Annotated in this window: 44 protein-coding genes and 1 pseudogene (2 of these 45 running past the window's edge); 11 read left to right on the forward strand and 34 right to left on the reverse strand. The window is 73.9% G+C overall.

All coding sequences use genetic code 11. The annotated features are described in order from the left end of the window. From ACIF6L_RS31085 to nrdR, 13 genes are all read right to left on the reverse strand, one after another. Nucleotides 1-803: the 5' portion of a carbohydrate ABC transporter permease gene (locus tag ACIF6L_RS31085; protein ID WP_396490826.1), read on the reverse strand. It extends 232 nt beyond the left edge of the window; the window shows 803 of its 1035 coding nt (coding positions 1-803); the start codon lies at nt 801-803; its stop codon lies beyond the left edge, outside the window. Then, the gene (locus ACIF6L_RS31090) at nt 800-1807 is read right to left on the reverse strand and encodes a sugar ABC transporter permease (RefSeq protein ID WP_359806465.1); all 1008 of its coding nucleotides are present in this window, start codon (nt 1805-1807) and stop codon (nt 800-802) included. The genes ACIF6L_RS31085 and ACIF6L_RS31090 overlap by 4 nt, the downstream gene beginning before the upstream one ends. A gap of 139 nt (nt 1808-1946) precedes the next feature. Next, nucleotides 1947-3329, reverse strand: a complete 1383-nt coding sequence (locus ACIF6L_RS31095) for an ABC transporter substrate-binding protein (protein WP_359806468.1) — start codon at nt 3327-3329, stop codon at nt 1947-1949. A gap of 245 nt (nt 3330-3574) precedes the next feature. After that, on the reverse strand, nt 3575-4780 hold the full coding sequence (locus ACIF6L_RS31100; protein ID WP_329489847.1) for a cytochrome P450: 1206 nt from the start codon (nt 4778-4780) through the stop codon (nt 3575-3577). A gap of 183 nt (nt 4781-4963) precedes the next feature. Beyond that, nucleotides 4964-6208 (reverse strand): cytochrome P450, encoded by a 1245-nt coding sequence (locus tag ACIF6L_RS31105; protein ID WP_329489846.1) that lies wholly within the window; start codon nt 6206-6208, stop codon nt 4964-4966. Continuing rightward, on the reverse strand, nt 6205-6924 hold the full coding sequence (locus ACIF6L_RS31110) for a GTP-binding protein (RefSeq protein ID WP_396490825.1): 720 nt from the start codon (nt 6922-6924) through the stop codon (nt 6205-6207). Before ACIF6L_RS31110 ends, ACIF6L_RS31105 begins: the two co-directional genes overlap by 4 nt. Next, nucleotides 6905-7273, reverse strand: a complete 369-nt coding sequence (locus ACIF6L_RS31115; RefSeq protein ID WP_396490824.1) for a DUF742 domain-containing protein — start codon at nt 7271-7273, stop codon at nt 6905-6907. Before ACIF6L_RS31115 ends, ACIF6L_RS31110 begins: the two co-directional genes overlap by 20 nt. Then, nucleotides 7270-7722 carry a roadblock/LC7 domain-containing protein gene (locus ACIF6L_RS31120; RefSeq protein WP_396490823.1) on the reverse strand — a complete coding sequence of 151 codons (453 nt, stop codon included), beginning with the start codon at nt 7720-7722 and terminating at the stop codon, nt 7270-7272. The genes ACIF6L_RS31115 and ACIF6L_RS31120 overlap by 4 nt, the downstream gene beginning before the upstream one ends. Then, entirely contained in the window at nt 7722-9536 is a 1815-nt protein-coding gene (locus tag ACIF6L_RS31125; RefSeq protein ID WP_396490822.1) for a sensor histidine kinase, read from the reverse strand. The genes ACIF6L_RS31120 and ACIF6L_RS31125 overlap by 1 nt, the downstream gene beginning before the upstream one ends. Nucleotides 9537-9765: 229 nt before the next feature. Beyond that, complete coding sequence (locus ACIF6L_RS31130) at nt 9766-10332, reverse strand: Clp protease N-terminal domain-containing protein (RefSeq protein ID WP_396490821.1); 567 nt, start codon at nt 10330-10332, stop codon at nt 9766-9768. Between the two features lie 3 nt (nt 10333-10335). Further along, on the reverse strand, nt 10336-10581 hold the full coding sequence (locus ACIF6L_RS31135; RefSeq protein ID WP_396490820.1) for an RNA polymerase subunit sigma-70: 246 nt from the start codon (nt 10579-10581) through the stop codon (nt 10336-10338). A gap of 221 nt (nt 10582-10802) precedes the next feature. Continuing rightward, entirely contained in the window at nt 10803-13694 is a 2892-nt protein-coding gene (locus ACIF6L_RS31140; protein WP_329489839.1) for a vitamin B12-dependent ribonucleotide reductase, read from the reverse strand. Between the two features lie 309 nt (nt 13695-14003). After that, a complete protein-coding gene (gene nrdR, locus ACIF6L_RS31145) occupies nt 14004-14501 on the reverse strand; it encodes a transcriptional regulator NrdR (protein ID WP_329489838.1) in 498 nt (165 codons plus the stop codon). A gap of 551 nt (nt 14502-15052) precedes the next feature. Between nrdR and lexA the strand changes: the two are divergent. Next, nucleotides 15053-15724: pseudogene (gene lexA, locus ACIF6L_RS31150) on the forward strand (transcriptional repressor LexA); the annotation flags it as partial. Nucleotides 15725-15826: 102 nt separating this feature from the next. Here the strand turns inward: lexA and ACIF6L_RS31155 are convergent. Genes ACIF6L_RS31155 through ACIF6L_RS31175 form a run of 5 tightly spaced genes read right to left on the reverse strand, consistent with a single transcriptional unit; the run spans nt 15827 to nt 23818 of the window. Further along, a complete protein-coding gene (locus ACIF6L_RS31155) occupies nt 15827-17947 on the reverse strand; it encodes an ATP-dependent DNA helicase (protein ID WP_380391678.1) in 2121 nt (706 codons plus the stop codon). Nucleotides 17948-17959: 12 nt separating this feature from the next. Next, nucleotides 17960-19783 carry an IucA/IucC family protein gene (locus ACIF6L_RS31160; protein WP_396490819.1) on the reverse strand — a complete coding sequence of 608 codons (1824 nt, stop codon included), beginning with the start codon at nt 19781-19783 and terminating at the stop codon, nt 17960-17962. After that, complete coding sequence (locus ACIF6L_RS31165) at nt 19761-21233, reverse strand: SidA/IucD/PvdA family monooxygenase (protein WP_396490818.1); 1473 nt, start codon at nt 21231-21233, stop codon at nt 19761-19763. The genes ACIF6L_RS31160 and ACIF6L_RS31165 overlap by 23 nt, the downstream gene beginning before the upstream one ends. Nucleotides 21234-21293: 60 nt before the next feature. Next, complete coding sequence (locus tag ACIF6L_RS31170; protein WP_396490817.1) at nt 21294-21986, reverse strand: GNAT family N-acetyltransferase; 693 nt, start codon at nt 21984-21986, stop codon at nt 21294-21296. Beyond that, the gene (locus ACIF6L_RS31175; RefSeq protein WP_396490816.1) at nt 21983-23818 is read right to left on the reverse strand and encodes an IucA/IucC family protein; all 1836 of its coding nucleotides are present in this window, start codon (nt 23816-23818) and stop codon (nt 21983-21985) included. Before ACIF6L_RS31175 ends, ACIF6L_RS31170 begins: the two co-directional genes overlap by 4 nt. Nucleotides 23819-24149: 331 nt before the next feature. On the opposite strand from ACIF6L_RS31175, the gene ACIF6L_RS31180 reads away from it, so the two are divergent. Further along, complete coding sequence (locus ACIF6L_RS31180; protein ID WP_396490815.1) at nt 24150-25346, forward strand: trypsin-like serine peptidase; 1197 nt, start codon at nt 24150-24152, stop codon at nt 25344-25346. A 32-nt stretch (nt 25347-25378) separates the two neighbouring features. After that, nucleotides 25379-26524, forward strand: a complete 1146-nt coding sequence (locus ACIF6L_RS31185) for a trypsin-like serine peptidase (protein ID WP_396490814.1) — start codon at nt 25379-25381, stop codon at nt 26522-26524. Nucleotides 26525-26603: 79 nt separating this feature from the next. On the opposite strand, the gene hflX is transcribed toward ACIF6L_RS31185, so the two are convergent. The 5 genes from hflX to miaA form a co-directional block, all read right to left on the reverse strand. Next, complete coding sequence (hflX, locus tag ACIF6L_RS31190; protein ID WP_329489832.1) at nt 26604-28112, reverse strand: GTPase HflX; 1509 nt, start codon at nt 28110-28112, stop codon at nt 26604-26606. A 151-nt stretch (nt 28113-28263) separates the two neighbouring features. After that, nucleotides 28264-30639: a RelA/SpoT family protein gene (locus ACIF6L_RS31195; protein WP_396490813.1), complete on the reverse strand. Its 2376-nt coding sequence runs from the start codon at nt 30637-30639 to the stop codon at nt 28264-28266. Nucleotides 30640-30819: 180 nt separating this feature from the next. Continuing rightward, a complete protein-coding gene (gene dapF, locus ACIF6L_RS31200; RefSeq protein ID WP_359838184.1) occupies nt 30820-31740 on the reverse strand; it encodes a diaminopimelate epimerase in 921 nt (306 codons plus the stop codon). 74 nt (nt 31741-31814) lie between these two features. Then, nucleotides 31815-32324 carry a hypothetical protein gene (locus ACIF6L_RS31205; RefSeq protein WP_359806499.1) on the reverse strand — a complete coding sequence of 170 codons (510 nt, stop codon included), beginning with the start codon at nt 32322-32324 and terminating at the stop codon, nt 31815-31817. Nucleotides 32325-32570: 246 nt separating this feature from the next. Further along, complete coding sequence (gene miaA, locus ACIF6L_RS31210) at nt 32571-33521, reverse strand: tRNA (adenosine(37)-N6)-dimethylallyltransferase MiaA (RefSeq protein ID WP_359806502.1); 951 nt, start codon at nt 33519-33521, stop codon at nt 32571-32573. A gap of 169 nt (nt 33522-33690) precedes the next feature. On the opposite strand from miaA, the gene ACIF6L_RS31215 reads away from it, so the two are divergent. Continuing rightward, nucleotides 33691-33960, forward strand: coding sequence for an antitoxin (locus tag ACIF6L_RS31215; protein WP_380393505.1), 270 nt, complete (start codon nt 33691-33693; stop codon nt 33958-33960). A gap of 49 nt (nt 33961-34009) precedes the next feature. On the opposite strand, the gene ACIF6L_RS31220 is transcribed toward ACIF6L_RS31215, so the two are convergent. Then, nucleotides 34010-34708 carry a class III extradiol dioxygenase subunit B-like domain-containing protein gene (locus tag ACIF6L_RS31220; RefSeq protein ID WP_329489826.1) on the reverse strand — a complete coding sequence of 233 codons (699 nt, stop codon included), beginning with the start codon at nt 34706-34708 and terminating at the stop codon, nt 34010-34012. A gap of 96 nt (nt 34709-34804) precedes the next feature. Next, nucleotides 34805-36301, reverse strand: coding sequence for a tRNA (N6-isopentenyl adenosine(37)-C2)-methylthiotransferase MiaB (gene miaB / locus ACIF6L_RS31225; protein ID WP_329489825.1), 1497 nt, complete (start codon nt 36299-36301; stop codon nt 34805-34807). A 138-nt stretch (nt 36302-36439) separates the two neighbouring features. Between miaB and ACIF6L_RS31230 the strand changes: the two genes are divergently transcribed. Beyond that, the gene (locus ACIF6L_RS31230) at nt 36440-37459 is read left to right on the forward strand and encodes a TAXI family TRAP transporter solute-binding subunit (RefSeq protein WP_396490812.1); all 1020 of its coding nucleotides are present in this window, start codon (nt 36440-36442) and stop codon (nt 37457-37459) included. Nucleotides 37460-37524: 65 nt separating this feature from the next. On the opposite strand, the gene ACIF6L_RS31235 is transcribed toward ACIF6L_RS31230, so the two are convergent. Both ACIF6L_RS31235 and ACIF6L_RS31240 read right to left on the reverse strand, forming a co-directional pair. Next, a complete protein-coding gene (locus ACIF6L_RS31235) occupies nt 37525-38961 on the reverse strand; it encodes a HAMP domain-containing sensor histidine kinase (RefSeq protein WP_329489823.1) in 1437 nt (478 codons plus the stop codon). A gap of 6 nt (nt 38962-38967) precedes the next feature. Further along, complete coding sequence (locus tag ACIF6L_RS31240) at nt 38968-39759, reverse strand: response regulator transcription factor (protein ID WP_396490811.1); 792 nt, start codon at nt 39757-39759, stop codon at nt 38968-38970. Nucleotides 39760-40144: 385 nt separating this feature from the next. On the opposite strand from ACIF6L_RS31240, the gene ACIF6L_RS31245 reads away from it, so the two are divergent. The 5 genes from ACIF6L_RS31245 to ACIF6L_RS31265 all read left to right on the forward strand — a co-directional run bounded on the left by ACIF6L_RS31245 (nt 40145) and on the right by ACIF6L_RS31265 (nt 45471). Next, nucleotides 40145-40921, forward strand: coding sequence for an amino acid ABC transporter ATP-binding protein (locus tag ACIF6L_RS31245; protein WP_329489821.1), 777 nt, complete (start codon nt 40145-40147; stop codon nt 40919-40921). A gap of 123 nt (nt 40922-41044) precedes the next feature. Then, nucleotides 41045-41947: a glutamate ABC transporter substrate-binding protein gene (locus tag ACIF6L_RS31250; protein ID WP_329489820.1), complete on the forward strand. Its 903-nt coding sequence runs from the start codon at nt 41045-41047 to the stop codon at nt 41945-41947. A gap of 49 nt (nt 41948-41996) precedes the next feature. Further along, the gene (locus tag ACIF6L_RS31255) at nt 41997-42647 is read left to right on the forward strand and encodes an amino acid ABC transporter permease (RefSeq protein WP_329489819.1); all 651 of its coding nucleotides are present in this window, start codon (nt 41997-41999) and stop codon (nt 42645-42647) included. After that, on the forward strand, nt 42644-43495 hold the full coding sequence (locus ACIF6L_RS31260) for an amino acid ABC transporter permease (protein ID WP_329489818.1): 852 nt from the start codon (nt 42644-42646) through the stop codon (nt 43493-43495). The genes ACIF6L_RS31255 and ACIF6L_RS31260 overlap by 4 nt, the downstream gene beginning before the upstream one ends. Before the next feature lie 146 nt (nt 43496-43641). Continuing rightward, complete coding sequence (locus tag ACIF6L_RS31265) at nt 43642-45471, forward strand: FAD-dependent monooxygenase (protein WP_396490810.1); 1830 nt, start codon at nt 43642-43644, stop codon at nt 45469-45471. Here ACIF6L_RS31265 and rny read toward each other — a convergent pair. The 7 genes from rny to ACIF6L_RS31300 form a co-directional block, all read right to left on the reverse strand. Then, complete coding sequence (gene rny / locus ACIF6L_RS31270; protein WP_329489816.1) at nt 45452-46906, reverse strand: ribonuclease Y; 1455 nt, start codon at nt 46904-46906, stop codon at nt 45452-45454. The genes ACIF6L_RS31265 and rny overlap by 20 nt on opposite strands. Nucleotides 46907-47093: 187 nt before the next feature. Beyond that, nucleotides 47094-48161, reverse strand: a complete 1068-nt coding sequence (locus ACIF6L_RS31275) for a regulatory protein RecX (RefSeq protein WP_396490809.1) — start codon at nt 48159-48161, stop codon at nt 47094-47096. 7 nt (nt 48162-48168) lie between these two features. After that, the gene (gene recA, locus ACIF6L_RS31280) at nt 48169-49299 is read right to left on the reverse strand and encodes a recombinase RecA (protein WP_329489815.1); all 1131 of its coding nucleotides are present in this window, start codon (nt 49297-49299) and stop codon (nt 48169-48171) included. 199 nt (nt 49300-49498) lie between these two features. Continuing rightward, nucleotides 49499-50878 carry an AI-2E family transporter gene (locus tag ACIF6L_RS31285; protein WP_396490808.1) on the reverse strand — a complete coding sequence of 460 codons (1380 nt, stop codon included), beginning with the start codon at nt 50876-50878 and terminating at the stop codon, nt 49499-49501. A 50-nt stretch (nt 50879-50928) separates the two neighbouring features. Next, nucleotides 50929-51123 carry a DUF3046 domain-containing protein gene (locus ACIF6L_RS31290; RefSeq protein ID WP_352297341.1) on the reverse strand — a complete coding sequence of 65 codons (195 nt, stop codon included), beginning with the start codon at nt 51121-51123 and terminating at the stop codon, nt 50929-50931. Nucleotides 51124-51155: 32 nt separating this feature from the next. Next, entirely contained in the window at nt 51156-51710 is a 555-nt protein-coding gene (locus ACIF6L_RS31295; RefSeq protein WP_396490807.1) for a GNAT family N-acetyltransferase, read from the reverse strand. 97 nt (nt 51711-51807) lie between these two features. Beyond that, nucleotides 51808-53349 (reverse strand): S8 family peptidase, encoded by a 1542-nt coding sequence (locus ACIF6L_RS31300; RefSeq protein ID WP_396490806.1) that lies wholly within the window; start codon nt 53347-53349, stop codon nt 51808-51810. A 301-nt stretch (nt 53350-53650) separates the two neighbouring features. Here ACIF6L_RS31300 and ACIF6L_RS31305 point away from each other — a divergent pair, with 301 nt between their 5' ends. Further along, a protein-coding gene (locus ACIF6L_RS31305) for an ATP-dependent helicase (protein WP_396490805.1) crosses the window boundary here: on the forward strand, nt 53651-57671 show its 5' portion. The gene runs 767 nt beyond the window's last position; 4021 of the gene's 4788 nt are visible here — the first part of the coding sequence; the start codon lies at nt 53651-53653; the stop codon falls past the right edge of the window.

A 57671-nucleotide genomic window follows, 5' to 3' on the forward strand; every position in this document is an offset into this window, starting at 1 on the left:
AAGATGGCGAACGAGGCCAGCGCCGGCGTGCAGAGCGGCAGCACGATCGACCGGAAGATCTTGAAGTGCGAGGCGCCGTCCACTACCGCCGCCTCCATCAGGTCCCGCGGCAGCTGGGCGATGAAGTTGTGCAGCAGGAAGATCGCCAGCGGCAGCGCGAACATGGTGTGCGCGAGCCAGACCGGCGCGTAGGTGCCCTTGAAGTCCACCGCCGGGACGACGGTCAGCGAACCCAGGTGCGCGCCGCCGGAGAAGAGCCGCAGCAGCGGGATCAGCGCCATCTGGATCGGCACCACCTGGAGCGCGAACACCACGAAGAACACCGTGTCGCTGCCCCGGAACCGCACCCAGGCCAGGCCGTACGCGGCCATCGCGGCCAGCACCAGCGGGAAGAGCGTCGCCGGCACACTGATCGCCAGCGAGTTGACCAGGAAGGGCATCAGGCCGGTGGAGACGCCGGAGCCGCCCTCGAACAGCACGGTGTGGTAGTTGGAGAGGCCGAGGTCCGGGTGGAGGAAGACGTTCCACCAGCCGTCGGCGGTGACGTCCTGCTTGGGCCGCAGCGAGGTGGCGAGCAGCCCGAGGGTCGGGACGGTCCACAGCACCGTCACCGCGATCACGAAGACCGAGGAGAGCGGGCTGGTGAACGCCTGCCGGACCGGGCCCCGGCGCCCGTCCGGCAGCCGGCGCCCGCCCCGCCGGCCCGCGCGCGACGGTCGCCGGTCACCGGTCGGACGCCGGCCGCCCGTGGCCGGACGCTCGCCGGTCGGACGCCGGCCCGTGGTCAGACGGTGCTCGCTCATCGGACTCCGCGCTCCTTCCGCAGCTGGAGGATGTTGTAGGCCACCAGGGGCAGCACCGCGAGGAAGAGGATCACCGCGAGCGCGCTGCCCCGCCCGGTGTTGAACTGCACGAAGGACTGCGAGTACATCTCGTTGGCCAGCACCTGGGTACCGAAGTTGCCGCCGGTCATGGTGCGGACGATGTCGAAGGCCTTGAGCGTGGTGATCATGACCGTGGTGAGCACGACCACCACCGTGGTGCGGATCATCGGCACCGTGACGTACCAGAACAGCCGCGCCCCGCCCGCCCCGTCCAGCCGGGCCGCCTCGGTGACCTCGTCCGGGATCGCCTTGATCGCCGCCGAGAGGACGACCATCGCGAAGCCGGTCTGCACCCAGACCATCACCGCCATCAGCAGGAAGGTGTTGAGCGGCTGGGAGAGCATCCAGTTCGGCGGGTGCTCCCAGCCCAGCGTGATGGCGAGCTGGCTGAGCAGGCCGATCTGCGACTGGGCGGCGTCGCGGGACTCGTAAACGAACTTGAAGATGATCGAGGCGCCGACCAGCGAGATGGCCATCGGCATGAAGATCAGCGACTTGTAGACCGCCTGGCCGCGCATCCGATCCACCAGCAGCGCCAGCACCAGCCCCAGACCGGTGGCCGCGAGCGGCGCCACCACCAGCCACAGCAGGGTGGTGACCAGGATCTTCTGGACCGAGTCGGTGGTGAACGCCCAGCCGAAGTTCTCGCCGCCCACGAAGCGGCTGCTGTCGTCGTTGTAGAGGCTCAGGTAGACGGTGCGGACCAGCGGGGCGACCAGGCCGACGAGCAGCAGCAGGACGGCCGGGCCGAGGAAGACCCCGACGGCCAGCGGGCGGGCGATCCGGCCGGAGGCCCGGCCGGCCACCAGGAAGACCAGCAGCAGGATGCCCAGGAAACCGGCGACGGCGCCGAAGCTGTTGCCGAACTTGACGGCGGCGTCGCCCCAGGCGCCGTCGGCGAGCGCGGTGGCGGTGAGGGACATGGCTGCGCGTCCTTTCCCTGCCACGGGCAGGAAGGAGGGGCGGGCGGTGCGGGTGGGTGGCCCCGCACCGCCCTCGACAGGTGGTCCTTGGCGGTGGGAGACCGCTACCGGGGCCGGGCCGCGGTAGCGGTCGGACCCGTTACTGCGGCCAGGCCGCGTCGATATCGGCGGCGGTCTTCTGGATGGACTGGCCCTCGGCGAACCAGGCGGTCAGCGACTTCCACTCCTGCCCGGCGCCGACCGCGGCCGGCATCAGGTCCGAGCCGTCGAACCGGAAGGTCGCCGCCGGGTCGGTGAGCGCGTCGGCGGAGAGCCGGTCGATCGGATCGGTGTACAGGCTCTTGTCCACGCCCTGGTTGGCGGAGACCCAGCCGGTGGCGGTCTTCACCCGGCTGCTCGCCCAGTCCGGGCTGGACAGGTAGTTCTGCACGGCCTGCACCTCGGGTCGGCTCGCGAACGCCGTCACGAACTCCCCACCGCCCTCGACCGGGCTGGCCACCTGCGGGTTCACGGCCGGCAGGCGGAAGGCGAAGATGTCGCCGTCCGGGCCGACCTTGGTGTCCTTGGGCCACTGCGCCTTGTAGAAGGACGCCTGCTGGAGCATGAGGCACTTGCCGGTGAGGACCGGGGCCCCCGCGTCCTGGAAGGTCGTGGTGGCGATCGACTTCACGTCGCCGTACCCGCCGTTGACCCAGGCGGGGTTCTGCATCCAGTCCGCCACGGTCCGCATCGCGGTGGTGATCTTCTCGTCGGAGAACTTCACCTGGTGGTTCACCCACTGGTCGTACACCTCGCCGCCGTACGAGCCCAGCACCACCTCCTCCAGCCAGTCGGTGGCCGGCCAGCCGGTGGCCGTCCCGGAGGCGATCCCGCCGCACCACGGCTTCGCGGTACCGGCCTTGGCGATCCGGTCGCTGAGCGCCATCAGGTCGGCCCAGGACTGCGGCACCTCGTAGCCGGCCTGCTTGAAGGCCTTGGGCGAGTACCAGACCAGGGACTTCATGTTGGCGCTCATCGGCGCCGCGTAGAAGGTGCCGTTGACCGAGCCGTAGGTCTTCCAGACCGGGCTCCACTTGTCCTGGTTGGTGACGGTCTGCGCGGGGGGCTTGGCCACCTTGCCGCTCTTGACCATCTGGGCCAGCAGGCCGGGCTGCGGGATGATCGCGAAGTCCGGGGCGTTGCCGCCGGTCACCCGGACCGGCAGCTGGGACTCGAAGTCGTTGGAGCCCTCGTAACTGATCTTGATACCCGTGCACTTGGCGAACTCGGCCCAGGACTTCTCCAGGTTGTCCGACTCCGGGCTGAGGATCGACGCGAAGACCGTCACCGTGGTGCCGGAATGCCCGGCGTACGGCTGGTACTTGGCGCAGTCACCGGCCAGGGTCTCGCCCCCGCCGCCCGAACCGCCGCCGGAGCTCGAACTGTTGGAGCAGGCCGCGGTCAGGGCCAGCGCCGCCAGCAGGGCGGGCACGGCGACCAGACGGCGGGACCTCGCGGACGGCGTGGTCGGGGTGGGGGTCAATGCGGTCCTCCTCGCCAGGGCGCACGAGCGCCGGCAGTACGACAGAACGACATTGCGCTGTACCGGAGATCGACATGGACGCGGCGGGCCGCCGGTTTGACGACGTTAACGCAGCAGCCCCCCTCCGCCAAGGTCCGCGTTCGACCTTCATCGGCACGTGCCCCAGTTGTGACCCGGAGATCCGCCCCGCCCGCCGGCCGGTTCCCCGTCCGGGCGGACGGGGAACCGGCCGGCGCCGGGCGTGCTCAGAAGAGCCGGACCGGCAGCTCCCGCAGCGAGTTGACCACCAGCGAGGGGCTCGGCCGCAGGTCCTCGTCGGGCACCGCCAGGGACAGCTCCGGGAACCGCTCGAACAGCGCCGGCAGCGCGACCCCCGCCTCCAGCCGGGCCAGCGGCGAGCCCGGGCAGACGTGCGGACCGTGGCCGAAGGAGAGATGACGGCTCGGGTCCCTGGTGATGTCGAACAGCTCGGCCGTCACCCCATGCTGGGCGGGATCCCGGCCGATCGCGTTGTAGGAGATCAGCACCGGCTCGCCGCGCGGGATCACGACCTCGCCGACCTCGATGGACTCGGCGGCGAACCGGAACAGGAAGTTGCTGGTCGGCGGCGTCCACCGGAGCGACTCCTCGACCACCGCGTCCCAGGACACCGTGCCGGCCCGGACCAGCTCCAGCTGGTCCGGGTGGGCGAGCAGCGCCCGGACGGCGTTGCCGATCAGGTTCACCGTGGTCTCGTGGCCCGCCGCGATGATCACCCGCAGGGTGGCCGCCGCCTCCGCGTCGCTCAGCGCCCCGCCCTCGGCGTCCGCCGCCAGCAGCGCACTGGCCAGATCGTCACCGGGCTCCGAACGGCGCTTCGCCACCAACTCGTTCACGAAGGCGTTCAGCCCGGCGATGGTCGCCTGGATGCCGTCGGGGTTGGGCCGGATGCCGAAGAACTCCTCGTAGAGCCCCCGCAGCAGGGCGTGGTCGGACTCCGGAACGCCCAGCAGCGAACAGATCACCGTCATCGGCAGCGGGAAGGCGAAGACCGACTTGAGGTCCACCACCCGCTCCCCCGCGGCCAGGACGTCCAGCAGGCCGTCGGTGATCTCCCGCACCCGGGGGCGCATCAGCTCCACCCGGCGCGGCGTGAACGCCTGCGCCACCAGCGTCCGCAGCCGCCGGTGCCGGGCGCCGTCGGTGGTCACCATGCTCGGGCCGGGCACGGCCAGGCCGATCAGCGGCCACGTCTTCGGCACGTCGCCGCGCTGGTAGGCCGCCCAGTGCGCGGCGTCCTTCACCAGCCGGGGGTCGGTCAGCAGGTCGCGCGCGGCCGCGTGCCGCGTCACCGCCCAGGCGGCGACGCCGCCGGGCAGCTCCACCGCCACCGCCGGGCCGGCGGCGCGCAGCAGCGCGCCCTCGGCGGCGTTGTCGCGCGCCAGCGGGTCGAGGGCTATCGGGGCGGTCATCGGCACAACTCTCCTTGGCTTCCTGATTCCTGTCCGGTGGTCCTGCCGGCGGGTTCCGGCGCCTCGCTGCCGGGCCGCGACGGGAGTCCGGGGTGCGGATTCCGGGGTGGGGATTCCGGGGTACGGGTCCGGGGTGCGGGTTCCGGCGGGCGCGGCGGGCCCGGGGCCGCGCGGCCCCGGGTGTCAGACCGCGTAGCCCGGGGTGAACGACACCGGCAGTGCCACCAGCCCGCGCACCCACGCCGACGGCCGCCACACCAGCGCGTGCTCGGCCACCGCCAGCCGGAGGTCCGGCAGGCGGTCCAGCAGCACCTCGATCGCCGTGGTGGCGATCACCTCGGCCGCCTCCTGCGCCGGGAACGGGCACCCGTGCTCGCCGTAGGAGTAGCTCATGTGCGCCCGGTTTCCCTCCGCCGGGCTGCCGTCGGCCTGCCGCACCGCCGGGTCCGCGTTCGCCCCCGCGAAGCCGAGCAGCAGCATGTCCCCCGCGGCGATCCGCTGGCCGCCGAGCTGGGTGTCCCGGACCGCCCAGCGCCCGGCGAAGATCTGCGTCGGGGTGTCCTCCCAGAGCGCCTCGTTCAGGGCCTGGTTGATGCTGCGCCGGCCGCCGGAGAGCGAGGCGGCGAAGCGCTCGTCGGTGAGCATCAGCCGCAGCGCGTTGGAGATCCAGTACGAGCACGGCTGGTGGCCGGCGATCAGCAGGACGCGCAGGTCCCGCATCACCTCGTCGTGGTCCAGGCCCGCCTCGTGCAGCAGCATCCGCGAGGCCAGGTCGTCGGACGGCCGCTCGGCCTTCTCCCGGACCAGGTCGAGCATCACGCCGAGCAGCCGCTGCGCGCCGGCCGGGGCGTCCGCCCCGCCGTCCAGCATCGCCAGCAGCCCGTCGATCAGGACGGGCGCCTGCTCCTCGCTCAGTCCGAGCAGCCGGCAGAGCACCAGCAGCGGCATCCGGTGCGCGTACTCGGCGACCAGCTCGGCCTCACCGCGCCCGGCGAACCCGTCGATCAGCCGGTCGGCGATCTCCTCGCAGTGCTTGCGCAGCTCGTACGGGTCGACGGCGGCCAGCGCGTCTGTGACGGCCCGCGAGCGGCGGACGTGCTCCTCCCCCTCGGCGTACAGGATCGACGGCACCGGCGCCATCATCGGCTTCAGCGGCCAGTCCTCGGGGATGCTCTCCCAGGCGTTCCAGCGGGTCGAGTCCCGGCCGAACAACTGCGGCTGGCCGGTCACCAGTTGCAGCTCCCGGTAGCCGATGACCAGCCAGGCGGGGACACCCCCGGCGAGCTCGACCGGAGCCACCGGACCGTGCGCGGCCCGCAGCTCGCGGTACAGCTGGGACGGGTCGGTCTGGAAGCGCGGCCCGTACAGCGGGGTGGCGCCGGCGTGCGCCGGGCAGCCCGGCGGCGGGGTGGCGGCGGGCTCGGTCACGGGGTGCTCTCCTCGTACGGGGACGGGTGGGTGGCGCCGGCGACAGCGCCAGCGGACACGGCAACCGGGGCAACCGGGGCGGCCGGGGCGGCCTCCGGACGGGCGGCCGGACCGCTGCCGGCCTCCACCCGGGCGGCCAGGTGCCGGACCAGCTCGATCAGGACCTGCTTGCTCGACTCCCGGTCGCGCGCGTCGCAGTCCACCAGCGGCACCTCGGCGGGCAGGTCGAGCGCCGCGCGCACCTGCTCCAGGCTGTGGCTCGGGTCGCCGAAGTTGTTGCGGGCCACGATGAACGGCGTGCCGTGGTGTTCGAGCCGGTCGATGGCGTACCAGGACTCCTCCAGCCGCCGGGTGTCCACCAGGACGACCGCGCCGAGCGCCCCGCTGAACAGGCGGTCCCAGAGGAACCAGAAGCGCTCCTGCCCGGGCGCGCCGAACAGGTACAGCACCTGGCTCGCGGAGAGCGTGATCCGGCCGAAGTCGAACGCGACCGTGGTGGAGCGCTTGCCCCAGGAGCCCGTGGGGTCGTCGATGCCCTCGCCCGCCTTGGTCATGGTCTCCTCGGTGTTCAGCGGACGGATTTCGCTGACCGCACCGACCAGGGTGGTCTTGCCGACGCCGAACCCGCCGACCACGACGATCTTCAGCGCGTTGTCGGCGGTACCGCGCAGCGGGGTGCGCCGGGGCCCGGGGGCCTCAGAGCTGTTGGAGTCCATGCAACACCTGCTTCAGCGTGTCGAGATCGGGCAGCCGGGCCTTGTTGGGGGCGAACCGGGGGTGCCTGGCGGTGACCGCCCCGGACTCCAGCAGGTCCCCGAGGAGGATCTTCACCGCCGAGACCGGCAGCGCCAGCTCGGCGGCGACCTCCACGACGGCGGTCGGGGCCGCGCACATCCGCAGGATGCGGGCGTGCTCCGACTGCATGCCCGGGTCCGGCTCCCGCTCGGCGACGATCAGGGTGACCAGGTCGAAGGCGTTCTCCGGGGAACGGCTGCGGCCGCGGGTGATGGTGTAGAGGCGGTCCGGGTCGTCGTCACGGCCCGGCAGGACCGGCCGCCCGCTCATACCCGGGCGCTCTCTTGGACCGCCGCGTCCGTATCCGCCCCGATGCCCGCGTCGTCGCGGGCCGGAGCACTGAGGTGGACGCCGATCTGCTCGATCAGACCGTGCATGTTGTGGCCGACCACGCCCACGTCCGCCTCGTCGTCGGTGACCACGGCGAGGTGGGCGCCCTCGCCGGCCGCCACGATGCAGAGGATGCCGCCGTGGAACTCGGTCATCGACTGCCGCACGCCGCCGCTGCCGTCGCCGAACTCGATCGAGGCGCCGTGCGCCAGGCTCTGCATCCCGGAGGCGATCGCGGCCAGCTGGTCGGCCTGATCGGCGCCGAGTCCGGCGGTGTGGCAGAGCCTGAGGCCGTCGGCCGAGAGCACCAGGGCGTGCCGGGCGCCGGGGGTGGCGGTCAGCAGGTTCTCCAACAGCCAGTCGAGGTCACGGTCGATAACGCTGCTCATCAGGAGTCCTTCTCGGTGACGGGGGAGGCGTCGGGCGTGGTGTCCGTGGTCGGTGCGGTCGGCGTGGTGTCCGTGGTCCTTGCGGGGGGCGTGGCCGGCGTGGGGGTCGCGGCCGGTGCGGGAGTCGCGGCCGGTGCGGGGTTCGGGGTCGGTGCGGGGGTCGGTGCGGGGGTCGTGGCCGGTGCGCTGCCGTTCCCGGCCTGCTGGGCGGCGCGCCGGAAGGCGCCGAACCGGGCGGCGGCGCTCACCGCGTCGGCACGGACGGACTTGGCGGCCGGAGCCGGTGCCGCGGTGGTGGTACCGGTGGCGGCGAGCGTCTGCCCGCGGCGGCGCTGCGGCAGACCGCTGTCGGCGACCTCCACCGGCACCGCGCCGAACGACGGCGCCGGGGCGGACGAGGTCGCCGGAGCGGACGACGGCGCGGCGGCGGGCCTGGCCGGCGGCAGCGCCGGCGGGCCGGCGGGCGTGAGCGCCAGGCGCGACGGCGCGGGCGCCGTCGCCCGGGCCGGGGCGGGCGCCGGAGCGGGCGCCGGCGCGGCGTGCGTCACCAGCTGCTGCGGGATGAGCATCACCACCCCCGTTCCACCGCGCGCCGACGGCCGGAAGGAGATCTGCAACCCGTACTTGCGGGCCAGCGCGCCGACCACCGCGAGGCCGAGCCGCGTCCCCGCGGTGAGCGTGGTGAGGTCCAGGGGCTCGGCGGAGACGGCCCGCTCGGCCCGGCGCAGCCAGCTCTCGCTCAGCCCGAGGCCGCTGTCCTCGACGGTGACCGCCAGCCCGGCCGGCACCTCCTCGACGTAGACGTGCACCTCGGCCGGCGGGGCGGAGAAGTTGGTGGCGTTGTCCAGCAGTTCGGCCAGCGCGTGCATCACGCCCTCGGCGGCGAACCCGGCCACGGCCGCCGTGCTGGCGTTGTGCAGCCGGACCCGCTGGTAGGCGCCGATCCGGCCGAGCGCCCCGCGCAGCACCGACTCCACCGCGATCGGCTTGGCCCAGCGCCGGCCCGAGCGGGCGCCGGTGAGCACGGCGATGCTGTCGGCCATCCGGCCGGCCTGGGCCGTGGAGTGGTCCAGTCGCAGCAGGTCGCCGAGGACCTCCTCGTCGTGCCGGTGCTGCATCTCGCGCAGCTCGGCGTGCATGCTCGTGGCGAGTGCCTGGACCCGCCCGGCGGCGGTCGCGCAGACCGCGAGGGCGGCGGCCCGTAGCCGCTCGCCCCGGCCGATCTCCTCGGCGAGGGCCCGCAGCAGCGCGTACTGGGGGTGCGTGCGGTGCGCCGCGAGCGCGCTGTCCACGGACGCGCCGTCCCGGAGCTTCTTCACCACCTCGGGCAGGACGGACCCGGCCAGCCGGTCCAGTGCGGCTCGCTCCGCCCGCTCGGCCTCCAGTTCGGTCCGCACCCGGGCCAGCTCGGCCTGCGCGGCCAGCACCTCGGCCTCGGCGTCCGCCTGCGCGGTCCGGGCCACCTCCCGCGCCGTGTCGGCGGCGGCGGCCCGCTCGCGGGCGCTCGCCCCGGCGGCGTCGGCCGCGGCGGTCAGCGCGCGCGCCGCCCCGGTCTCCTCCCGCTGCGCAGCGAGCTCCTCCGCCAGTCGGCGGGCGCGCTCGGTGGCGGTCGCCGCCAGTCCGACCGCGATCAGCCAGAGCACCGCGACCGCGCAGACCGCGGCCACGGTCAGCGGCTGGTGCGCCGACAGGGCCCGGCCCGCGGCCACCGGGGCGGCGACGCCCGCCAGCAGTACGGCCGCCGCGGTGAGGGCCGCGGTGCGCGGGGCCGGGCGTCGGCGCGCCGTGCCGTCGGGGCTGGTGCGTTCTCTCATCGATGCGGTCCTCGGCAGCGGCGGGCGTCGACGGGCGGACGCCGACAGCGGGGGCAGGCGAACGCGCGACCGCCCGGCCGACGTAGTGAAACGTCTCCGGGCGGCTGATCGGTTCACGCTTTCGGCCGATCATATCCATTCAGCTCCTGCCCTCAATGGGCAAGTTGACGGCCAGTATCATTCGTTCACGGCTCGTGCACCGATTGGCGACCTCACCGTCGCACCTCGATCAACTCAAGGTGGCATCCACCGCCCGGCGCAGTGCCGCGAAGTCCAGCCCGTGATCGGCGATGATCCTGGCGCCGAGCCCCTCCCCCTCCCGGACCACCCCGAGCAGCAGGTGCCCGACGCCGATGCGGCCGGACTTCAGCCGGAGCGACTCGCGCAGCGACAGCTCCAGCACCTTCTTCGCCCGGGGCGTGAACGGCACCCGGCCGCCTTTGGCTTCGGCCCGGAACCAGCCCCGCCGCCTCGCCTCCGCACCCTCCGCCGGAGCGTCCAGCGCCCCCTCCCCGAACGCCGACTCGACGGCCTCCCGGACGGCGTCCAGATCGACCCCGATCGCCGCCAGCGCCTGCGCGTCGTCGGCCCCGCCGAGCAGCCGGCGCACCGCCCGCCGCACGGCGGCGTGGTCCAGCCCCGCCTCGACCAGCACGGCCGCCGACGGATCGTGCGGCATCGCCACGACGGCCAGCAGCAGGTGCTCGGTGCCGATCTGCCCGTGCCGGAGCTGCGCCGCCTCCCGGCCCGCCTGGCCGACCACCTGCCGCGCATCGTCGGTGAAGCGTTCGAACATCGCTCAGCCTCCGTCCTTCTCGCTCGCGGCACCCCCGGCACCCCGCCGGGCGTACTTCTTGTGCACCGCCTGCCTGGTCACCCCGAGACAGACCGCGATGTCCTGCCAGGACCACCCCTGCTCGCGGGCGTTCCCGACCTGCAGGCCCTCCAGGCGATCGGCCAGGTCGCGCAGCGCCCGCACGGCCCGGAGCCCCACCGCGGGATCCCGACTGCTCGCGGCCGCCGCGAGTTCTCCGTTCTCGCTCATACCGTCAACTTAGGTTGACGCCGATCGCGTGTCAACCCTGGTTGACAGCTACCCCGGGATCCGCAGCGCTCCACCGCGCGAACAACGAGCGCCCGACCGGGCCGCCCCGGTGTCCGGGCAACGCAAAAGGCGGGGCGAGGACCTCGAAAGGTCCTCGCCCCGCCTCGCGGAACTCAGCCGCTCAGGCTGTCATCCGGCACCGGGCCGGCACGGCGGCCGGATCAGCTGCAGCCGCTGGTGGAGCCGCAGCCCTCGCAGAGGTAGCAGCTGCCGGCGCGGCGCATCTTGGTGCCGCAGGAGAAGCAGAGCGGCGCGTCGGCGTTGAGGCCGAGCTGGATCTCCATCAGCTCCGTCGAGTTGTGGGCCCTGCGCGGGGCCTCGACGGCCGGTGCGGGCTTGGCCACCGGGGCGGCCGGAGCCGCCGGGGCCACCGGCGCGGACTGCGCCAGGGTCTCGGTGTCCAGCTCCTCGGCCTCCAGCGGCTCGTAGGAGCCCGTCTCCAGGTGGCGCTGGCGTTCCTCGACGGAGTGGATGCCGAGCGCGGAACGGGTCTCGAACGGCAGGAAGTCCAGCGCCAGGCGGCGGAAGATGTAGTCGACGATCGACTGCGCCATCCGCACGTCCGGGTCGTCGGTCAGACCGGCCGGCTCGAAGCGCATGTTGGTGAACTTCGAGACGTACGTCTCCAGCGGCACGCCGTACTGCAGGCCGACCGAGACGGCGATCGAGAAGGCGTCCATCATGCCCGCGAGGGTCGAGCCCTGCTTGGACATCTTCAGGAAGACCTCGCCGAGGCCGTCGTCCGGGTAGGAGTTGGCCGTCATGTAGCCCTCGGCGCCACCGACCGTGAAGGAGGTGGTGATGCCCGGGCGGCCCTTGGGCAGGCGCTTGCGGACCGGGCGGTACTCGACGATCTTCTCGACCGCGGCGGCCGGGGCCGCCTCGGTCTCGGCCTTCGCGTCGCCGGACTTCTTCTTGGCCGACAGCGGCTGGCCGACCTTCGAGTTCTCGCGGTAGATGGCGAGCGCCTTGACGCCCATCTTCCAGGCCTCGAAGTAGATCTCCTCGACGTCCTCGACGGTCGCCGCGGCGGGCATGTTGACGGTCTTGGAGATGGCGCCGGAGATCCACGGCTGGATCGCCGCCATCATCCGCACGTGCCCCATCGGGGAGATGGAACGCTCGCCCATCGCGCAGTCGAAGACCTCGTAGTGCTCGGTCTTCAGGCCGGGCGCGTCCACCACGTTGCCGTGCTCGGCGATGTGGGCGACGATCGCCTCGATCTGCTCGTCCTGGTAGCCGAGGCGCTTCAGGGCGCGCGGCACGGTGCCGTTGACGATCTGCATCGAGCCGCCGCCGACGAGCTTCTTGAACTTGACCAGTGCCAGGTCGGGCTCGACGCCGGTGGTGTCGCAGTCCATCATCAGGCCGATGGTGCCGGTCGGGGCGAGCACCGAGGCCTGGGCGTTGCGGAAGCCGTTCTGCTCGCCGAGGCGCAGCACGTCCTGCCAGGTCTCGGTGGCGGCGGCCCAGACCGGGGCGTCCAGCTCGTCGACCGCGACGGCGGCGACCGAGGCGTCCGCGTGCTGCTTCATGACCTGCCGGTGCGGGGCCGCGTTGCGGGCGTAGCCGTCGTACGGGCCGACCACGCCGGCGAGTTCGGCGCCGCGGCGGTAGGCGGTGCCGGTCATCAGCGAGGTGATGGCGCCGGCCAGGGCGCGGCCGCCCTCGCTGTCGTAGGCGTGGCCGGTGGCCATCAGCAGGGCGCCGAGGTTGGCGTAGCCGATGCCGAGCTGGCGGTAGGCGCGGGTGGTCTCGCCGATCTTCTCGGTCGGGAAGTCGGCGAAGCAGATGGAGATGTCCATCGCGGTGATGACCAGCTCGACGACCTTGGCGAAGCGCTCGGCGTCGAACGAGTCGTCGTCGCGCAGGAACTTCATCAGGTTGAGCGAGGCCAGGTTGCAGCTGGAGTTGTCCAGGTGCATGTACTCGGAGCAGGGGTTGGACGCGTTGATGCGGCCGGACTCCGGGCAGGTGTGCCAGCGGTTGATGGTGGTGTCGTACTGGATGCCCGGGTCGGCGCAGGCCCAGGCGGCCTCGGCCATCTTGCGGAAGAGCTTCTTCGCGTCGACGGTCTCGATGACCTCGCCGGTCATCCGGGCGCGCAGGCCGAATTCGGTGCCGTTCTCGACGGCGGTCATGAATTCGTCGTTGACCCGGACCGAGTTGTTGGCGTTCTGGTACTGCACGGAGGCGATGTCGTCGCCGCCGAGGTCCATGTCGAAGCCCGCGTCGCGCAGGGCGCGGATCTTCTCCTCCTCCTTCACCTTGGTCTCGATGAAGGCCTCGACGTCCGGGTGGTCGACGTCCAGCACGACCATCTTGGCCGCCCGGCGGGTGGCGCCACCGGACTTGATGGTGCCGGCGGAGGCGTCGGCGCCGCGCATGAAGGAGACCGGGCCGGAGGCGTTGCCGCCGGAGGAGAGCAGTTCCTTGGAGGAGCGGATCCGGGAGAGGTTCAGGCCGGCGCCGGAGCCGCCCTTGAAGATCATGCCCTCTTCCTTGTACCAGTCGAGGATCGACTCCATGGAGTCGTCGACGGCCAGGATGAAGCAGGCGCTGACCTGCTGGGGCTGCTTGGTGCCGACGTTGAACCAGACCGGCGAGTTGAAGCTGAACACCTGGTGGAGGAGGGCGTAGGTCAGCTCGTGCTCGAAGGTCTCGGCGTCACCGGGGGTGGTGAAGTAACCGTTCTTCTCGCCGGCGGCGCGGTAGGTGAGCACCACGCGGTCGATGATCTGCTTGAGGCTCCACTCGCGCTGCGGGGTGCCCACGGCGCCGCGGAAGTACTTGGACGTGACGATGTTGACGGCGTTGACCGACCAGAAGTCGGGGAACTCCACGCCGCGCTGCTCGAAGTTGATCGAGCCGTCGCGCCAGTTGGTCATGACGACGTCACGCCGCTCCCAGCGGACCTCGTCGTAGGGGTGTACGCCAGGGGTGGTGTGGATGCGCTCGATCCGCAGGCCGCCCTTGGGGGCCTTGCCGGCGCCCTTGGTCACGGTCTTGTCGGACTTCGACCCGCGTGCGGAACCGCTCGTGGTGTCTGTCACTTCTCGCTCCTCCTCCTGGGCAAACGCCCAAAGTGCCCCGAAAAGTCCGGGCACCGCTGGTTCGTCTTCCGGTGTGCGGACAGGCGACGACCTGCCTGTACCCGCACGGTTTGTGGTGTTCTGTGCGCCGTTTCCGGGCACGCCTCGACCCCGAGGGGCCGGTATGGCTCATGTGGCTGATGCGGCTGATGTGGTGCTGTGAGCCCCGAGGGGCCGGTGTGGTGCTGGCGGTCCCGAAGGGCCGGTGCGGCTGGTGTGGCTGGTGTGGGACGAAAGGCCCCGAGGGGCCGGTGGTGCGGAGCCGGCCTCCTAGGGCGCGGCGGCGGCGACGGGCACGCAGGCGCCGTCCGCCTCGGGGACGGGCCGCTCGGCGCGGAGCTCCGCGATGGCGGCCTCGAAGTCTTCCAGTCCGTCGTACGCCTGGTAGACGCTGGCGAAGCGCAGGAAGGCGACGACGTCGAGTTCCTTGAGCGGTCCGAGTATGGCCAGCCCCACGTCGTGGGTGGTCAGCTCGGACTTGCCGGTGGCCCGCACGCACTCCTCGACCTTCTGGCCGAGCTGGGCGAGCGCGTCCTCGGTGACCGGGCGGCCCTGACAGGCCTTGCGGACTCCGGAGATGACCTTCTCCCGGGAGAACGGCTCGGTGACGCCGCTGCGCTTGATGACCATCAGTGCGGCCGTCTCCACCGTGGTGAAACGGCGGCCGCAGTCCGGGCACTGCCGGCGACGGCGGATCGAGCTGCCGTCTTCAGTGGTCCGGCTGTCGACGACGCGGCTGTCGGAGTGCCGGCAGAAGGGGCAGTGCACCTGAAGATCCCTCCCGGGCAGGACGTGCGGACTGGTCGAGTCTATGCGATGAGGACCCGGCACCGCCAAGCGGATCATGCGACGTGACCACTAGTACTGGGCCCGGAGAGGACTGTAACCACTACATGTGGGTCCAGGGGGGAAGCGACACCCCTGGCGTGTCGGCGCCGATTAGACTGCCGGAGTCGCGTTCGAGTCGAACATTTAAGCGATGTACAACAAAGCCTTGATCGAGTCAGCCAACTCCCGAATAATTCACTCGAACGTGTGTTTGGCGCAACCTTTCGATAGGAGGTGCCGTTGGGCTGGAAAAGGGGAGAGGACAGCCGTCGAGAGGGGCCGCCGTGAACACGATCGAAAGCAACACCATCCCGGTGCAGGAACACTCCCAGCTCAAGGTGGGGCAGCGCACCACGAATCAGCAGAGTGTGGACAGCATGGACCGTAGCGAAGAACACCGCCTCTCCGGCCAGGCCATTTCCCATCCGGGCCGCGTTCCCGACCAGCCGATCGAGCACGCCGCCGTCCTGGACGACAGCCACCCGGTCCCCGCGCGCTCGCTGCCCGGCCGCCCCCCCGGCATCCGGACGGACGAGGCCGGGCTGACCGAGCGCCAGCGGCGGGTGATCGAGGTCATCCGGGACTCGGTCCAGCGCCGCGGCTACCCGCCGTCCATGCGGGAGATCGGCCAGGCCGTCGGCCTGTCCAGCACCTCCTCGGTCGCCCACCAGCTGATGGCCCTGGAGCGCAAGGGCTTCCTGCGCCGGGATCCGCACCGCCCGCGCGCCTACGAGGTCCGCGGCGTCGAGGTGGCCCGCCCCAACACCGCCGAGACGGCCGGGCGTCCGTCCACCTCGTACGTGCCACTGGTCGGGCGGATCGCCGCCGGCGGCCCGATCCTGGCCGAGCAGACCGTCGAGGACGTCTTCCCGCTGCCGCGCCAGCTGGTCGGCGAGGGTGAGCTGTTCGCGCTGACCGTGCGTGGCGACTCGATGATCGAGGCCGCCATCTGCGACGGCGACTGGGTGACCGTCCGCCGCCAGCCGGTCGCCGAGAACGGCGACATCGTCGCCGCGATGATCGACGGCGAGGCGACCGTGAAGCGCCTCAAGCGCGAGGACGGCCGGATCTGGCTGATGCCGCACAACCCGGCGTACGAGCCGATCAACGGTGACAACGCGACCATCCTGGGCAAGGTCGTCGCCGTGCTGCGCCGCCTCTGAGCCGCCCGGTACGGCGCCCACCGGGAAGGGGCTCCACCGCACGGTGCGGGGAGCCCCTCCGGTGTGCCCGGGCGGCGGCCGCCTCTCGGGGCGACCAACGCCTCAGCCCCGCTTGACCACCGGCCGCACCGGCGCCGCGGAGGCGTCGATCGCCGCCAGTGAGCGGCGCACCTGGTTGCGATCGGTGGTGTACCAGAACTCCGGCATCGAGGAGCGGAAGAAGCTCCCGTACCGCTTGGTCTCCACCCGCGGGTCCAGCACCGCCACCACACCGCGGTCGTCCGCCGCGCGGACCAGCCGGCCCGCGCCCTGCGCCATCAGCAGCGCGGCATGGGTGGCCGCGACGGCCATGAAGCCGTTCCCGCCGCGCTGTTCGACGTCCCGCTGGCGGGCGCTCATCAGCGGGTCGTCCGGGCGCGGGAACGGGATCCGGTCCATCACCACCAGCTGGCAGGCCGAGCCGGGCACGTCCACGCCCTGCCAGAGCGAGAGCGTGCCGAACAGGCAGGTGGTCGCGTCCGAGGCGAACTCGCGGATCAGCTCACCCAGGGTGTCCTCGCCCTGGAGCAGGATCCGGTTGTCCAGCCGCTCGCGCATCGCCTCGGCGGCGGCCTGGGCGCCGCGCATCGAGGAGAACAGGCCGAGCGTGCGCCCGCCGGCCGCGCCGATCAGCTCGGCGAGTTCGTCCAGCATGTCGGGGCGCTCCGGGTCCCGCCCCGGGTCGGCCAGGTGCCGGGCGACGTAGAGGATGCCCTGCTTGGGGTACTTGAACGGCGAGCCGACGTCGATGCCGCGCCAGTGCGGCACCGCGTCCTCGCCGAAGGCGGCCTCGGGGGCGTCGCCCTCGGTGCGCTGGTCCGGCAGCCGGGCCTCCGAGGGCAGGCCGACCGAGGCGGCGACGCCGGTGAAGTCCCCGCCGAGCTTCAGCGTGGCGGAGGTGAGCACCACCGAGCGCTCCTTGTAGAGGCCCTCCCGCAGCAGCCCGGAGACGCTCAGCGGGGCGACCCGCAGCGAGGCGGTGCCCAGGCCGTACCGGTCGCTGCGCTCGATCCAGACCACGTCGTACTCGGAGTCGGCCAGCAGCCGCTCGGCCGTCTCGTGCAGCGCCTCGGCGGAGGCCATCGCCTGCTTGCGCACCGCGTCCTCGTCGGTGAGCGCCTTGTCCCGCGTCTCGCCGAGCGAGGTGATCACCTGCCGGCTGGCGTCCCGGATCGCGGTGACCGCGTACGCCAGGTACTCGGGCAGCTCCTCGACCCGGCCGGGCTGGGCGGTCTCCATCAGGCCGTGGTAGTTCTCCGCGGCCCCCTGGAGGGCGTCCACCGCCTTCTCGTTCGCCAGCCTGGCCGCGCGCTTGACCGCCCGGTTGACCGCGCCGACGGTCAGCTCGGCGGTGGCCGCGCCGGTGACCCGGTTGACCAGCTCGTGCGCCTCGTCGACGATCAGCAGCTCGTGCTCCGGCAGCACCGGCGCGCCCTCGATGGCGTCGATCGCCAGCATCGCGTGGTTGGTGACCACGACGTCCGCCAGCTTGGCGCGCTCCCGCGCCTTCTCGGCGAAGCACTCCTGCCCGTACGCGCAGCGGGTGGCGCCCAGGCACTCCTTGGAGGTGACCGAGAGCTGGGCCCAGGCCTTGTCGGAGACGCCGGGGCTCATGTCGTCCCGGTCGCCGGTCTCCGTCTCGTCCGCCCACTCGCGCAGCCGCAGGACGTCCTGGCCGAGCTTGCCGGTGGGGCCGCCGAGGGCGTCCACCGGATCGAAGAGGCCCTCGCCCTCCTCGCTCGGGGTGCCCTCGTTGGCCCGGTGCAGGCAGAGGTAGTTGGAGCGGCCCTTGAGCATCGCGAACAGCGGACGGCGGCGCAGCACCGGGTGCAGCGCCTCCACCGTCCGCGGCAAGTCCCGCTCGACCAGCTGGCGTTGGAGCGCCAGGGTGGCCGTGGCGACCACCACGCGGTCCCCGTGGGCGAGGGCCGGCACCAGGTAGGCGAGGGACTTGCCGGTGCCGGTGCCGGCCTGCACCAGCAGGTGCTCGCCGTTGTCGACGGCGTCGGCGACGGCCTCGGCCATCCTGACCTGGCCGGGGCGCTCGACGCCGCCGACGGCGGCCACGGCGGCGTGCAGCAGCTCGGGGAGCTGGGCCCGCGGGACGGCCTCGACCGCGCCGGCGGCGGCCGACCCGTCGGCCTCGTCGTCGGCGGGGAGCTGGGATTCGGAGTCGTTCGTCATGACCCACCCAGCCTACGGGGCGGGGGTGACAATCCGGTCCCGCCGGCCGTGCGGCACCGCGGCTCCCGCGGCGGCCAGCGCGTTGGGCACGGTGCCGTGCCGGGCCGCGTGCGGGCGGTGCGGGCGGTCCCCGTAACCGTCCAGCAGCAGCCGGTTCCGGTTGAGGCAGAGCCGGTCGATCCGCGGGCGGAACAGGTCGAAGAGCTCGAACCGCTCGCGCAGCTCGGGGAAGCGCTCCTGGTAGCGCAGGATCTCGGCCCGCAGCAGGGCCCAGAACTCGGCCTCGGGCAGTCCGGTCTGCGCCTCCAGCAGCGGGGCGAGGTAGCGGTAGACGCCGATGAACAGGCCGGAGTGGAGGAACTGGCAGAGGCCCTGCGGGTCCTCGCGCAGCAGTACCTCGGCCACCTCGGCGGGCAGCTCGCGCAGCTCGGGCAGGTCCTGGTCGCTCAGGTTGACGTCGTCGACGAAGTCCTTGACCGCGAGCCGGGCCGGGGCGTCCCGCTCGTCGAAGACCACGATGGCGTTCTCCCCGTGCGGGGAGAAGACCAGGCCGTACCGGTAGAGGAAGTGCAGCAGCGGCGGGAGCATCGCCGCGAACAGCCGGGCGGTCCACGCGGCGGGGGTGAGGCCGGAGCGGGCGATCAGCTCGGCGGCCAGCGCCCGCCCGTCGGAGCCGGTCTGCAGCAGCGCCGCCAGGGTGCGGGCGCGCTCGCCGCCGTCCAGGCAGGGGCCGAGCGGCTCGCGCCAGATCGCGCCCAGCAGTTCCTTGTACTGGTAGGGCGCCTCCGGCAGCTCCCGGTAGAGCGGGTGGTCGACGGTGACGGAGGCGATCTCGCCGAGCAGCACGATCCGGCACTCGTCGCGCAGGAACGGGTCGGCCTGCCGGATCCCGTGGATCCAGGCGGTCACGGCGGGCGCGGCCAGCGTGCGCTCGGTGGGCAGGCCGCGCCAGACCAGGGTGTTGAGGATGGCGAGCGGCAGCTTGACGGTGCAGCGGTCGGGCCGGCTCCGGTTGAAGAAGGAGCGGATGGACTGCTGGGGCAGCCGCAGGTCGCCGTCGGTGGGCAGCGGGACGATCTCACCGCTCGCGATCCACGGGGCGAACAGCGGGACGACGGTCTCGTCCCACTGCCAGGGGTGCACCGGCAGCAGCAGGTAGTCGTCGGCGTCCGGGCCGAGGACGGCGCGCAGGGCGGCGGGGTCGTCGAGCTCGCGCGCGTACAGTTGCTCGGGCTCGGCGACGCCGGGAACGCCGCGGTACTGCGCCAGCCGGCGGTGCACGGCGATCCAGGGCAGCGGTCGCGGGGTGCGCGCCTCCGGGGCCCAGCGGGCGGCGTCGGTGGCGGAGAAGCCGAGCCGGCCCTTGTTGGGGACGATCCAGGGGTGCCCGCCCTGCCGGCCCTCCAGCTCGGGGTGGCCGAGGTCGGCGAGCTCGGCGGCGGTGAGCGCGGTGGCGAGCTGGTGGGCGTCGGCGATCAGGGTCGCGGTGAGTTCGCGGATCAGGTGGCCGGTGGTGTCGCCGCGCAGCCCGAGGGTGTGCCGGGCGTAGGGGAGGAAGCGCAGCGGGTCCAGGCCGTCCGGCCGGGAGCAGCGCACCGAGTCCGGGACGACCTGCCAGCCGCCGTACGCGCCGCGGCCGGCGGTGAAGCGGTACTCGGCCTCGGGCAGCCGGAGCAGGTAGCCGTCGGGGCCGTCGGGGACGGGGGTGATCAGCTCCTCGTAGGCGAACTCGCCGAGCATCTTGGCCAGCAGCGCGCGGCCGGCCCGCGCCCAGTGCCCGGCGGTGAGCTGCGGGGGCAGGTACAGCGGGGGTTCAGCGGCCGGCGGTTGCGGCACGGGTCCACTCCTGGGGTCGCGGAACGGCGGGGACGTCCGCGGTGGCGGGGACGTCGCCCATGGCGGGGGCGGCAGGGCCGGTGGAGCCACCGGGGGTGGCGGGGGTGACGGGGCTGACGGGGGTGACGGGGGTGACGGGTGGTGCGAAGCCGGTCCAGGCGGTGCGTTCGGGCAGCCGGTGGACCGTCCGGCCGGCGACGGCGTTGAGGATCACGGCGGCCCGGTGGGCGCCGAGCCCGAGATCGGGAGTGCCGACGCCATGAGTGTGCAACTCGGCGTTCTGTACGTACAGTCCGCCGACGAGGTCGGGCAGGGTCGCGACCCGGTGGTCGAGGTCGACCCGGTAGCGCCCGGCCGCGTCCCAGTCGATCAGGTGGGCGAGCGGCTCCAGGGCGGCCGGGCGGGCGGCGCGGTACCCCGTGGCGAGCACCACGGCGTCGGTACGCAGCACGTGCTCGACGCCCGAGTCACCGTGCCGGCAGCGGAGTTCGAGACCGCCGCAGGGGCCGGGCCGGGCGTCGGTGACGGCCGTGCCGGGGGTGATCTCGACCGGGGCGTCGTCGATCGGCCGGCCGATGGTCCGCTCGTACAGGTGGTCGTGGATCTCGGCGAGGGTCTCGGCGCTGGCGGCCTTGTGCAGTTGCCACTGCGCCTCGACCAGGGTGTCCCGGACGGGCCCGGGCAGGCCGTGGAAGTAGCGGGTGTAGTCGGGCGTGAAGTGCTCCAGCCCGAGCTTGGAGTACTCCATCGGCGCCAGCGCCCGGGTGCGGGTGAGCCAGCGCAGCCGGACGCCCTCCCCCACCCGGCGCAGCAGGTCGAGGAAGACCTCCGCGCCGGACTGCCCGCTGCCGACCACGGTGATGTCGCGCGCGTCGTCCAGGGTCTCCCGGCGGTCCAGGTAGTCGGCGGAGTGGAAGGCCCGGGGGTGGCCGTCGAGGGCGGTGAAGGCCTCGGGCAGGACCGGCCGGGTGCCGACGCCGAGCGCGAGGTTGCGGGCGTGCACCTCGGTGCGCCGGCCGGTGGCGGTGTCGCGGAGTTCGGCCCGGTACAGCGCGCCGTCCCGGTGCAGCGCGGTGACCTCGGTGCCGAAGCGGCAGTTGCCGAGCCGTTCGGCCGCCCAGCGGCAGTAGTGGTCGTACTCCCGGCGGGGCAGCTGGAAGCGCTCCGCGAAGTAGAACGGGAAGAGCCGGTCCTGCTCGCGCAGGTAGTTGAGGAAGGACCAGCGGTTGGTCGGGTCGACCAGGGAGACCAGGTCGGCGAGGAAGGGGACCTGCATCCGGGCCCCGTCGACCAGCATCCCGGGGTGCCAGCGGAACTCCGGGCGCTGGTCGCAGAAGAGCGTGCGCAGGCCGGGGGCGGGTTCGGCCAGCGCGGCGAGCGAGAGGTTGAACGGGCCGATGCCGACGCCGAGCAGGTCGTACGGCGCGGGTGGGGCTGCTGGGGTGTCCATGGAGTCGGAGGTGTCCTCGGCGGGGTCGGTCGCGGGCGGGCGGGCGGCGGAGGGGCGCGGTCAGGCGGCGGGGGCTCGGTCCGGCGGCACCCGGCCCGGCCGGTCCGGACCGCGGTCGCGGACCATCAGCGCCGCGCGCTTGTCGGGCAGGTCGAGTTCGGCGGCCCGGGTGAAGCCGGCCCGTTCGAAGGCACGGATCGAGCGCAGGTTCCGGACGTCGGGCTCGGCGACCACCCGCCGGCAGCGCGGCCGCGCCCGCAGGATGCGGTCGGCCAGCGCGGCGAGCAGGGTCGCGCCCAGGCCCCGCCCCCGGCAGTCGGCGGGGCCGAGCAGCAGGTGGACGCCGGTGTCGTGGGGCCGGGCCGGGTAGTGCGCGGCGAGCGGGTCGAGGTCGGCGCGGTAGATCTCCCAGTAGCTCATCGGGGCGCCGTCGAGCAGCCCCAGGCGGGGCAGGCTGCGGCCGTCGCCGTCGAGCTGGGCCCGCAGGTGCCGTTCGGTGACGGCGGGCGGCCCGGCGAGCTCCCAGAAGGCGGCGGTCTCGGGGTCGTTCATCCACCCGGCGAGCAGCTCCAGGTCGGCGGGCAGCCGGACCGGGCGGAGCCGGAACTCCCCCGCGCCGGTGGCCATCGGGCCCCGGTCGGTCACACCGTCGGGGCCTTCGGCGGACACGCCGTCGGAGCCCTCACCGGAAACGTCCTCAAGACCTTCACCGGTACCGCAGCCGTCGTCGGAGCCGCTCGCGCGGGAGTTCACGCGCCGGCCACCGGGTTGGGGATGTCGACGTAGACGGACTGCGTGGCCACCGGCCCGACCAGCTCGTCCAGGCCGTTGATCCGGGTGAGCAGGTTGGCCTTGCAGGGCAGCGTGGCGGCGTCCAGCAGGAGCGCGGGCAGCGCGGACCCGGTGGCCGCGACGCGCGGTCCGGACAGGAAGCCGCGCAGGGCGGCCAGCAGCACCGACTCGTCGGCCAGCCGCTGCGAGCCGAAGGCGCCGATCAGGCCCAGGACGTGGTTGATCCCGAGGTAGTAGGCGAAGTGGTGGTCGATCACCTCGTCGGCCAGGAAGGTGTCGCTCCGGGCACCGAGCCCGGGCAGCCGGGCGGTGAGCCGGTCGGCCGCGCTCTGCCGGTAGTAGAAACCCTGGTTGTCCCGGTAGCGGCCGCCCTGCGGCCACCCGTCGGCGTCGAGCAGGACGAGGCTGTTCTGCTGGTGCGCCTCCAGCGCGATGCCGGCCTGGCCGTCCAGCCAGAGCACCGGCAGGACGACGGCGTCCAGGTAGCGCAGGAACCATTCGGCGGCCACCGTGGGCAGCGGGCGTCCGCAGCGCGCGGCGAGCGCCCGCAGGGTGTCGCCGAGCCGCGACGGTACGGTGTCGCCGGTGCCGAGCGGCTGTTCGGCGACCAGCCCGGCCACGCAGAGGGCGCGGTCGCCCGGGGCGAACGGCTGGGCGCGCAGCACGGTGTCCAACCCGCCGGGGTCGCCGAGCGCGGGGTGGTCGACGCCGATCCAGGCCGGGTCGCGGACGATGTCGAAGCCGGGGTGGGCGGCCCGCCACTCGGCGGCCAGTCCGGTCTCCAGCAGCCGGTGCATCTCCAGACCCCGGTGGAGCTCCTTGCGGAGGTTCTCCCGCCGGGAGTTGGTGATCCGCAGGCCGAGCGAGAGCTTCAGCATCCAGGGCGTGCCGGGCCGGTAGACGGTGCGCACCGAGGAGGTCGGGTACCAGGGGTCACCGGCCGGGCCGAGGTCGCGCAGCCGCCCGTCGGCGAGCAGTTCCGCGACGGCCGGGCGCAGGGCGAGCTCGCGGGCCTGCCAGGGGTGCAGCGGGAGGGCGGCCGTCCCGGGCGGCACCAGGGTCGGGTCGCCGAGCAGGTGGGCGGTGATCCGGTCGGCGCTCTCGGTCAGCGCCGAACCGGCCGCGAGCAGGTCGCAGTCGACGGCGTACCAGTGCAGCCGGAAGGAGCCGTGGAGCTCCGGGGAGTACGCGGCGCTCTGCGCGGGCCCGAGGCCGTCGCGGCTCTTGGGCGTCGGGTGCAGCGGGTGGCCCAGCAGCAGGGACTGCTCGGCGGCCAGGAACTGCGAGCCCTCCGGCCCGCCGGGGGCGGCGGCGGTGCGGCGGTGGGCCAGGATGTCGGCGGTGCGGACCACCGAGTCGGCGACCCGGGCGGCGAGGTCGGCGACCTGGCCGGGGTCGGGGCGGTCGGCGGCCGCGGCGGCGAGCAGGGCGGCGGCGGTGACGGCGTCCACCGGGGCGGCGGCGGTGCCCTCACCGACCGCGAGGGTGGCCGGGCCGAAGCGGTGCCAGCCGGCCGGCGACCAGTAGCGGACCGGGGCGAGCAGCCGGGCGGCGCCGCCGAGTACGGCGATCCGCAGCCGCCCGTCCGGCCCGGGTACAGCCCCGGTCTCCCGGGCCCAGCACCGCAACAGGGCTTCCAGACCGGCCTGTTCGGCGGCGACGGCCGGGTCCGGATGGAGCAGCGGGTCGGGCGGCACCGGGCGGGCCGCGGCCGGCCGGACCCCGGCGGGCTGGACCGGGGCGGGGTGGCGCGTCGGGGCTTCGGGCGGGGCTCCGGTGACGGCGGTGCTCAAGGCTGCTCCTTGTGGCGCGTGGGGTGCGGACGCGCGCTGGTGGTGGAGAGGGTGTGGCGGGCGCTCGCACCGTCGCGTCAGGTAAGGGTTAGCTATCCCTGAGGGGTGATCACAAGGGCTGCTCACTCGTCCGAGTGAAGAGCGGTGAGAGTTCAACACTCAGGAGGGAGGACCTGCCGTGCCAACGAGCCAACCGGGCGTTCGTCACAGATCGGTGACCTCCGGCCGCCGTCGCAACCCGGGGGTCGGCCCGCGTCGTCCTGGTGGCCAGTGGGAGACTCCAAGGCGGTCGGCCGCCGCCGCACAGGACCAGCAGGGGGAAGCGAACACCATGCCATCGATCCACCGGTCAGCCATGGCCGCGGCCCTCGCCGCCGGAACGCTGCTCGTCGTGACGGCCTGCGGGCCCGACGGCCCCTCCGGCGGGGGCACCGCCGCCCCGCCGCCGGCCCCGGCGAGCGGCAGCGCCGCGACCGCCGGGGGTGGCGGCGTGATCGGCGGCGGTGTGATCGGCGGCCTGACCCTGCCGTCGGGCATCCCGACCAGCCTGCTGGAGGGCCTGCCCACGAGCTGGGACGACCTGAAGAAGTGGAAGTTCGAGGACTGGGACAACTGGGCCTCCAAGCACGTCTTCAACAACCCGGTGGTGAAGGACTTCTGGAACCCGGACAAGATGGGCGACTCCAAGCCGGCCGACCCGGCCCCGCCCACCACGAAGCCAACCGGCGACGCCGGGGTGACCGATCCGGACCCGGCCCCGGTCAAGGCCACGCCGGTGACCCGCCCGTACACCAAGCAGCCGTCCGGCAAGGTGTTCTTCAGCGCCGACGGCGGCCGCGGCAACTGCTCGGCCACGGTGATCGCCGACCCGGCGCACCCCGGCAAGAGCAACCTGGTCTGGACCGCCGGGCACTGCGTGCACCCCGGCAAGGGCGGCGACTTCTACAAGGACCTCGTCTTCGTCCCCGCCTACAACAACTCCGGTGCCTCCAGCGGCGGCAAGAAGGCCCCGCTCGCGGAGCTGGCACCGCTGGGCACCTGGTGGGCCAAGGACGTGGTGACCTCGCCGCAGTGGACGGTCGAGGGCGGCGGCACCGGTGACGCCGCCAACCAGTACGACTTCGCCGTGATGCGGGTGCAGAACCAGAACGACACCGGCAAGTCGCTGGAGGAGACGGTCGGCGCGGCCGTCCCAATCTGGTTCGACGCCCCGCGCGACCGGATCTCCGCCTCGGCCTGGGGCTACCCGCTCTACAAGCCCTTCGACGGGCAGGAGTTGTACAAGTGCGACGGCGGGAAGCCCGCCCGGCTCTCCTTCGACGCCAAGCGCCCGGCGATGCTCACCATCGGCTGCACCATGACCCAGGGCTCCAGCGGCGGCGGCTGGTTCGCCCCGATGCCGGACGGCCGGACCGCCCTGGTCAGCAACACCTCCATCGGCACCCAGGACCACACCTCGCTGAGCGGCCCGTACCTGGAGACGGTCGCCAAGCAGGCCCTGGACTACATCTCCAGGAAGCAGAAGTAGCCGCCTCCGCGCCGAAGACCACACGGGGACCGATGACCATGCCGAAGACCAGGCACCGCACCGCGCCGGCGGCCGCCGCCGTACTCGCCGCGCTCGCGCTCACCGCGACCGCCTGCGGACCGGAGGACGCGGGCAGCGCCGACGCCGCGTCCACCCCGGCCACGACCGCTGCCGCCACCGCCGCGTCCGCCAAGCCGGGTGCACTGCCCGGCAGCCTCCAGGACCTCGCCGGCTGGAAGCTCGACGACTGGGCCCGCTTCGTCAGCGAGAACGCCTTCGTCAACGAGGTCGCCCAGGGCTTCTGGTCGATCGCCAAGATGGAGAACGCCAAGGGCCGGCCCACCCCGGAGTACTCGCACAAGAGCCCGGGGAACACGGTCGTCCGGGACGACCCGCCGGCGGCCGTCCCGGCCAGGCCGCAGCCGCACCCGTACAGCCCGGCGACGGCGGTGGTCGGCAAGATCTTCATGACCGCGCCCGAGGGTGACTCGATGTGCTCGGGCACCGTGGTCTCCGACCCGGCCAACCCGGGCCGCAGCAACCTCGTCTACACCGCCGCGCACTGCCTGCACGACGGCAAGGGCGGCGGCTGGCTGAAGAACATCGTCTTCGTCCCCGGCTACAACCGCGACGGCCAGGCCAGCCGGGGCAGGCAGTACACCGAGCAGCAGGTCTCCCCGTACGGGCGGTGGACGGCGGTCCGCGCGCTGGTCGCGCCGACCTGGGTGAAGGAGACCGGTGTCGGCCCCAACTCCCAGTTCGACTACGGGATCATCCGGGTCCGCAACGAGAACGGCTCCGGCAAGTCGCTGGAGGAGACGGTCGGCGGCTCCGTCCCGATCTGGTTCAACGCCCCGCGCGAGCAGATCACCTCGGCCTTCTCCTACGGCTACCCGGCCGAGCGGCCGTTCGACGGCATGGAGCTCAACCACTGCGACTCCACCGTCCGGCCGGTCAGGCTCTCCTTCGACCAGGCCCGCCCGCCGATGTACGTGATCGGCTGCACCATGACCGGCGGGTCCAGCGGCGGCGGCTGGTTCATCACCAAGGACGGCAAGCCGAACCTGATCAGCGTCAACTCGATCGGCAACCGCAACCCGTCCGAGTACATGGCCGGCCCCTCGCTCCAGGACCAGGCGAAGCAGGCCTTCGACTACTTCTCCAAGAACGCCAAGTAGGACGCGCCCGGCCCCCGGGGACGACGACGGGCCCCGGCCTCCCGCGGGGGGGAGGCCGGGGCCCGTCGGCTGCCGGTGCTCAGCTCTGCGAGCTCAGCGCGACCGCGTAGCGCTCCAGCTCGGCGGCCAGCTCGGCCGGCACCTTCGCGTGCAGCAGGGTGCCCTCGGCGGTGTGCTCGGTGGAGAGCAGCTCGCCCTCGGCGTGCACCCGGGAGACCAGGCCGCCCTGGGTGTACGGGACCAGCACCTGCACCTCGATCGCCGGGCGCGGCAGCTCGTCGTCGATGAGCTTCAGCAGCTCCTCGATGCCCAGGCCGCTGCGGGCCGACACCACGATCGCGTGCGGCTCGCGGCGCAGCAGGCGCTGCAGCACGAGCGGGTCGGCGGCGTCCGCCTTGTTGATCACCACGATCTCCGGCACGTTCTGTGCCTCGACCGAGACGATCACCTCGCGGACGGCGGCCAGCTGCGTCTCCGGCTCGGGGTGCGAGCCGTCCACCACGTGCAGGATGAGGTCCGCGTCGGCGACCTCCTCCATGGTCGAGCGGAACGCCTCGACCAGGTGGTGCGGCAGGTGCCGGACGAAGCCCACGGTGTCGGCCAGGGTGTAGAGCCGGCCGCTCGGGGTCTGCGCCCGGCGCACCGTCGGGTCGAGGGTGGCGAACAGCGAGTTCTCCACCAGCACGCCCGCGCCGGTGAGCCGGTTGAGCAGCGAGGACTTGCCGGCGTTGGTGTAACCGGCGATGGCCACGGACGGCACCTGGTGGCGCTTGCGCTCCTGGCGCTTGGTGTCGCGGCCCTTCTTCATGTCGGCGATCTCACGGCGGAGCTTCGCCATCTTCTCGCGGATCCGCCGACGGTCGGTCTCGATCTTGGTCTCACCGGGACCACGGGTGGCCATGCCGCCGCCGGACGAGCCGGAGCCACCACCACCCATCTGCCGGGAGAGCGACTGACCCCAGCCCCGCAGGCGCGGCAGCATGTACTGCATCTGCGCGAGCGAGACCTGCGCCTTGCCCTCACGGGACTTGGCGTGCTGGGCGAAGATGTCCAGGATCAGGGCCGTCCGGTCGACGACCTTGACCTTGACGACGTCTTCCAGGTGGATCAGCTGGCCCGGGGTGAGCTCACCGTCGCAGACCACGGTGTCGGCGCCGGTCGCCGCGACGATGTCGCGCAGCTCCTTCGCCTTGCCGGAGCCGATGTAGGTGGCCGCGTCGGGCTTGTCGCGGCGCTGGATGACGCCGTCCAGCACCTCGGAACCGGCGGTCTCGGCGAGGGCCGCGAGCTCGGCCAGCGAGTTCTCCGCCTCCTCGACGGTGCCGTCGGTCCAGACGCCGACGAGCACCACGCGCTCCAGACGGAGCTGGCGGTACTCGACCTCGGTGACGTCCTGGAGTTCGGTGGAGAGGCCGGCGACACGGCGCAGGGCGGCTCGCTCGCTGCGGTCGTACTGGTCGCCGTCGTAGTGGTGGTCGAGGTCCTCGTCGATGGCCGCGAGGTCCTCGTCCATGAGGGCTTCCGCCCGCAGACCGTCGAAGCGGCGCGGGGCGTCGGCGTGGTCGCGGGTGTCTGACGTGGAGGTCATTCTGTCCTTTGGCTGCAGGAGTGGGACGGCCTGTGGGCGCGACCGTGCACAACGGTCTCACCCGGAGTCTGCCCAGCTGCCGCCCCGTCTACCGCTCGGGCGAGTCGTGAGCTACCCCTCAGGGCCACGGAGCCCACTGGGACTCTTGTGTTCAGTGTCCAGTGAACGCCGCGGACCGGCCGTGAATTCCCCATGATGGTCGCACGCCGGGCGCCGACGGGTCATCCCCATTTCCCTGCGCGGACACCGGCCCGGACACCGGCCCGGACACCGCGCCGGAGACCGGCTCGGGCACCGGGCCCGGCGCCGGGCGGGTCGCCGCCCCGGCCGCCGCGGCCGGGGTGCGGGCACCGCCCCCCGCCGGGGCGTACGGCCGGCCCACGTCGTACACCCCGGAGACCCGGAGCATCGCCCGCAGCACGGCGGGCAGCGCGCCCGGCTCGGGCAGCTCCACGGTGTAGGTGTGCCGCACCCGCAGCTCCTGCGGCGGCTCCACCTCCGCCGAGACGATCCCGATGCCCTCCCCCGAGATCGCCGCGGTGAGGTCCGCCAGCAGCCGGGGCCGGTTCAGCGCCTCGGCCCGCAGGGTGGCCCGGTAGCCGGACGGCGGCGCGGCGCCGGGCCGCCAGCGGACCTCCGGGGTGCCCCGCCCGTCCGCCCGCATCCGCTCGCCGGCCGGACAGCCGGTGCGGTGCACGGCGACCGCGCCGCCGCGGATCGCGAAGCCGCTGACCTCGTCCGGTGGCACCGGGGTGCAGCAGCGGGCCAGCCGGACCGGCGCCCCGGGCCGGCCGACCACCGTGACCGGGGCCTCGCCGCGCTCGGCGGTGCGGTGCGCGGGCGGTGCCGGCTGGCCGGCCGACGGCCCGGTACGGACCACCGGGACGCGCGGCGGGTGGTCGGCCAGCCACCGCTCGATGGCCAGCCGGGCGGCCGGCGTACGGGCGTGCGCCAGCCACTCGGGCGCCGGGCCGGACGGGCGGGCGGCCGGATCGCCCTGCTCGGTGAGGATGGCCACCCGGTCGCCGTCCTGGAGGACGGTGGAGAGCGCGGTGAGCCGGCCGTTGACCCGGGCGCCGATACATCGGTGGCCGGTCTCCTCGCCGAGCAGGTAGGCCGCGTCGACGCAGCTGGCACCGGCCCGCAGCTGAAGCGTTTCGCCGGCCTCGGTGACGACGGTGATCTCGCGGTCCCCGGCGAGGTCGGCGGTCAGCGCGGACCAGAACGCGTCCGGATCGGGCGTCTCCTGCTGCCACTCCAGCAGCCGGCTGAGCCAGCCGGGTCTGGCCGGGTCGGTGCGGTCCAGCTCGTCCGCGCCCGGCTCGGTGCCGGGCTGGCGGGGGTCCCCGAGGGCCACCACCCCGGTCTCGGCGATCTCGTGCATCCGCCGGGTGCGGACCAGCACCTCGACCACCTCGCCGCCCTCCAGCGCCACCGCGGTGTGCAGCGACTGGTAGAGGTTGAACTTGGGAGCGGCCACGAAGTCCTTGAACTCGCCCGGCAGCGGTGTCCAGCAGGTGTGCAGTTCGCCGAGCACGGCGTAGCAGTCCGCGTTCTCCTCGACCACCACCAGCACCCGGCCGAAGTCGGCGGGCTGGGGCCCCTGCGGGCGCCCGTCCGGCCCGGCGGCGGCGTCCCGCTTGAGCAGGACCCGGTGCAGCGAGACGCAGTGCCGCGGCCGGACGGTGACCTCGGCGGCCACCCCGGCCTCGGCGAGCTGGCGGCCCAGCGCCAGGGCGAACGGGGCGAGCAGGGCGTCCGGGTGGTCCTCGCGGCCGGCCAGCAGCGCCCTGGTCCGGGCGTACTCCTCCGGGTGCAGGGTGGCGAAGACGATGTCCTCCAGCTCCGCCTTGAGCACCTGGATGCCCAGCCGCTCGGCCAGCGGGATCAGCACGTCCCGGGTGACCTTGGCGATCCGGACCCGGCTGGCGGGCTTCATGTGCCGGATGGTGCGCATGTTGTGCAGCCGGTCGGCGAGCTTGATGACCATCACCCGGACGTCGTCCCCGGTGGCGACCAGCATCTTGCGGAAGGTCTCCGCCTCGGCCGCCGCACCGAAGTCGACCTTCTCCAGCTTCGTCACCCCGTCGACCAGGTAGGCGACTTCGGGCCCGAAGCCGGCCCCCACCTGGTCCAGCGTCAACTCGGTGTCCTCCACGGTGTCGTGGAGCAGCGAGGCGACCAACGTGGTTGTCCCGGCGCCGAGTTGCGCCAGGATCATGGTGACGGCCAGTGGGTGGGTGATGTACGGCTCGCCGCTCTTGCGCTTCTGCCCGCGGTGGCTGGCCTCGGCGAGCCGGTAGGCCCGGCCGAGCAGGCCGAGGTCGGCCTGCGGATGGTGGCGGCGGTGGGCCTGCACCAGCGGTTCGAGCGCGTCCGGCACCGGCGTGCGGCCGGTGGCCAGCAGGGCGGCGCGCCCGGCCCGGCCGAGGGCGGCCCGGCCGAGGCCTCCCAGGGGCCGCTTGGGCCCGGCCTGCCGTGCGGACGTCGGCTGCCCCGCCAGGGGCTGCCCGGCTTCGATGGTCATCGGCACCTCCGGCAGCGGTCACCGGGAGCATTGGCCGACCCGGTGGTCCATGCTACCGAGCAGAGCACGTTCCGCGACGCCCTGCTCCCCGTCGGTCATCGGGATCACCCGAACGGGGGGATTCATCACCGCACGAAATGGGCAAACCGGCCGCACTGCCAGGGCCTGTTCGAACCGGACCTACCGGTGGGCGGTGGCGAGCCACCCCGGGTCGAGCTCGCCGCGGGCCACGATGACCGCCGGACCGGTCTTCTCCACCCGACCGTCCGGGTACTCGGTGATCATCAGCCGGCCCCCGAGCACGTCCACGGTGTAGGTGACGGCCTCACCGGTGACCGCCGGGTCGACACCGTCCCGCCGGGCGGCGGCCACGGCGACGGCGCAGGCCCCGGTGCCGCAGGAGCGGGTCTCGCCCGAGCCGCGCTCGTGCACCCGCATCGCGACGTGGCGCGGACCGCGGTCCACCACGAACTCGACGTTGACGCCCTCCGGGTAGGCGTTCGCGGGGCTGGTGAGCGGCGCGCTCAGCAGGTCGCCGGCCTGGTCGAGGCTGTCCACGAAGGCCACCGCGTGCGGGTTGCCCATGTTCACGTTGCGGGCCGGCCAGCGCCGCTCGCCGACCGCCACCTCGATGCCGTCCGGTCCGGGCAGCACCGCGCGGCCCATGTCCACGGTCACCTGACCGGGCGTGCCGTCCCCGGCGTCCGCGCCCACCCGCACCCGCCGCACGCCGGCCCGGGTGGCCACCGCCAGCTCGCCAGGCTCGGCCAGCCCGGCCTCGACCAGGTAGCGGGCGAAGACCCGGACCCCGTTGCCGCACATCTCGCCGATCGAACCGTCGGAGTTGCGGTAGTCCATGAACCACTCGGCCTGCTCCGCCTGGTCGGCCGCGACCGGGTCGGCGGCCGAGCGCACCACCCGCAGCAGCCCGTCCCCGCCGATGCCGGCCCGGCGGTCGCAGAGCGCGGCGACCGCCTCGGGGCCGATCGTCAGCAGGCCGTCCGGATCGGGCACGATGACGAAGTCGTTCTGGGTGCCGTGCCCCTTCAGGAAGGGCAGGCCGGCGGGGGTCACGGAGGATTCGCTCACCCTCCCGATCATACTGAGCGGGCCCGCTCCGCAGCGCCGCGGACCAGCAGGCGGACCGCGCCCGCCGAGGCGGCGGGCGGTGGCGGTCAGCGCAGGTGGACGACCCGCCACAGCGCGAGCGCGCAGGCGACCAGGGCGACTAGGGTGTAGATCACGATCGCCTTCCACCCGGCGCGCCGGCCCGAGCCGCGACGCGGCAGCCCCGGCCACTTGTACCCGGCGTGCCGGGCGGCCATCGCGCCCCAGCCGACCGAGGCCGCGGTGAGCAGCAGACCGAGCATGCCGACCATCGCGGAGCCGGCCCCGGCCGAGCCGAAGGCGAGCGGGAAGGCGAACATCAGCGAGCCGGCGGTGCCCAGCAGCGCGATCGGCAGGGTCTGCCACCAGCGCAGCCGGCGGCGCGGTCGGATCTCCCGCTCGTGCACCGCGCCGGCCGGGGCGCTGGTGTCCAGGGCGGGCAGCGCGAGCGCGTAGGAGGTCGGTCCGTCGAGACCCGCCAGCACCGGCAGGTCCGGCAGGGAGGAGGTGTCGGGGCCGTCGGCCTGAGCCGTGGCGCTCCCGCTCTGACCGCTTTCGGGGCCGGTACCCGTCGACACGCGGCCTCCCCTGACAGTTCGACACGAGTGCGGACTCGCGGCCGGGCAACGGTCGACCCGCCCGGGGCCGACCCTTATGGCATCGATGATGGCATGTCCAGGAGGGCGTTCCGGGCCTGACCGGGGCCATCGGGTGATCCGTGGCCATGACGTGATCCGGCCGTAACCGCGGGTTCGTCCTGCACGCCCACCTGCGCGCGCAGGTGCACCGCCGGATTGGCCGGATCGCGTCCACGGGCCGTCCGATTACTGACGCTCGATCAGCTCCAGTGAGCGGGAGAGCAGCTCGGCGGGGTCGGCGCCGGCCGGCCGGGAGAGCCAGTGGATCCGGTCGTCGCGCCGGAACCAGGACTCCTGGCGGCGGGCGAACCGCTTGGTGGCCCGGACGGTCTCGGCACGGGCCTCGTCCTCGGTGCACTCGCCGGCGAAGTGGTCCAGCACCTGCTGGTAGCCGAGCGCCCGGGAGGCCGTCCGGCCCTCACGGAGGCCCAGCCCCTCCAGCTCCCGCACCTCGTCCAGGAGTCCGGCCCGCCACATCCGGTCGACCCGCAGGGCGATCCGCTCGTCCAGTTCGGGCCGGGGCACCGCGACGCCGATCTGGACGGCGTCGTAGACGGCGGTGTTGCTCGGCAGGTTGGCGGTGAAGGGCTGCCCGGTGATCTCGATGACCTCCAGCGCCCGGACGATCCGTCGGCCGTTGCCGGTCAGGATCGCCTCGGCGGCGGCCGGGTCCAGCTCCGCCAGGCGCCGGTGCAGCGCGTACGGGCCGGCCTGCGCCAGCTCGGCCTCCAGCCGGGCCCGGACCTCCGGGTCGGTGCCGGGGAACTCCATCTCGTCGATCGCCGCCCGGACGTACAGACCCGAGCCGCCGACCAGGACGGCGGTCCGGCCGGCCGCGAGCAACCGGTCGATCTCGGCCCGGGCCAGCCGCTGGTACTCGGCGACGCTGGCGGCCTCGGTGACGTCCCAGATGTCCATCAGGTGGTGCGGGACGCCCTCGCGCTCCGCCAGGGTGAGCTTGGCCGTACCGATGTCCATGCCCCGGTAGAGCTGCATCGAGTCGGTGTTGATCACTTCGCCGCCCAGGGCCCGGGCGAGGGCGACGGCCAGGTCGGACTTGCCGGCGGCGGTCGCGCCCACCACCGAGACGACGCGCGGCGGGGCGGCATGGGGCTGGACGGTACGGGAGCTGCTCACCGGACCAGTCTCGCAAAACCGTCGCCGCGCCGGTGACCTCCCCGTCCGTCCGGCCCCACCGGGCGACGATATGAGCGGTTCAGGCCGTTTTCACCGGGCTGCGAACGGTTCGGCCACGACGGACGTTGAGCAGGAAACAGAGAGGAACGGTGAGACCACCATGGGTCTGATGGACAACCTCAAGGGCAAGGCCGGCGAGCTCAAGGGGAAGGCGAGCGAACTGGCCGGCAAGCACAGCGAGCAGATCGAGCAGGTGGTGGACAAGGCCGGCGGCGCGATCGACAAGGCGACCAAGGGCAAGTACAGCGACAAGATCGAGCACGGCGCCAGCAAGGCCAAGGGGGCGGTCGACGACTTCGCCCACAAGCCCGGCGACCCGGGCGCTCCAGGGGCTCCCGGCGCTCCCGGCGCTCCCGGTGCCGGCGGCCCGTCCGCCTGATCCCGGCCCGCTCCCGGGTCGCTCGCCGGGCCGCTCGCCGGGCCCGGTCTCAGCTCCAGGACGCGACGAAGTACCCGACCCCGTACGGCGCGTCCCGGTAGCCCAGCCGCGCGGTGAGGCCGGCGCCCCCGGCGGCGCCGGCCAGCACCTGCCAGGGGGCCCGGCCCTCGGCCAGCAGCTCGCCGGCCAGGCCCGGGTCGACGGCGGCCAGCGCCGCCGTGTCCGCCGAGCCCAGCGCGTCCGCGATCACCGCGTCGAAGCCCTCGGCCCGCTCGTCCAGGTAGCCCGGCGCCTTCAGCGAGCGGCAGGCGCTGCCGTCGCCCATCACCAGCAGCCCGACCCGGTCGGCCAGCCCGGCCAGCCCCTGGCCCAGCCCGAGCATCCGGTCGGCGGGCGCGTCGGCGGGCACCGCGCAGGCGTGCGTCGGCACGGTGGCCCCGGCCCGCTCCAGCAGCCAGGCGCCGACGGTCAGCGCGGGGCTCAGCTCCGGCCCCTCGACCCGGCCGGACGGCAGCTTGGCCACCAGCGGCACGCCGTACCGGTGGAAGGAGCCCGCGCCGCCCTCGGTCCAGACCTCGGGCTCGGGACCGGTCCCGACCACCACGACCAGCTCCGGTCCGGCCGCGAGCAGCGCGGCGAGCGCCTCGTCGCAGGCCGCGCGCAGCGGCTCCAGCTCGGCGGCGGCGCCGGCGGCGACCTCCGGGACGAGCAGCGGCGGACAGGGGCAGACGGCGGCGGCAACCAGCATGTGGATCACTCTAACGAAGAAGGACGGCCGTTCGGCCGGGGACGACGGCGGCCCGGCGGGATCCGAGATCCCGCCGGGCCGCCGAAGGAGCGCCGGTCAGTCGCCGCAGCAGCCGCCCGCCGCGGGGGCCGCCACCGGCGCCGGGGCGCCGATGGTGGGCAGGCCGAGCATCACGCCGGCCGGCTTGGCCGCCGGGGCCGCTTGGCGCTTCTCCCAGGCGTCGCCGGCCCGGGTGCGGCGCACCCCGAGGGTCGGGCCCTCGGCCAGCAGGTGGTGCGGGGCGGCGTAGGTGATCTCGACGGTCACCGTGTCGCCCGGGCGCACCGGCTCGGCGGGCCGGGTGAAGTGCACCAGCCGGTTGTCGGGCGCGCGGCCGGAGAGCCGGTCGGTCCGGTCGTCCTTCTTGCCCTCGCCCTCGGCGACCAGGATCTCCAGGGTGCGTCCGACCTGCTTCTTGTTCTCCTCCCAGGAGATCTCCTCCTGGAGCGCGATCAGCCGGTCGTAGCGGGCCTGCACGACGGCCTTCGGCACCTGGTTCTCCATCTCGGCGGCCGGGGTGCCGGGGCGCTTGGAGTACTGGAAGGTGAAGGCGTTGGTGAAGCGGGCCTCGCGCACGGTGTGCATGGTCTGCTCGAAGTCCTCCTCGGTCTCGCCGGGGAAGCCCACGATGATGTCGGTGGAGATGGCCGCGTCCGGCATCGCCTCGCGCACCTTCCGGATGATGCCGAGGAAGCGCTCCTGCCGGTACGAGCGGCGCATCGCCTTGAGCACGGTGTCCGAGCCGGACTGCAGCGGCATGTGCAGCTGGTGCATCACGTTCGGGGTCTCGGCCATCGCGGCGATCACGTCGTCGGTGAAGTCCCGCGGGTGCGGCGAGGTGAAGCGGATCCGCTCCAGGCCCTCGATCTGCCCGGCGGCGCGCAGCAGCTTGGAGAACGCCTCGCGGTCGCCCAGGTCGGAGCCGTAGGCGTTGACGTTCTGGCCCAGCAGGGTGACCTCGATGACGCCCTCGCCGACCAGCGCCTCGATCTCGGCGAGGACGTCGCCCGGGCGGCGGTCCTCCTCCTTGCCGCGCAGCGCGGGGACGATGCAGAACGTACAGGTGTTGTTGCAGCCGACCGAGATGGCCACCCACGCGGCGTACGCGGACTCGCGGCGGGTGGGCAGCGTGGACGGGAAGGTCTCCAGCGACTCCAGGATCTCGACCTGGGCCTTGCGCTCGACCGCGGCCCGCTCCAGCAGCGCGGGCAGGTGCCCGATGTTGTGGGTGCCGAACACCACGTCGACCCAGGGGGCCTTGCGGACGATGGTGTCGCGGTCCTTCTGCGCCAGGCAGCCGCCGACGGCGATCTGCATGCCCCGGTGGCGGCTCTTCACCGGCGCCAGCTGCCCGAGGTTGCCGTACAGCTTGTTGTCGGCGTTCTCGCGCACCGCGCAGGTGTTGAACACGACCAGGTCCGGGTCGCCGTCCTGCCCTGCCTTCACGTACCCGGCGTCCTCCAGCAGCCCGGACAGCCGCTCGGAGTCGTGGACGTTCATCTGGCAGCCGTACGTGACGACCTTGTAGCTCTTCAATCCGCTCTCACCGCTCACCCAACCAGGGTACGGGCACCCGCGAAGGGCTTTTCCCCGCCCGCCCGGGCGCCGCCCGCCCGCTCTCCGGGCGCCGGCCGCCACCCGCCCCGGCCTGCGCCCCTCCCGTTCGCCGCCCGCGCCTGGCACTATCCCTGCATGGCCCCCTCCCCCGATCCCCGCTCCGGCGGCGCCCTCCGCGCCGCCGCCCGCAGCCCGCTGTGGCGGACGCTGCTGGTCCTGGTGCTGGTGGCGGCCGGGTTCGGCGGCTGGTGGCTCTCGGCGGGCCGCACGCCCGACTACCCGCGCGGCGAGACCGGCTTCGCCACCGGGGTCCAGCGCGGCGTCTACGACCGGTACGGGCAACTGCTGCAGACCCACGTCGCCAGGGCGATGCCGGGGGTGCGGCTGCGGCTGGACAACTCGCAGGGCTCGATCGACAACCTGGCCCGGGTCACCAGCGGCCAGGACGACTTCGCGATCGCGACCGCCGACGCCGTCGCCGAGTACTCCGGCCCCGGCAAGGACCGGCTGCGGGCCATCGCCCGGCTCTACGACGACTACCTCCAGCTGATCGTCCCCGCCGACTCGACGGTGCGCCGGACGGCCGACCTCAAGGGCAAGCGGGTCGGCGTCGGGCAGGCCCTGTCCGGGGTGAACCTGGTGACCAGACGGCTGCTCTCCTCGGCCGGCCTCGACCCGGACCACGACATCACGCCGGTCATGCTGGGCGTCGGCGACGCCGCCGACCAGCTGCGGGCCGGCAAGCTGGACGCCTTCTTCTGGTCCGGCGGGCTGCCGACCAGCGCGCTGACCGACCTGTCCGACCACATCGGGATCAGGCTCGTACCGCTCGGCGACCTCGCCGAGGCCGTGCACAAGGTCGAGGGCGGCGGCACCGACGCCTACCGGGCGGCCACCATGCCGAAGGGCACCTACCCCAACGCCGAGCCCAAGGACGCCGTCGCCACGGTGGCCGTGCCCAACCTGCTGATCACCCGCGAGGACGTGGACACCGACCTGGTGCAGGGGATGACCCGGGCGGTGATAGACAGCCGCGACCAGATCGGCGCCCAGGTCCACGCCGCCCAGCTGGTCGACCTGCGCACCGCCGTCTACACCGACCCGCTCCCGCTGCACGAGGGCGCGATGCGCTACTACCGCTCGGTGAAGCCGTGAGGTCCTGACACCGCGAGGCCCGGCCCCCCGGGGCCCCGAACCGCCCCCGGCCCCGGCCCCGGCCGTCAGAGCTTCTTGCCCGCCCGCGGCACCGCCAGCGTCACCGCGAGGCCGGTCGGCCGGACCGGGGCGAAGGTGAGCGAGCCGCCGGCGGCCAGCAGCAGGGTGCGGGCGATCGAGAGCCCGAGCCCCGAGCCGTCCACGTTCTGGTGACGCGCGCTGCGCCAGAACCGGTCGCCGGCCCGGGCCAGCTCCTCCTCGGCGAGCCCCGGCCCGGCGTCCGAGACGGTCACCGCGACCTCGTCGCGCCGCACCGCCACCAGGACCCGGACCCGGCTGCCGGCCGGGCCGAACTTGAGCGCGTTGTCGACCACGGCGTCCAGCGCGCTGCCGAAGCCGATCGGGTCGGCCATGCCGAGGGCGAGCGCCGGGCCCTCCCAGCCGAGCTCGATCCCGCGCTGCTGGGCCACCGGCCGCCAGGCGTCCGCCCGGGCCAGGGTGAGCGCGACCAGGTCGGTCGGCTCCGGCTCGGGGCGGGCGTGCTCGGCGGTGGCCAGGCCCAGCAGGTCGTCCAGCACCCGGGCCAGCCGGACGCCCTCCTCCCGGACCCTGCCGAGCTCCTCGTCGTGCCCCTCGGGCAGCTCCAGGCCCAGCACCTCGACCCGCAGCAGCAGCGCCGCCAGCGGGTTGCGCAGCTGGTGCGAGGCGTCCGCGACGAAGGCCTTCTGCTGGTCCAGGGCGAGCACCACGTGGTCGGCCATGTCGTTGAACGAGCGGGCCAGGCGCTGCAGTTCGGGCGGCCCGCCGCCGGGCGCCACCCGGGCGTTCATCCGGCCGGTGGCGATGTCGTGAGTGGCCCGGTCGAGGGTCCGGACGGGCCGCAGCACCCACTCGGTGAGCCGGACGGCCAGCAGCACCGCGACGATCATCGCGGCGGCCTCGCCGGCCCCGATCACCAGCCAGCGGTGCAGCACCCGGGTGCGCATCGGCCCGGTCGGGGACTCGCTGAGCACCACGGCGACCACGTCGCCGTCCCGGACCACCGGGGTGGCGATGGTCAGGGTCCGGTCGGGGGTCCACGGCCAGACCTGCGGTGGGTTGTGGCTGCGCCGCCCGTCCAGGGCCTCCTGGAAGGCCTGCTCGCCCCAGCCGCCGGCGGGTACCCGCCAGTCCTCGGGGGCGGTGGCGATCGGCAGGCCGTCGCGCTGGAAGATGCCGAGCCGCACGCCGTAGAGGTCGTGGTAGCGCGCCACCTCGGCGTCCAGCGCGTGCCGGCGGCTGAGGTCGCCGGGAGCGGGCTGGGACTCCCCCTTGAGGGCGGACTCCAGCCCGGAGACGCCCGAGGTGGGCAGGTCCTGGGCGAACCGGGCGGCGTCGTCGAGCCGGTCGACCACCACCCGGCTCTGCTCGGCGGCCGCGACCGCCGCGGCGAGCGGCAGCCCGAGAGCGGCCAGTACGCAGAGCATCAGGGCGAGCAGGATCCCGAGCAGGCGGGTACGCACGTGCGGTCAGTGCTCCGCGCGGGCCTGGGGGGCTTGCGCCGCGGCCGTCGCGGCGGACCCGGCGGACCCGGCGGACCCGGCGGCGGCCGGGCTCTCGGGGATCAGCCGGTAGCCGACGCCGCGGACGGCCTCGACCAGCCCGGGCAGCGCGAGCTTGGTGCGCAGCGAGCCGATGTGCACCTCCAGGGTGCGGCCGTTGCCCTCCCAGCCGCTGCGCCAGACCTCGCTGAAGATCTGCTCGCGGCGGTAGACCACGCCGGGGCTCTGCGCGAGCAGCGCCAGCAGGTCGAACTCCTTGCGGGTGAGCGGGACGTCCCGGCCGTCCACGCTGACCCGGCGGCGCTCGCGGTCGATCAGGATGCCGCGGGACTCCAGCGGCCCGCCCTGCTGCGGTACGACGTCGGGGGCGGGCACCGCGGCGGCGGCGGGTGCCGCGCCGCGCCGGGCCACGGCGTGGATCCGGGCGAGCAACTCGCCCATGTCGTAGGGCTTGGTGACGTAGTCGTCGGCACCGAGGTTGAGGCCGTGGATCCGGGAGCGGATGTCGGCGCGGGCGGTCACCATGATCACGGGCACGCCGCTGCCGGCCCGGATCCGGCTGCAGACCTCGAAGCCGTCCCGGTCGGGCAGGCCGAGGTCGAGCAGGACCACCCGGTACGGGTCGTTGCCGTCCGGCACCAGCGCGTCGAGCGCCTCGTGCCCGCTGCGGGCGTGCCTGACCTGGAAGCCGTGCCGGCCCAGGACCGCGACCAGCGCGGCGGCCACACGTTCGTCGTCCTCGACGAGCAGCAGTCGCATCGTTCCTCCTCCCCCCGACGTTCCCCGGGGTGTCACGTGATGTTCACGGGCCCCACCGGGCAGGTCCCGGTCCTGCGCAGTATGGGCCAGCGGAGCGCCGGACGCCAGGCTCGGCCACGCCCCGGGACCGCCGGGGACGGCGCGCGGCGGTGCGGGTGCCCGCTGTCACGGTGCCCCCCTGTTTCCCGGTGTGAACGGCACTTGCCGGGCGTGTGGCCGGATCGTGATCCTCAAGTTCCGCTCAGATCGGCTGACGTGGCATCGTCATGGCTCCTATGGTCACCCCACCGGGGGCCGAGGCTCCGCCGGCCGAGGCCCCCGGTTCCTACCATCACTGCCGCCCAAGGGAGTTCGACTCCGGGGGCCGACACGAGGAGCAGGCGCGATGACCGAGAGCCTGATCAAGGACTCCAGCGCCGCCGCGACCGCTCCGCTGGTGGTGCTGAACGGGGTGAACAAGCACTTCGGTGCCCTTCACGTCCTCCAGGACATCGACCTGGAGATCGCCCAGGGCGAGGTGGTGGTGCTGATCGGCCCCTCCGGCTCCGGCAAGTCCACGCTCTGCCGGACGATCAACCGGCTGGAGACCGTCGACTCCGGCACGATCACCATCGACGGCCGGCCGCTGCCCGCCGAGGGCCGGGAGCTGGCCAAGCTGCGCGCCGAGGTCGGCATGGTGTTCCAGAGCTTCAACCTCTTCGCGCACAAGACCGTGCTGGAGAACGTGGTGCTCGGCCAGGTCAAGGTGCGCGGGATCGCCCGTGAGAAGGCGGTGCGGACCGCCCAGGAGCTGCTGGAGCGGGTCGGGGTCGGCGCGCAGGCGTCGAAGTTCCCGGCGCAGCTCTCCGGCGGCCAGCAGCAGCGCGTCGCGATCGCCCGGGCACTGGCGATGAACCCGAAGGTGATGCTCTTCGACGAGCCCACCTCGGCGCTCGACCCGGAGATGATCAACGAGGTGCTGGAGGTCATGCGCCAGCTGGCCGCCGACGGCATGACGATGGTCGTCGTCACCCACGAGATGGGCTTCGCCCGCTCCGCCGCCAACCGCGTGCTCTTCATGGCCGACGGCCGAATCGTCGAGCAGAACACCCCCGAGGCCTTCTTCACCGCGCCGCGCAGCGACCGCGCGAAGGACTTCCTCTCGAAGATCCTGCACCACTGAGCTTCCGGACGGACCACCGGTCGGCGACGGCAAGGACGCCGGCGCCGGTCCCGTCCGCCCGGCCACCTTCCTGTCGCCAGAGCCCGGTTGAACCGTGGCCCAGCCCCGAGGAGAACCACCCTCATGAGGACTCGTCGCACCTTCGCCGTCGCGCTCTGTGCCATCGCGCTCACCGCCACCGCCGCCTGTGGCAAGGACGGCACCCCCGGTGACGCCGCCGCCAGCGGCAGCACCGCCCCGAAGCTGCCCACCTACACCGTCAAGACCGACGCGAAGGTGGACTCCGCGATCTTCGCCGAGGCCAAGAAGCGCGGCCAGCTGATCATCGGCGCCAAGTCCGACCAGCCGTTCCTCGGCTTCGAGGACCTCGCCAGCGGCGACCGCAGCGGCTTCGACATCGAGATCGCCAAGATGGTCGCCGCGGACCTCGGCTTCACCCCGCAGCAGATCAAGTGGCAGACCCTGGTCTCCTCGCAGCGCGAGCCCGCGATCTCCAAGGGCCAGATCGACTTCTACGTCGGCACCTACAGCATCAACGACGAGCGCAAGAAGACGGTGTCCTTCGCCGGCCCGTACTTCATCGCCGGCCAGGACTTCCTGGTCAAGGCGGACAACACCTCGATCACCGGCCCGGAGTCGGTCAACGGCAAGAACATCTGCACCGCCACCGGCTCCACCTCGATCAAGAACATCCAGCAGTACTCGCCGAAGATCACCCAGTTCGACACCTACTCGGCCTGCGTCGAGAAGCTGCTGTCGGGCGAGGTCGACGCCGTCACCACGGACGACGCCATCCTCAAGGGCTACGCCTCCAAGTACGCGCCCAAGCTCAAGGTGGTCGGCAAGCCGTTCACCAAGGAGAACTACGGCGTGGGCCTGAACAAGGACGACGCCGCCCTGCGGGGCGCCATCAGCGACGCCCTGAAGGCGCACCAGGACAACGGCGACTGGAAGAAGGCGTACGACGCCACCCTCGGCCTCTCCGGCTCGGCCGCGCCCACCCCGCCGGCCCTTGAGCGGTACTGACCGCCCGCCGACCACCGTTCCTGACCACTCCTGAGAGGAGGGCCGCCGGATGGGTTTCCTGTTCGAGGACGGCAACTTCGCGCTGTTCCGCGACGGCTTCCTGCAGACGATCGAGCTGAGCGCGCTCAGCGCACTGCTCGCCCTGCTGCTGGGCACCCTGCTGGCGGCCTTCCGGGTCTCCCCCATACCCGCGCTGCGCGGCTTCGGCACGGCCTGGGTGACGCTCTTCCGCAACACCCCGCTGACGGTGCTGTTCTTCGCCGTCACGTTCGGGCTCCCGCCGCTCGGCGTGCACTTCAGCCACCTCACCTTCGCGGTGCTGGCGCTGGGCAGCTACACGGCCTCGTTCGTCTGCGAGGTGCTCCGCTCGGGCATCAACACCGTGCCGCTCGGCCAGGCCGAGGCCGCCCGCAGCCTCGGCATGACCTTCGGTCAGACCCTGACCAGCATCGTCCTGCCGCAGGCCGCCAGGACGGTGCTGGCACCGCTGAGCAGCGTCTTCATCGCCCTGCCGAGGAACTCGGCGATCGCCGGCGCCTTCAGCGTCAGCGAGCTGTACAGCGCGCAGCAGTCGTTCTCCGAGGACGGCTACTCGATCTTCGCGATCTTCTTCTGGGTGGCCTGTGCCTACCTGGTGATCAGCGCCGTCGTCGCCCTGCTGTTCCGCTTCCTGGAAGACCGACTGGCGGTGGCCCGATGAACGCCCTCTTCACCCGCTCCTCCACGGCCAGCGTCCTCTACGACGCCCCGGGCCCACGGGCCCGCACGCGGTACCGGCTGTTCGGGGTGCTGTCGCTGCTCGCGATCGCCGGCCTGCTCTGGTACGCGATCGCCAGCCTGGCCTCCAACGGCCAGTTCGACGCCCAGCTCTGGGACGCCTTCCAGTACAACACCGTCCAGCAGCGGATCGTCGACGGTCTGCTGGCCACCCTGGAGGCCTTCGGGCTGGCCGCGGTCGGCTCGCTGGCCCTGGGCGCGCTGCTGGCGGCCGGACAGCTCTCCGACCACAAGCCGGTCCGCTGGGCGGCGGTCTCCTTCGTCCAGTTCTTCCGGGCGATGCCGCTGCTCATCCTGATCGTCGCGCTCTACTACGCCTTCTTCGCCAAGGAGCCGATGTGGGCCCTGGTGATCGGGCTCACGCTCTACAACGGCTCCGTGCAGGCGGAGATCATCCGCAGCGGCGTCAACGCCGTGCCGCGCGGTCAGGGCGAGGCCGCGTTCGCGCTCGGCCTGCGCAAGACCCAGGTGATGACGACCATCCTGGTGCCGCAGGCGGTCCGCTCGATGCTGCCCACGATGATCGGCCAGCTGGTCGTCACCCTCAAGGACACCTCGCTCGGCTTCATCATCACCTACCACGAGCTGCTGTTCGTCGGTAAGGCGATCGCCAGTCAGCCGCTCAACGCCGCGGGCTTCCCCTACATCCCCGTGGTCCTGGTGATCGGGCCCATCTACATCGCGATGTGCCTGCTGCTCACCGCGCTCGCCCGGTGGATCGAGGCACGCGGCCGCCGCGGCGCGAACCGGCGCACATCAGCTGCTGCTTGACGGACACGCAGGCGAACTGTTGCATTGCTCTTCGTGACACCATCCGGGACCATCCTCGCGGCATATGACGCCCCCTCGTCGGCCTGCCCGGCCCCGGGGGTGCGCGGCTCCGCCCGCCCGGCCGGCCGCTGCGCGGAGGGCCCGGCATGGACCCGGTGATCGTGGTCGGGGCCGGACCGGTCGGTCTGGCCCTGGCCCTCGCCCTCGCCCGGCACGAGGTGCCGACCGTCGTCCTGGACGAGGGCTCCGGGCTCTGCCCCGAGGGCCCTCGCAGCGTCGTGCTCGGGGCCGACACCGCCGCCTTCCTGACCAGGATCGGCTACCCGCGGGCCGCCTCGGACGCCGCCCGGTGGGACGCCTTCACCATCTGGCGCCGCCGCCAGGAGGTGCTGCGGATCGACCTGGCCGACACCCCCGTCCTCCACCTGCCCCAGCACCGCCTCCAGCGCGGCCTGCGCGACGCCCTGACCGGCACCCCGCTGGTGCGGCTGGTGCCGTTGAGCCGCGTCACCGAACTCGCCCAGGACCGCGACGGCGTCAGCGTCCGCACCCGCAACCCGCAGGACGGCACCGAGACCTGGTGGCGCGGCAGCCACCTGGTCGGCTGTGACGGAGCCCGCTCCGCCGTCCGGAAGCTGCTGCGGATCCGCTTCCCCGGCCGGCCGGCCGTCGACCGCAACGCCGTCGCCACCGTCCGGGTCGACCTGCCCTTCACCGAGGCCCGGCTGCACCGCGAGCCCCCGTGGCGCGGCGACCGCGAGGCCTCCGCCCGACCGCTGCCGGACGGCGTCTGGCGCCTCGACTGGCGACTGCCCCCCGGCCGGCCGGTCCCCAGCGAACCCGTCGACCCGCACGCCACCTGGCCCGGCGTCGTCACCGGCGACACTCTGCTCACCCGGGTCACCGCGACCCTGACCGGCTGGTGCGGCGAGCTGCCCCGGTACGAGCTGCTCGCCGCCGCCGACCACACCGCCCAGCAGCGCCTCGCCGCCCGGTTCCGCAGCGGCCGCTGCTTCCTCGCCGGCGACGCCGCCCACCTGCACGGCGCCCTCGGCATGCAGAACCTCGCCGACGGCCTGCGCGACGCCGACAACCTCGCCTGGCGCCTCGCCCTCGCCTGGCATCTGCACACCGGCGGCCCCCAGCCCGGCGGCTCGCTGCTCGACGGGTACGAGGCCGAGCGGCGCGGCGCGGTCGGCGCCCGGCTGCGCGCCGTCGACCAGGCCATGCCGCTGCTGCGCCCGCTGCGCGGCTGGCAGGCCACCCGGCGCTCGCTGCTCTCCGGCTCGTTCCGCAAGCACGCGCCGCTGCTCGCCGACGGCCAGCTCGGCACCGGCCGCTTCGGCGGCGCTCCCGCCTACCCGGCGGCGCCCAGCGGCGTGCCCGGGCGGGTCCCGGTGCAGCGCGGCCGGCGCGACGCGACCTCGCTCAGCGAACTGCTGCCCGCCACCTCGCCCGGCGTGCTCGTCCCGGACCTGCCGGTGCTCACCACCGACGGCACGCCGGACCAGCTGCACGCCCGGCTCGGTGCCTCCTTCCTGCTGCTGCTGGTCGCCCCCGGCACCGCCGTCTGGTCCGCCGAACACTGGCTCGGCGCCGGGCTGATGCCCCGGCTGGCCGAGGTCGCCGCGGCCCTGCCGGTGCCGGCCGAGGTGCTGGTCACCGAGGAGTACCCCGGAGCCGGACCGCACACCGTGCTGCTGATTCGGCCGGACGGCCATCTGGTCGGGGTCACCCAGGGCGCCGCGGCCGACGACCTCCTCGCGCTGGCCGAGCGCGCCCGGGGCGGGCCGCCGACCCTGGCCGGCGGTGCCGAGCCGGACCAGGAACCCGATCGTCCCGGCCGCGACACCGGCACCGAATCCGCCCGCGGTACCGGCTCCGGTCCCGGGGCGGGCGCCGGGGCCGCCGCGCCCCGACAGGTCTCCGGCGCGACGCCGCGCCCGGCGGACTCGCCTAGCGGGCCACCTCGGTGACCCTGCTCTCCCGCACCACCGTGACCCGGATCTGGCCCGGGTAGGTCAGCTCCTCCGCCACCTGCTTGGCGACCTCGCGGGCGATCACCTGCGCCCCGAGGTCGTCCACCACCTCCGGCCGCACCATCACCCGCACCTCGCGGCCGGCCTGCATCGCGTAGACCTTGGCCACCCCTTCGTGCGCCCGGGCGATCTCCTCCAGCCGCTCCAGCCGGCGCACGTAGACCTCCAGCGACTCCTTGCGCGCCCCCGGACGGCCGCCCGAGCAGGCGTCGGCGGCCTGGGTCAGCACCGCCTCGACCGTCCTCGGCTCCACCTCGCCGTGGTGCGCCGCGATCGCGTGCACCACGTCCGCCGACTCGCCGTACCGGCGGGCGAAGTCCGCCCCGATCGCCGCGTGACTGCCCTCGACCTCGTGCGTCAGCGCCTTGCCGATGTCGTGCAGCAGCGCCGAACGGCGCACCGGCGCCGGGTCCACCCCGAGCTCGGCGGCCATCATCCCGGCCAGGTGCGCCGACTCCACCAGGTGCCCCAGCACGTTCTGCCCGTACGAGGCCCGGTAGCGCAGCGTCCCCAGGGTGCGCACCAGCTCCGGGTGCAGCCCGCCGACCCCGGCCGACAGCAGCGCGTCCTCACCGGCCCGGACGCAGCGCCGCTCGACCTCCTCGCGGCTGCGCTCGTGGACGTCCTCGATCCGCATCGGGTGGATCCGGCCGTCCTCGACCAACTGCTCCAGGGTGAGCCGGGCGGTCTCCCGGCGGACCGGGTCGAAGCAGGACAGCTGCACCGAGACCGGGGTGTCATCGATGATCAGATTGACGCCGGTGACCGCCTCGAAGGCGCGGATGTTGCGACCCTCCCGGCCGATGATCCGCCCCTTCATCTCCTCGTTGGGCAGCCGGAAGAGCGACACCGCCGTCTCGGCCGTCTGCTCGCTCGCCAACCGCTGGATCGCCCCCGCGACGATCTCCCGGGCCCGCTGCTCGCCCTCCTCCTTGGCCGCCCGCTCGATCTCGCGGACGGCCACGGCCGCCTCCCGCCGCGCCTCGGCCTCGGCCTCCCGGACGAGTTGGGCCCGGGCCTCGGCGGCCGAGAGTCCGGCGGCGCGCTCCAGCTCCGCCGCCCGGCGCCGCAGCAGTTCGTCGGCCTGGATCCGGGACCGCTCCAACGCGGTCGAGCGGTCGTCGAGTTCACCCTCGCGGGCCCGGAGGCGGCTCAGCTCCTCGGTCAACCGCTCCTCGCGCCGGTCGAGTTCGGCCCGCAACCGCGCGGACTGCTCCTCGGCCCGGCGCCGGGCCCGCTCGGTCTCGGCCGTGGCCCGCCGCTGCGCGACCCGCAGGCGCCCGACCGTCAGCCAGGCCGCCGCCACGACGGCGACCAGCACCGCGGCCGACAGCAGGGGGACGACCGGTCCGGCGCTCAGCGCGATCCTCATCCTGCCCACTCCCCGTCCTGCGCGCCACGCCGCCCGGGACCAACCGAGACCGGGCCCGGGCATGCCTGCCCGCGGCACGGCCGGGGAGTGATCGACGCGTTACCCGCACTGAGTGCGAGGCTAAGCGCAGGTTACGAAACGGTCAAGACTGGCCAGGTAGTTGGCGAACTCCTCCACAGCGGGGCCGTCATTCCCACCCGGAACCGGGTCCTCCGTCCACGTCCTCTCCATCCGGACCGCCGTCGGCCGCCTCCGCGTCCAGGACCTCCCGGACCACCCGGAAGGCCAGCCCCTCGGAGTAGCCGCGCCGGGCCAGCACGCCGACCAGACGCCGCGTCCGGGCCTGCCGCTCCAGGCCCCTGGTCACCCGCAGCTTGCGTTCGACCAGGGCCCGGGCCGCCTCGGTCTCGTCGTCGTAGTCCAGCTGCGCGACGGCCTGCTCGACCAGGTCGCCGGCGACCCCCTTGGTCCGCAACTCCTGGGCCAGCGCCCGCCTGGAGAGACCGCGAACGGCGTGCCGGGACTCCACCCAGGCCTGGGCGAAGGCCGCGTCGTCGATCAGCCCGACCTCCTCCAGCCGGGTGAGCACCCCGTCGGCGACCTCGTCCGGGATCTCCCGCCGGCGCAGGGCGTCGGCCAGCTGCTTGCGGGACTTGGCGGCGCCGGTGAGCAGGCGCAGGCAGATGTCCCGCGCCCGGGCCTCGGGGTCGAGCGACTCCTCGGGCTTCGCCGCCCGGGCACCCCGGGTGCCCGGGCGCCCTTCGCCCTCGGCGCGCTCCCGCGCGCGTCCCCGCGTGCGACGGGCACCTGCGCCCCGCCCGGCGCGCCCGCCCTCCTCGGCCGCGTCGGCCGGGTCGGCGAAATCGGCCGGGCCGGTGCGGGAGGCAGGGGCGGCCGCACCCCCGTGACCGGCCGCCCCTCCCCCGGCCGGATGGCCGGGAGCCGTCTCCTCCACCAGCGCCGAACGGCGCCGGCGCCGACCCGTCGGCAGCTCGGACGCGGACACCAGCCCGAGCGCGTCGTCCAGGCCGTCCGGACCGCTCGCGCCGTCGGGAGCACCCCGCCGCCCGGCCCGGCCGGGCGGCACGCCCCGCTCGGGCCGCGGTCCGGGCCCCGGCTCCGGATCCGGATCCGGTTCGAACTCCGGCTCCGGCTCCGGTTCCGGCTCGGCCACTGCGGCGAACCAGTCCGGCGGGCCGTAGTCGTCGTCCTCCGGGCCCGCCGGGCCGCCGTCCACCGCCCTGCTGTGCTGCATCAATGACTCAGGCCTTGGCCGCCGCCGTCGTCTTCTTCGCCGCGGCCGTCTTGGCGGCGGTCGCGGTGATCGGCTTGGCCCCGCCCTCGGCAGCGGCGTCGGCACCGGCGGCCGGCGCCTCGCCCTCGGCCGGCTCCGCCGTCTTCGGGCCGATGCCGAGCTTGGTCTTGATCTTCCGCTCGATCTCGTCGGCGAGCTGCGGGTTGTCCCGCAGGAAGTTGCGGGCGTTCTCCTTGCCCTGGCCGAGCTGGTCGCCCTCGTAGGTGTACCAGGCGCCCGACTTGCGGATGAACCCGTGCTCGACGCCCATGTCGATCAGGCCGCCCTCGCGGCTGATGCCCACGCCGTACAGGATGTCGAACTCGGCCTGCTTGAACGGCGCGGCCACCTTGTTCTTGACGACCTTCACCCGGGTGCGGTTACCGACCGCCTCGGTGCCGTCCTTCAGGGTCTCGATCCGGCGGATGTCGAGCCGGACGGAGGCGTAGAACTTCAGCGCGCGGCCACCGGTCGTCGTCTCCGGCGAGCCGAACATGACGCCGATCTTCTCGCGGAGCTGGTTGATGAACACCGCGGTGGTGTTCGACTGGTTCAGCGCACCGGCGATCTTGCGCAGCGCCTGGCTCATCAGACGGGCCTGCAGACCGACGTGCGAGTCACCCATCTCACCCTCGATCTCCGCGCGCGGGACGAGCGCCGCGACGGAGTCGATGATCACCAGGTCGATCGCGCCGGAGCGGATCAGCATGTCGGTGATCTCCAGGGCCTGCTCACCCGTGTCCGGCTGGCTGACCAGCAGGGCGTCGGTGTCCACGCCGAGCTTCTTCGCGTAGTCCGGGTCGAGCGCGTGCTCCGCGTCGACGAACGCGACCGTGCCGCCGGCCCGCTGGGCGTTGGCCGCCAGGTGCAGGGTCAGCGTGGTCTTTCCGGACGACTCGGGGCCGTAGATCTCGACCACCCGGCCGCGCGGGATGCCGCCGACCCCGAGGGCGACGTCCAGGGCGGTGGACCCGGTGGGGATCACGTCGATCGGCTCGTTGGCCTTCTCGCCGAGGCGCATCACCGAGCCCTTGCCGAACTGCCGCTCGATCTGGGCGAGTGCGGTCTCAAGAGCCTTCTCGCGGTCCGTACCTGCCATGGCTTCCACCCTCGGGTTCTGTGCTGTGCGCTTCATCGTTCTCGACGCTAGCGCGTCCCACTGACAATCGGCCCCGACCGGGCTCGACCCTGTGGAAAACTCTTCGCCGGAGAGTACAAAGAACACCTGTTCGATTCAAGTGGCGCAGGTGGGCCGGGCCCGACCGGTCCCGGCGAACGGTCGGCCGCCGGCCCCGGCGCTACTCCTCGCCGCCCCGGCCCGGGCCCCGGCCCCGCCCGGAGTCCCGCCCGGCGTCACGGCCGCCCGCGTCCTCCCCGCCCGCGGCGCCGTCCGGCCCCACCCCCGCGCCGACCATCCGCCGCAGCCGCCGCGCCGCCTTCCGGCGCAGCTCCCGCCGGGCCCGCCGCTGGGCCCCCCGGTCGATCCGCGGATCGGTGGCCACCTCGTACCGGCGCACGTAGGTGCCGACGAAGCCCTGCAGGGTGGCGGCCGCCGGGATGGCGATCAGCGCGCCCACCGCGCCGAGCAGCGCCGCGCCCGCGATCACCGAGCCGAAGGCCACCGCCGGGTGCACGTCCACCGTCCTGGCGGTGATCCGGGGGTGCAGCAGGTAGTTCTCGATCTGCTGGTAGACGACCACGAACGCCAGCACCCAGAGCGCGTCCACCGGCTCCACGGTGAGCGCGACCAGCACCGGCAGCGCGCCGGCCAGATACGTCCCGATGGTGGGCACGAACTGCGACATGACGCCCACCCAGACCGCCAGCGCCGCCGAGTACGGCAGGTCCAGCAGCGCGAACATCACCCAGTGCGCGAGTGCCGAGGCGACCGCGAGCAGCGCCCGCGAGTAGAGGTAGCCGCCGGTCTTCGCCAGCGCGATCTCCCAGGCCCGCAGCACCTCGCCCTGCTTGGCGGGCGGCAGCAGCGAGCAGACCGTGCGGCGCACCCGGGGGCCGTCCGCGGTGAAGTAGAAGGTGAAGAGCCCGACCGTGAAGGCCTGGAACAGCCCGCCGATCAGGGTCGAGGAGACGCCCCACACGTTGTCGGCGGCCTGCTGCGCGTAGGTCTCGATCGCCCCGGAGTCCTTGAGCAGCTTCTTCTGCAGCTCGTCCAGCGAGAGGTCCTGGTGGAAGGTCTGGTTGATCCAGTGGATCAGGTTGTCGAGCAGGTGCGGCAGGTCCCCGGCGATCTTCGCCACCTGGTCGACCAGCAGGGTGCCGAGCGCGGCCAGGAACCCGCCCACCGCGACCGCCACCGCCACGAAGACCAGGAAGGTGCCGACGCCCCGGCGCACCCCCCGGGCCGCCATCCGGTCGACGGCCGGCTCCAGCGCCAGCGAGAGGAAGAAGGCGACCAACAGCATCACGAAGAGGTCGATCAGCTGGTGGAAGGCCCAGTCGGCGAGCTGGAACAGCCCGACCATGACCAGCGCCAGCACCATGGCGCGGGGCAGCCAGCGCGGCATGCCGGTCCCCAGGAGCCCGTCGGCCCGGGCCGGCGCGCAGTCGCGGGCGGGCTCCCGGTCGGCGCCGTCGCGGTGTTCGGGCCGCCGGCCCGCGGCCTCGTCGGCGACCTGCGCCGACCTGTCCGAATTCTGCGGTTCTGCGCTGCTTGTCACTCGGACAGTCTGTCCCATGCCCGACACCCCACCGGGCACCGGGCACCGGTTCAGCGGAGCACTGCGGAGACGCCCTGGTTCTCGCAGACCATCCGCCAGACGTCCTTGGCCTCCCAGCCCGCGTCCAGGGCCTGCCGCACCGTCCGCCCGCCCAGCTCGCTCATCACGTGGTCGGTGGCGAAGGACTCCGCGTACGCCTCCCCGAAGTGTGCGTACATCCGTCGCCAGAATTCGGTCAGCCTCATGCCCACCAGTATCCCGGACCGGACCGGAGGCTTCAGGGCGTCCAGTCGGCCGCCTCCAGCGCGTACTCGACCTCCCCGTGCTCCGAGCCCGGGATCGCCTCCGGGTACTCCTCGTGGAAGGTCCGGACGAAGTGGAGCCCGGCCTTCTCCATCACCCGCCGCGAGCCGCGGTTGACCGTCATCGTGTACGCCACCACCCGGCGCACGCCCAGCTCGCCGAAGCCCCGGCGGATCAGCGCCCGGGCCCCCTCGGTGGCGTAGCCGCGGCCCCAGGCCGGCCGGCGCAGCCGGTAGCCGAGCTCGACCTCGCCGCGGTCCCGCCGGTCCGTCGGGCGGAACTCGAACCAGCCCAGGAAGGCCCCGCCGGCCCGCTCCTCGGCGGCCCACCAGCCGAGGTCGCCGTACCGCCGGTAGTGGTCGAAGTAGAGCGGCAGCAGTTCCCGCTCGACCACCTCGCGCGGGGTGGCCCGGCCGCCGGTGAGGTGGCGCATCACCTCGGGGTCGCCGTCCAGCTCCACCAGGTGGTCGACGTCGGCGGGGGTGAAGCGGCGCAGCACCAGCCGCTCGGTGGTGAGGTAGACGGTCATCCCCCGATCCTCGCCCACGGCGCGGCGCCCGTCACCCGGGTTTCCGGCGGCCCCCAGCCCGGCGCGGGCCCCGCCACCCGGGGCAGGCCCCGCCCGCTCAGTGCGGCAGCGCGAGCGTCCCCGCGCCGTAGTACTGGCGGTCGCCGCAGGCGTACGGGCCGGGCGGGCAGGCGGCGGCCGCGGTGGTGGCCAGCAGGGTCGCGAGCCGGTCCGAGTCCCAGTCCGGGTGCAGCGCGGCGGCCACCGCGACCGCGCCGGTCACGTGGGCCGCGGCCATCGAGGTGCCGGCCAGCGCGGCGTACTGGCCGCCGGGCCAGTCGGAGACCACCGCCCCCTGCGGGCCGCCGTCCGGGTCGCCGCCGGGGGCGGCCAGCGAAACCTTGCCGCGCCCGAAGTTGGAGTAGGCGGACGGGTGGCCGTCCCGGTTGACGGCGGTCACCGTGACCACCCCGGGGAGTTCGCCGGGGAGCCGGACGCACTCCGTCCCGACGTAGCGGGTCCGGGCCGGGCCGGAGCTGCGGTCGTTGGGGCTGCGGTCGTCGGTGCGGGCGGCCCCGAGGTCCTGCCCGTCGTTGCCGGCCGAGGCCACCACCACCGCTCCCTTGCGCCGGGCGTAGTCGACGGCCCGGGCGACGGCGGCGGTCAGCGCGGCCTGGTCGCCGTCCTCCGGGCAGTTGTACTTCCAGGGGTCGGCGAAGTAGCTGTTGTTGATCGCCTTGGCACCGTGGTCGGCGGCCCAGAGCATGCCGCAGACGATGTTCTCCGCGTAGTACTGCCCCAGCGGCCCGAGCAGCCGGACGGCGGCGATCCGAGCGCCTGGCGCGACGCCGCTGACGCCGTGGCCGTCCCGGGCCGCGCCGACGATCCCGGCGACGTGCGTGCCGTGGCCGCTCTCGCCGACCCCGGGGTCGGGCCGCCAGGCGCCGGTCCGGGCGTCCGGGCGGCCGTCCGCGCAGGAGGCGGAGCTCTTCGGGTCCACGGCCGCGCGCAGGTCCGGATGGGTGTCGTCGACGCCCGAGTCGAGCACCGCGACCAGCACCCGGCGCAGCGCGTCGGCGGAGGGGGCGCCCGGTCCGGGGCCGGGACCGCGCAGCAGGGTGGCGGTGGTGTCGGCGGACGGGCCGCCGCCGCTGCCGAGCATCGCGAGGTTCCAGGCGTCGCGCTCGCCCGGGTCGGCCACGGTGGGGGTGGCGTCGTCCGCGCCGTCCGACCCCGCCCGGTCGCCGCCGGCCCCGGCCCCGGCGCCGAAGTCGCCGGCGCCGTCCAGCGGGCGGGGCGGGCTCGGCACCGGTGAGGTCCGGGTGGCGCCCACCGCGGCCACTCCGGGCCGGTCCCGGACCTTGTCGGCGAAGCCGCCGGCGGCGTACGCGAGGACCGCCCCGATCTGGGGGTACTCCTGGACGACCTGCCCGCCGGCGGCACGCGCCTCGGCACCGGCCCGGGCGGCGCCGGACGCGTCCTGCCGCTCGGCCAGCACCAGGTAGCTGAAGTACTCCCGCCCGGGCCCGGCCACGTACGGGACGGCGCCGCCGACCACCAGCGCGGTGAGCAGCATCGCGAGCAGTGCGCGGACCGGGCCCCGGGTACGGCGCCGGGGGACCTGCACGGGACCGCTGCCGGCCGGGTGCGCCTGCGCCATCGCACGGTCTCCGCTCGTCGGTCCCGGTGGCCGCGGGGGTCCGGCGATCACCGGAGGTCCGATGCCACGAGAGGATCAGGTGTCTGAATTATCACCATATGAGCGGATTATCCTTTCTGCCTTTCCGGTGACCCTCCCGACCCCTCCCGATCCCTCCTGCCCCGACTTCGCGACGGCCCGGCACCCCGACGGCCCGGCACCCCGACCCGGCCCCGCGACACCCTGCCCTCGCGACGACCCGGCCGACCGGCGACGCCGCCTCCACCCGCCCCTTGTCAGTGCCACCCGGCACCATGGGGGCATGGCGCCGAAGACCCACCCCCAGCCGCCCGCCGACCCGCTGGCCGGATTCGCCCCGGCCACCCGGGCGTGGTTCTCGGGCGCCTTCCACGCGCCCACCACCGCCCAGGCCGAGGCCTGGCAGGCCATCGCCGGCGGGACGGACGTCCTGGTGGTGGCCCCCACCGGCTCCGGCAAGACGCTCGCCGCCTTCCTCTCCGCGCTGGACCGCCTGAGCAGCACCCCGCCCCCCGCCGAGCCGAAGCGCCGCTGCCGGGTCCTCTACATCTCGCCGCTCAAGGCCCTCGCCGTCGACGTCGAGCGGAACCTGCGCTCCCCGCTGGCGGGCCTGCGCCAGGCCGCCGTCCGGCTCGGCCTGCCCGAGCCGGACGTCCAGGTCGGCATCCGCTCCGGCGACACCCCCGCCGCCGACCGGCGCCGCTTCACCACCCACCCGCCGGACATCCTGATCACCACCCCCGAGTCGCTCTTCCTGCTGCTCACCTCCGCCGCCCGGGAGGCCCTGCGCGGCATCGACACGGTGATCCTGGACGAGGTGCACGCCGTGGCCGGCACCAAGCGCGGCGCCCATCTGGCGCTCTCCCTGGAGCGGCTGGACGAACTGCTGGAGCACCCGGCCCGCCGGATCGGCCTCTCCGCCACCGTCCGGCCGGTCGAGGAGGTGGCCCGCTACCTCAGCCCGCGGCGCGGTGCCACCGTCGTCCAGCCCGCCGGTGCCAAGGAGTTCGACCTCTCGGTGGTCGTCCCCGTCCCCGACCTCGACGACCTGCCGCCCGCCCCCGCCACCGGCGGCGACACCGACCGGCAGAGCGGCGGAGCCTCGATCTGGCCGCACGTCGAGGAGCGGATCGTCGACCTCGTCCAGGCCCACCGCTCGACCATCGTCTTCGCCAACTCCCGCCGGCTCGCCGAGCGGCTCTGCAACCGGCTCAACGAGATCGCCTACGAGCGAGCCGCCGGCGAGCCGCTCCCCGAGGCGCACGCGCCCGCCCAGGTGATGGCCGAGTCCGGCGTCGCCAGGGGCGCCCCGCCGGTGATCGCCCGCGCCCACCACGGCTCGGTGTCCAAGGAGCAGCGCGCCCTGGTCGAGGAGGAGCTGAAGGCCGGCCGGCTGCCCGCCGTGGTCGCCACCTCCAGCCTGGAGCTCGGCATCGACATGGGCGCCGTCGAGCTGGTCGTCCAGGTCGAGTCACCGCCCTCGGTCGCCTCCGGCCTCCAGCGGGTCGGCCGGGCCGGCCACCAGGTCGGCGCCGTCTCCACCGGCGTCTTCTTCCCCAAGTACCGGGGGGACCTGGTGCAGTCCGCCGTGGTCACCGAGCGGATGCGGGCCGGCCGGATCGAGGCGCTGCGCATCCCGCGCAACCCGCTGGACGTGCTCGCCCAGCAGCTCGTCGCCATGACGGCGCTGGACACCTGGCCGGTGGACGACCTGCTCGCACTGGTCCGCCGGGCCGCACCGTTCGCCACCCTGCCGCAGTCCGCCTTCGACGCCGTGCTGGACATGCTGGCCGGCCGCTACCCCTCGGACGCCTTCGCCGAGCTCCGACCCCGCCTGGTCTGGGACCGGGTGGCCGGTACCGTCACCGGCCGTCCCGGTGCCCAGCGGCTCGCCGTCACCTCCGGCGGCACGATCCCCGACCGCGGCCTGTTCGGCGTCTTCATCGCCGGCTCCGAGGCGGCCGACTCCAAGGCCGGCCGCAAGGGCACCGGCGGCCGCCGGGTGGGCGAGCTGGACGAGGAGATGGTCTACGAGTCGCGCGTCGGGGACGTCTTCACCCTCGGCACCACCTCCTGGCGGATCGAGGAGATCACCCACGACAAGGTGCTGGTCACCCCCGCGCCCGGGGTCCCCGGCCGGCTCCCGTTCTGGAAGGGCGACACCCTCGGCCGCCCGCTCGAACTCGGCCGCGCGCTCGGCGCGTTCACCCGCGAGCTGGGCGCGCTGGAGCCCGCCGCCGCCACCGCCCGGCTCCGGCAGGCCGGCCTGGACGACTGGGCCGCCGGGAACCTCCTCGGCTACCTCACCGAGCAGCGCGCCGCCTGCGGCCACCTCCCGGACGACCGCACCATCGTGGTCGAGCGCTTCCGCGACGAGCTCGGCGACTGGCGGATCGTCATCCACTCCCCGTTCGGCGCCCAGGTGCACGCGCCCTGGGCGCTCGCGATCGGCGCCCGGCTGCGGGAGAAGCACGGTCTGGACCCCCAGGTCATGCACGCCGACGACGGCATCGTGCTCCGCCTCCCCGACGCCGACCTGCTCGACTTCCCGGTGGAGCAGCCGGCGCCGGACGACGCCCCGGTCGGCGCCGACGCCGCCCTGTTCGACTCCGGCGAGATCGAACAGCTCGTCACCGACCAGGTCGGCGGCTCCGCCCTGTTCGCCTCCCGCTTCCGCGAGTGCGCCGGCCGCGCCCTGCTGCTCCCCCGGCGCAGTCCGGGCAAGCGCACCCCGCTCTGGCAGCAGCGCCAGCGATCCGCGCAGCTCCTGGAGGTCGCCTCGGAGTACGGCTCGTTCCCGATCGTCCTGGAGGCCGTCCGGGAGTGCCTCCAGGACGTCTTCGACGTCCCCGGCCTGGTCGAGCTGATGCGGGACCTCGAATCGCGCGCCGTGCGCCTGGTCGAGGTCACCACGCCCGAGCCCTCCCCGTTCGCCCGCTCGCTGCTCTTCGGCTACGTCGCCCAGTTCCTCTACGAGGGGGACTCCCCGCTCGCCGAGCGCCGGGCCGCCGCCCTCGCGCTGGACTCCCGGCTGCTGTCCGAGCTGCTCGGCCAGGCCGAGCTGCGCGAGCTGCTCGACCCGCAGGTCCTGGCCGAGCTGGAGGCGGAGCTCCAGCGGCTCACCCCCGAGCGCCGGGTCAAGGACGCCGAGGGCGTCGCCGACGCCCTGCGGCTGCTCGGTCCGCTCACCGAGGCCGAGCTGACCGCCCGCGGCGCCGAACCGCTCTGGGCCCTGGAGCTCGAAGCCACCCGCCGGGTGATCGCGGTCCGGATCGCCGGCGAGCAGCGCTGGGCCGCCGTCGAGGACGCCGGGCGGCTGCGCGACGCCCTGGGCACCCCCCTGCCGGTCGGCGTCCCGGAGGCCTTCACCGAGCCGGTCAAGGACCCGCTGGGCGACCTCCTCGCCCGGTACGCCCGCACCCACGGCCCGTTCACCGCCGCCGAGGCCGCCGCCCGCTTCGGCCTCGGCAGCGCGGTGGTCGCCGGCACCCTGCAGCGCCTCACCGCCGCCGGGCGGCTGGTCCAGGGCGAGTTCCGCCCGCCCGACGCCCACCCCCTCGTGCCGGACGCCGCACGCCCCGCCTCCACCGACGGCCACCCCGCCACCGTCGAGTGGTGCGACGCCGAGGTGCTGCGCCGGCTGCGCCGCCGTTCGCTGGCCGCCCTGCGCCAGGAGGTCGAGGCCGTCCCGCCGCGCGCCCTGGCCGCCTTCCTCCCGCAGTGGCAGCACCTGGCCGGCCACCGGCTGCGCGGCCCGGACGGCCTGCTCCGGGTGGTCGAGCAGCTCCAGGGCACCGCCCTGCCCGCCTCCGCCCTGGAGCGGCTGATCCTCCCGGCCCGGCTCGCGGACTACTCCCCCGGCCTGCTGGACGAGTTGATGGCCGCCGGTGAGATCGGCTGGTCCGGCGCCGGCGCCCTGCCCGGCAAGGACGGCTGGATCGGCCTGCACCTCGCCGAGCACGCCCACCTGCTGCGTCCGGAGCCCGTCCCGCCCGCCGTCACACCCGTGCACACCGCGCTGCTGGAGGCCCTGGCCGGCGGCTACGGGCTCTTCTTCCGCCAGCTGGTCGCCCAGCTCCCCGACACCCCCGAGACCGAGGTCGTCGAGGCCCTCTGGGACCTGGTCTGGGCCGGGTACGTCAGCAACGACACCCTCGCCCCGCTGCGCGCCCTGCTCGGCTCCGGCCGGACGGCCGGCGCGACCGCCCACCGGGCGCCCCGGGCCACCCCGCGCGGGCGCTACGGCGGCGCGGGCCGGGCCTTCGGCCGGGCCGGCGGCACGCTGCGCGGCGGACCGCCGACGG

Source organism: Kitasatospora sp. NPDC086009 (genome assembly GCF_044540385.1).
Taxonomy (GTDB): domain Bacteria; phylum Actinomycetota; class Actinomycetes; order Streptomycetales; family Streptomycetaceae; genus Kitasatospora.

Coding starts and splice junctions, on each gene's coding strand:
- ACIF6L_RS31215 (WP_380393505.1), top strand. CDS start 33,691: ATGGACAACCTCAAGGGCAAGGCCGGCGAGCTCAAGGGGAAGGCGAGC.
- ACIF6L_RS31120 (WP_396490823.1), bottom strand. CDS start 7,722: ATGAGCAGCGTTATCGACCGTGACCTCGACTGGCTGTTGGAGAACCTG.
- ACIF6L_RS31125 (WP_396490822.1), bottom strand. CDS start 9,536: ATGAGAGAACGCACCAGCCCCGACGGCACGGCGCGCCGACGCCCGGCC.
- ACIF6L_RS31100 (WP_329489847.1), bottom strand. CDS start 4,780: ATGACCGCCCCGATAGCCCTCGACCCGCTGGCGCGCGACAACGCCGCC.
- ACIF6L_RS31155 (WP_380391678.1), bottom strand. CDS start 17,947: ATGACGAACGACTCCGAATCCCAGCTCCCCGCCGACGACGAGGCCGAC.
- ACIF6L_RS31290 (WP_352297341.1), bottom strand. CDS start 51,123: ATGAGGCTGACCGAATTCTGGCGACGGATGTACGCACACTTCGGGGAG.
- ACIF6L_RS31295 (WP_396490807.1), bottom strand. CDS start 51,710: ATGACCGTCTACCTCACCACCGAGCGGCTGGTGCTGCGCCGCTTCACC.
- rny (WP_329489816.1), bottom strand. CDS start 46,906: ATGAGGATCGCGCTGAGCGCCGGACCGGTCGTCCCCCTGCTGTCGGCC.
- ACIF6L_RS31110 (WP_396490825.1), bottom strand. CDS start 6,924: ATGGACTCCAACAGCTCTGAGGCCCCCGGGCCCCGGCGCACCCCGCTG.
- dapF (WP_359838184.1), bottom strand. CDS start 31,740: ATGATCGGGAGGGTGAGCGAATCCTCCGTGACCCCCGCCGGCCTGCCC.
- ACIF6L_RS31130 (WP_396490821.1), bottom strand. CDS start 10,332: ATGTTCGAACGCTTCACCGACGATGCGCGGCAGGTGGTCGGCCAGGCG.
- ACIF6L_RS31240 (WP_396490811.1), bottom strand. CDS start 39,759: ATGCGACTGCTGCTCGTCGAGGACGACGAACGTGTGGCCGCCGCGCTG.
- ACIF6L_RS31180 (WP_396490815.1), top strand. CDS start 24,150: ATGCCATCGATCCACCGGTCAGCCATGGCCGCGGCCCTCGCCGCCGGA.
- ACIF6L_RS31275 (WP_396490809.1), bottom strand. CDS start 48,161: ATGCAGCACAGCAGGGCGGTGGACGGCGGCCCGGCGGGCCCGGAGGAC.
- ACIF6L_RS31115 (WP_396490824.1), bottom strand. CDS start 7,273: ATGAGCGGGCGGCCGGTCCTGCCGGGCCGTGACGACGACCCGGACCGC.
- ACIF6L_RS31185 (WP_396490814.1), top strand. CDS start 25,379: ATGACCATGCCGAAGACCAGGCACCGCACCGCGCCGGCGGCCGCCGCC.
- ACIF6L_RS31255 (WP_329489819.1), top strand. CDS start 41,997: ATGGGTTTCCTGTTCGAGGACGGCAACTTCGCGCTGTTCCGCGACGGC.
- ACIF6L_RS31245 (WP_329489821.1), top strand. CDS start 40,145: ATGACCGAGAGCCTGATCAAGGACTCCAGCGCCGCCGCGACCGCTCCG.
- ACIF6L_RS31090 (WP_359806465.1), bottom strand. CDS start 1,807: ATGTCCCTCACCGCCACCGCGCTCGCCGACGGCGCCTGGGGCGACGCC.
- ACIF6L_RS31260 (WP_329489818.1), top strand. CDS start 42,644: ATGAACGCCCTCTTCACCCGCTCCTCCACGGCCAGCGTCCTCTACGAC.
- ACIF6L_RS31220 (WP_329489826.1), bottom strand. CDS start 34,708: ATGCTGGTTGCCGCCGCCGTCTGCCCCTGTCCGCCGCTGCTCGTCCCG.
- ACIF6L_RS31300 (WP_396490806.1), bottom strand. CDS start 53,349: ATGGCGCAGGCGCACCCGGCCGGCAGCGGTCCCGTGCAGGTCCCCCGG.
- ACIF6L_RS31250 (WP_329489820.1), top strand. CDS start 41,045: ATGAGGACTCGTCGCACCTTCGCCGTCGCGCTCTGTGCCATCGCGCTC.
- ACIF6L_RS31265 (WP_396490810.1), top strand. CDS start 43,642: ATGGACCCGGTGATCGTGGTCGGGGCCGGACCGGTCGGTCTGGCCCTG.
- ACIF6L_RS31135 (WP_396490820.1), bottom strand. CDS start 10,581: ATGAGCGAGAACGGAGAACTCGCGGCGGCCGCGAGCAGTCGGGATCCC.
- ACIF6L_RS31195 (WP_396490813.1), bottom strand. CDS start 30,639: ATGACCATCGAAGCCGGGCAGCCCCTGGCGGGGCAGCCGACGTCCGCA.
- ACIF6L_RS31230 (WP_396490812.1), top strand. CDS start 36,440: ATGGCCCCCTCCCCCGATCCCCGCTCCGGCGGCGCCCTCCGCGCCGCC.
- recA (WP_329489815.1), bottom strand. CDS start 49,299: ATGGCAGGTACGGACCGCGAGAAGGCTCTTGAGACCGCACTCGCCCAG.
- ACIF6L_RS31165 (WP_396490818.1), bottom strand. CDS start 21,233: ATGGACACCCCAGCAGCCCCACCCGCGCCGTACGACCTGCTCGGCGTC.
- hflX (WP_329489832.1), bottom strand. CDS start 28,112: ATGACCTCCACGTCAGACACCCGCGACCACGCCGACGCCCCGCGCCGC.